At 43.8% G+C, this 57671-nt stretch carries 57 protein-coding genes and 2 pseudogenes (1 of these 59 cut by a window edge); 45 read left to right on the top strand and 14 right to left on the bottom strand.

Translation table 11 applies throughout. The features are described 5' to 3' along the window. Nucleotides 1-17: 17 nt before the first annotated feature. The 3 genes from HMPREF1516_RS05990 (at nt 18) to HMPREF1516_RS05980 (ending at nt 3030) form a co-directional block, all read left to right on the top strand. Nucleotides 18-1340, top strand: coding sequence for an alanine/glycine:cation symporter family protein (locus HMPREF1516_RS05990; protein WP_033606033.1), 1323 nt, complete (start codon nt 18-20; stop codon nt 1338-1340). Between the two features lie 131 nt (nt 1341-1471). Beyond that, a complete protein-coding gene (locus HMPREF1516_RS05985; RefSeq protein WP_000206773.1) occupies nt 1472-2020 on the top strand; it encodes a carboxymuconolactone decarboxylase family protein in 549 nt (182 codons plus the stop codon). 110 nt (nt 2021-2130) lie between these two features. Then, nucleotides 2131-3030, top strand: coding sequence for a TDT family transporter (locus tag HMPREF1516_RS05980; RefSeq protein WP_000735946.1), 900 nt, complete (start codon nt 2131-2133; stop codon nt 3028-3030). A gap of 25 nt (nt 3031-3055) precedes the next feature. Here HMPREF1516_RS05980 and serS read toward each other — a convergent pair whose 3' ends face one another. From serS to HMPREF1516_RS05965, 3 genes are all read right to left on the bottom strand, one after another. Next, on the bottom strand, nt 3056-4330 hold the full coding sequence (gene serS / locus HMPREF1516_RS05975; RefSeq protein ID WP_000884240.1) for a serine--tRNA ligase: 1275 nt from the start codon (nt 4328-4330) through the stop codon (nt 3056-3058). A 213-nt stretch (nt 4331-4543) separates the two neighbouring features. Continuing rightward, on the bottom strand, nt 4544-4915 hold the full coding sequence (locus tag HMPREF1516_RS05970) for a DUF956 family protein (protein ID WP_000079380.1): 372 nt from the start codon (nt 4913-4915) through the stop codon (nt 4544-4546). Nucleotides 4916-4917: 2 nt separating this feature from the next. Next, nucleotides 4918-6282, bottom strand: coding sequence for an aspartate kinase (locus tag HMPREF1516_RS05965; RefSeq protein WP_000869635.1), 1365 nt, complete (start codon nt 6280-6282; stop codon nt 4918-4920). Nucleotides 6283-6564: 282 nt separating this feature from the next. Here HMPREF1516_RS05965 and HMPREF1516_RS05960 point away from each other — a divergent pair, with 282 nt between their 5' ends. From HMPREF1516_RS05960 to HMPREF1516_RS05890, 15 genes are all read left to right on the top strand, one after another. Beyond that, nucleotides 6565-7350 carry an enoyl-CoA hydratase gene (locus HMPREF1516_RS05960; protein WP_001015588.1) on the top strand — a complete coding sequence of 262 codons (786 nt, stop codon included), beginning with the start codon at nt 6565-6567 and terminating at the stop codon, nt 7348-7350. A gap of 90 nt (nt 7351-7440) precedes the next feature. Continuing rightward, the gene (gene fabT, locus HMPREF1516_RS05955) at nt 7441-7875 is read left to right on the top strand and encodes a fatty acid biosynthesis transcriptional regulator FabT (protein ID WP_000386335.1); all 435 of its coding nucleotides are present in this window, start codon (nt 7441-7443) and stop codon (nt 7873-7875) included. After that, nucleotides 7875-8849: a beta-ketoacyl-ACP synthase III gene (locus HMPREF1516_RS05950; RefSeq protein WP_000852970.1), complete on the top strand. Its 975-nt coding sequence runs from the start codon at nt 7875-7877 to the stop codon at nt 8847-8849. The genes fabT and HMPREF1516_RS05950 overlap by 1 nt, the downstream gene beginning before the upstream one ends. Nucleotides 8850-8906: 57 nt before the next feature. After that, nucleotides 8907-9131 carry an acyl carrier protein gene (locus HMPREF1516_RS05945; RefSeq protein ID WP_000257840.1) on the top strand — a complete coding sequence of 75 codons (225 nt, stop codon included), beginning with the start codon at nt 8907-8909 and terminating at the stop codon, nt 9129-9131. A 117-nt stretch (nt 9132-9248) separates the two neighbouring features. After that, nucleotides 9249-10223, top strand: a complete 975-nt coding sequence (gene fabK, locus HMPREF1516_RS05940; protein WP_000857453.1) for an enoyl-[acyl-carrier-protein] reductase FabK — start codon at nt 9249-9251, stop codon at nt 10221-10223. Next, nucleotides 10216-11136, top strand: coding sequence for an ACP S-malonyltransferase (gene fabD / locus HMPREF1516_RS05935; protein ID WP_001043788.1), 921 nt, complete (start codon nt 10216-10218; stop codon nt 11134-11136). Before fabK ends, fabD begins: the two co-directional genes overlap by 8 nt. A gap of 45 nt (nt 11137-11181) precedes the next feature. After that, nucleotides 11182-11913 carry a 3-oxoacyl-[acyl-carrier-protein] reductase gene (gene fabG, locus HMPREF1516_RS05930; protein ID WP_033606032.1) on the top strand — a complete coding sequence of 244 codons (732 nt, stop codon included), beginning with the start codon at nt 11182-11184 and terminating at the stop codon, nt 11911-11913. 28 nt (nt 11914-11941) lie between these two features. After that, on the top strand, nt 11942-13177 hold the full coding sequence (fabF, locus tag HMPREF1516_RS05925) for a beta-ketoacyl-ACP synthase II (RefSeq protein ID WP_000774046.1): 1236 nt from the start codon (nt 11942-11944) through the stop codon (nt 13175-13177). Between the two features lie 2 nt (nt 13178-13179). Then, the gene (gene accB / locus HMPREF1516_RS05920) at nt 13180-13668 is read left to right on the top strand and encodes an acetyl-CoA carboxylase biotin carboxyl carrier protein (protein ID WP_033606031.1); all 489 of its coding nucleotides are present in this window, start codon (nt 13180-13182) and stop codon (nt 13666-13668) included. Continuing rightward, on the top strand, nt 13665-14087 hold the full coding sequence (fabZ, locus tag HMPREF1516_RS05915) for a 3-hydroxyacyl-ACP dehydratase FabZ (RefSeq protein ID WP_000565515.1): 423 nt from the start codon (nt 13665-13667) through the stop codon (nt 14085-14087). The genes accB and fabZ overlap by 4 nt, the downstream gene beginning before the upstream one ends. Before the next feature lie 11 nt (nt 14088-14098). After that, nucleotides 14099-15466 carry an acetyl-CoA carboxylase biotin carboxylase subunit gene (gene accC, locus HMPREF1516_RS05910; protein ID WP_033606030.1) on the top strand — a complete coding sequence of 456 codons (1368 nt, stop codon included), beginning with the start codon at nt 14099-14101 and terminating at the stop codon, nt 15464-15466. A 35-nt stretch (nt 15467-15501) separates the two neighbouring features. Next, nucleotides 15502-16368 (top strand): acetyl-CoA carboxylase, carboxyltransferase subunit beta, encoded by an 867-nt coding sequence (accD, locus tag HMPREF1516_RS05905; protein ID WP_033606029.1) that lies wholly within the window; start codon nt 15502-15504, stop codon nt 16366-16368. Beyond that, complete coding sequence (locus HMPREF1516_RS05900; protein WP_033606028.1) at nt 16365-17132, top strand: acetyl-CoA carboxylase carboxyl transferase subunit alpha; 768 nt, start codon at nt 16365-16367, stop codon at nt 17130-17132. The genes accD and HMPREF1516_RS05900 overlap by 4 nt, the downstream gene beginning before the upstream one ends. Nucleotides 17133-17289: 157 nt before the next feature. Further along, complete coding sequence (locus tag HMPREF1516_RS10155) at nt 17290-17385, top strand: bacteriocin (protein WP_232216683.1); 96 nt, start codon at nt 17290-17292, stop codon at nt 17383-17385. A gap of 105 nt (nt 17386-17490) precedes the next feature. Then, entirely contained in the window at nt 17491-18216 is a 726-nt protein-coding gene (locus tag HMPREF1516_RS05890; RefSeq protein ID WP_033606027.1) for a CPBP family intramembrane glutamic endopeptidase, read from the top strand. Nucleotides 18217-18264: 48 nt separating this feature from the next. On the opposite strand, the gene nusB is transcribed toward HMPREF1516_RS05890, so the two are convergent. From nusB to gatC, 9 genes are all read right to left on the bottom strand, one after another. Next, on the bottom strand, nt 18265-18687 hold the full coding sequence (nusB, locus tag HMPREF1516_RS05885; RefSeq protein WP_000203659.1) for a transcription antitermination factor NusB: 423 nt from the start codon (nt 18685-18687) through the stop codon (nt 18265-18267). Beyond that, the gene (locus HMPREF1516_RS05880) at nt 18680-19069 is read right to left on the bottom strand and encodes an Asp23/Gls24 family envelope stress response protein (protein ID WP_000510584.1); all 390 of its coding nucleotides are present in this window, start codon (nt 19067-19069) and stop codon (nt 18680-18682) included. The genes nusB and HMPREF1516_RS05880 overlap by 8 nt, the downstream gene beginning before the upstream one ends. Before the next feature lie 21 nt (nt 19070-19090). After that, nucleotides 19091-19651, bottom strand: a complete 561-nt coding sequence (gene efp / locus HMPREF1516_RS05875; protein ID WP_000568640.1) for an elongation factor P — start codon at nt 19649-19651, stop codon at nt 19091-19093. Nucleotides 19652-19732: 81 nt separating this feature from the next. Next, nucleotides 19733-20860: an SPFH domain-containing protein gene (locus tag HMPREF1516_RS05870; protein ID WP_033606026.1), complete on the bottom strand. Its 1128-nt coding sequence runs from the start codon at nt 20858-20860 to the stop codon at nt 19733-19735. Between the two features lie 8 nt (nt 20861-20868). Continuing rightward, nucleotides 20869-21825: a zinc-ribbon domain-containing transport protein gene (locus tag HMPREF1516_RS05865; RefSeq protein ID WP_033606025.1), complete on the bottom strand. Its 957-nt coding sequence runs from the start codon at nt 21823-21825 to the stop codon at nt 20869-20871. Nucleotides 21826-21924: 99 nt separating this feature from the next. Then, nucleotides 21925-22320, bottom strand: coding sequence for a hypothetical protein (locus tag HMPREF1516_RS05860; protein WP_001031998.1), 396 nt, complete (start codon nt 22318-22320; stop codon nt 21925-21927). 57 nt (nt 22321-22377) lie between these two features. Next, nucleotides 22378-23823, bottom strand: a complete 1446-nt coding sequence (gatB, locus tag HMPREF1516_RS05855; protein ID WP_033606024.1) for an Asp-tRNA(Asn)/Glu-tRNA(Gln) amidotransferase subunit GatB — start codon at nt 23821-23823, stop codon at nt 22378-22380. Beyond that, complete coding sequence (gatA, locus tag HMPREF1516_RS05850) at nt 23823-25289, bottom strand: Asp-tRNA(Asn)/Glu-tRNA(Gln) amidotransferase subunit GatA (RefSeq protein ID WP_033606023.1); 1467 nt, start codon at nt 25287-25289, stop codon at nt 23823-23825. The genes gatB and gatA overlap by 1 nt, the downstream gene beginning before the upstream one ends. Beyond that, on the bottom strand, nt 25289-25591 hold the full coding sequence (gatC, locus tag HMPREF1516_RS05845) for an Asp-tRNA(Asn)/Glu-tRNA(Gln) amidotransferase subunit GatC (RefSeq protein WP_000705411.1): 303 nt from the start codon (nt 25589-25591) through the stop codon (nt 25289-25291). Before gatC ends, gatA begins: the two co-directional genes overlap by 1 nt. A gap of 165 nt (nt 25592-25756) precedes the next feature. Between gatC and HMPREF1516_RS05840 the strand changes: the two genes are divergently transcribed. From HMPREF1516_RS05840 to HMPREF1516_RS10065, 15 genes and pseudogenes are all read left to right on the top strand, one after another. After that, on the top strand, nt 25757-26449 hold the full coding sequence (locus HMPREF1516_RS05840) for a YwaF family protein (RefSeq protein ID WP_033606022.1): 693 nt from the start codon (nt 25757-25759) through the stop codon (nt 26447-26449). 143 nt (nt 26450-26592) lie between these two features. Further along, entirely contained in the window at nt 26593-28137 is a 1545-nt protein-coding gene (locus HMPREF1516_RS05835) for a peptide chain release factor 3 (RefSeq protein WP_033606021.1), read from the top strand. A gap of 650 nt (nt 28138-28787) precedes the next feature. Next, nucleotides 28788-33643, top strand: a pseudogene (locus HMPREF1516_RS10225) (accessory Sec-dependent serine-rich glycoprotein adhesin). A 219-nt stretch (nt 33644-33862) separates the two neighbouring features. Next, entirely contained in the window at nt 33863-35089 is a 1227-nt protein-coding gene (locus tag HMPREF1516_RS05815; protein WP_000711913.1) for a glycosyltransferase, read from the top strand. 15 nt (nt 35090-35104) lie between these two features. Then, nucleotides 35105-36346, top strand: coding sequence for a glycosyltransferase (locus HMPREF1516_RS05810; RefSeq protein ID WP_033606018.1), 1242 nt, complete (start codon nt 35105-35107; stop codon nt 36344-36346). A gap of 72 nt (nt 36347-36418) precedes the next feature. Then, nucleotides 36419-37636: an accessory Sec system protein translocase subunit SecY2 gene (gene secY2 / locus HMPREF1516_RS05805; RefSeq protein ID WP_033606017.1), complete on the top strand. Its 1218-nt coding sequence runs from the start codon at nt 36419-36421 to the stop codon at nt 37634-37636. Nucleotides 37637-37645: 9 nt separating this feature from the next. Next, nucleotides 37646-39226, top strand: coding sequence for an accessory Sec system protein Asp1 (asp1, locus tag HMPREF1516_RS05800; RefSeq protein ID WP_033606016.1), 1581 nt, complete (start codon nt 37646-37648; stop codon nt 39224-39226). Further along, nucleotides 39210-40739: an accessory Sec system protein Asp2 gene (asp2, locus tag HMPREF1516_RS05795; protein WP_033606015.1), complete on the top strand. Its 1530-nt coding sequence runs from the start codon at nt 39210-39212 to the stop codon at nt 40737-40739. The genes asp1 and asp2 overlap by 17 nt, the downstream gene beginning before the upstream one ends. Then, entirely contained in the window at nt 40736-41176 is a 441-nt protein-coding gene (gene asp3, locus HMPREF1516_RS05790) for an accessory Sec system protein Asp3 (RefSeq protein WP_000583898.1), read from the top strand. The genes asp2 and asp3 overlap by 4 nt, the downstream gene beginning before the upstream one ends. Continuing rightward, nucleotides 41163-43541: an accessory Sec system translocase SecA2 gene (gene secA2 / locus HMPREF1516_RS05785; RefSeq protein WP_443030939.1), complete on the top strand. Its 2379-nt coding sequence runs from the start codon at nt 41163-41165 to the stop codon at nt 43539-43541. The genes asp3 and secA2 overlap by 14 nt, the downstream gene beginning before the upstream one ends. 12 nt (nt 43542-43553) lie before the next feature. Continuing rightward, nucleotides 43554-45074, top strand: a complete 1521-nt coding sequence (gene gtfA / locus HMPREF1516_RS05780) for an accessory Sec system glycosyltransferase GtfA (protein ID WP_000158440.1) — start codon at nt 43554-43556, stop codon at nt 45072-45074. Then, complete coding sequence (gtfB, locus tag HMPREF1516_RS05775; RefSeq protein WP_000615322.1) at nt 45058-46404, top strand: accessory Sec system glycosylation chaperone GtfB; 1347 nt, start codon at nt 45058-45060, stop codon at nt 46402-46404. Before gtfA ends, gtfB begins: the two co-directional genes overlap by 17 nt. After that, nucleotides 46397-46576, top strand: a complete 180-nt coding sequence (gene asp4, locus HMPREF1516_RS05770) for an accessory Sec system protein Asp4 (protein WP_033583412.1) — start codon at nt 46397-46399, stop codon at nt 46574-46576. Before gtfB ends, asp4 begins: the two co-directional genes overlap by 8 nt. A gap of 2 nt (nt 46577-46578) precedes the next feature. Next, nucleotides 46579-46803 carry an accessory Sec system protein Asp5 gene (gene asp5, locus HMPREF1516_RS05765; RefSeq protein WP_025169573.1) on the top strand — a complete coding sequence of 75 codons (225 nt, stop codon included), beginning with the start codon at nt 46579-46581 and terminating at the stop codon, nt 46801-46803. A 68-nt stretch (nt 46804-46871) separates the two neighbouring features. Continuing rightward, nucleotides 46872-46955 (top strand): annotated as a pseudogene (locus HMPREF1516_RS10065) (TIGR01741 family protein); the annotation flags it as partial. Between the two features lie 256 nt (nt 46956-47211). Here HMPREF1516_RS10065 and HMPREF1516_RS05760 read toward each other — a convergent pair. Both HMPREF1516_RS05760 and sstT read right to left on the bottom strand, forming a co-directional pair. Continuing rightward, nucleotides 47212-48165 (bottom strand): aromatic acid exporter family protein, encoded by a 954-nt coding sequence (locus HMPREF1516_RS05760; RefSeq protein ID WP_033606014.1) that lies wholly within the window; start codon nt 48163-48165, stop codon nt 47212-47214. A 49-nt stretch (nt 48166-48214) separates the two neighbouring features. Continuing rightward, nucleotides 48215-49426 carry a serine/threonine transporter SstT gene (gene sstT, locus HMPREF1516_RS05755; protein WP_033606013.1) on the bottom strand — a complete coding sequence of 404 codons (1212 nt, stop codon included), beginning with the start codon at nt 49424-49426 and terminating at the stop codon, nt 48215-48217. Nucleotides 49427-49576: 150 nt separating this feature from the next. Between sstT and HMPREF1516_RS05750 the strand changes: the two genes are divergently transcribed. The 12 genes from HMPREF1516_RS05750 to HMPREF1516_RS05695 form a co-directional block, all read left to right on the top strand. After that, on the top strand, nt 49577-50137 hold the full coding sequence (locus HMPREF1516_RS05750; protein ID WP_033606012.1) for a mechanosensitive ion channel family protein: 561 nt from the start codon (nt 49577-49579) through the stop codon (nt 50135-50137). A gap of 57 nt (nt 50138-50194) precedes the next feature. Continuing rightward, nucleotides 50195-51103: a magnesium transporter CorA family protein gene (locus HMPREF1516_RS05745; protein ID WP_000899718.1), complete on the top strand. Its 909-nt coding sequence runs from the start codon at nt 50195-50197 to the stop codon at nt 51101-51103. 14 nt (nt 51104-51117) lie between these two features. Then, complete coding sequence (locus HMPREF1516_RS05740) at nt 51118-51645, top strand: YqeG family HAD IIIA-type phosphatase (RefSeq protein ID WP_000963744.1); 528 nt, start codon at nt 51118-51120, stop codon at nt 51643-51645. A 2-nt stretch (nt 51646-51647) separates the two neighbouring features. Then, nucleotides 51648-52754 (top strand): ribosome biogenesis GTPase YqeH, encoded by a 1107-nt coding sequence (yqeH, locus tag HMPREF1516_RS05735; RefSeq protein ID WP_000391175.1) that lies wholly within the window; start codon nt 51648-51650, stop codon nt 52752-52754. 213 nt (nt 52755-52967) lie between these two features. Next, complete coding sequence (gene yhbY, locus HMPREF1516_RS05730; RefSeq protein ID WP_000060171.1) at nt 52968-53279, top strand: ribosome assembly RNA-binding protein YhbY; 312 nt, start codon at nt 52968-52970, stop codon at nt 53277-53279. A 51-nt stretch (nt 53280-53330) separates the two neighbouring features. After that, a complete protein-coding gene (locus HMPREF1516_RS05725; RefSeq protein WP_000963713.1) occupies nt 53331-53960 on the top strand; it encodes a nicotinate-nucleotide adenylyltransferase in 630 nt (209 codons plus the stop codon). Continuing rightward, complete coding sequence (gene yqeK, locus HMPREF1516_RS05720; RefSeq protein ID WP_000331221.1) at nt 53960-54553, top strand: bis(5'-nucleosyl)-tetraphosphatase (symmetrical) YqeK; 594 nt, start codon at nt 53960-53962, stop codon at nt 54551-54553. The genes HMPREF1516_RS05725 and yqeK overlap by 1 nt, the downstream gene beginning before the upstream one ends. Further along, a complete protein-coding gene (rsfS, locus tag HMPREF1516_RS05715) occupies nt 54554-54904 on the top strand; it encodes a ribosome silencing factor (protein WP_001003022.1) in 351 nt (116 codons plus the stop codon). A gap of 285 nt (nt 54905-55189) precedes the next feature. Then, nucleotides 55190-55930: a class I SAM-dependent DNA methyltransferase gene (locus HMPREF1516_RS05710; protein WP_025169572.1), complete on the top strand. Its 741-nt coding sequence runs from the start codon at nt 55190-55192 to the stop codon at nt 55928-55930. A 9-nt stretch (nt 55931-55939) separates the two neighbouring features. Continuing rightward, nucleotides 55940-57037: a nucleotidyltransferase gene (locus tag HMPREF1516_RS05705; RefSeq protein WP_033606011.1), complete on the top strand. Its 1098-nt coding sequence runs from the start codon at nt 55940-55942 to the stop codon at nt 57035-57037. Between the two features lie 132 nt (nt 57038-57169). Beyond that, entirely contained in the window at nt 57170-57424 is a 255-nt protein-coding gene (locus tag HMPREF1516_RS05700) for a type II toxin-antitoxin system Phd/YefM family antitoxin (RefSeq protein WP_198014360.1), read from the top strand. A gap of 3 nt (nt 57425-57427) precedes the next feature. Beyond that, nucleotides 57428-57671: the 5' portion of a Txe/YoeB family addiction module toxin gene (locus HMPREF1516_RS05695; protein ID WP_033606010.1), read on the top strand. Its footprint extends 11 nt past the window's final position; the window shows 244 of its 255 coding nt (coding positions 1-244); it begins with the start codon at nt 57428-57430; the stop codon falls past the right edge of the window.

Here is a 57671-nt window from a genome sequence, read left to right as displayed (position 1 = left end):
AAAGATAGGAGAAGGACATGTTAGAATTGCTTAAAGCGCTTGATGCTTTCGTTTGGGGGCCTCCCCTCTTGATCTTATTGGTCGGAACAGGTATCTATTTGACCATCCGACTAGGTCTTTTGCAGGTAGCTCGTCTCCCTAAGGACTTTCAGCTGATCTTTACCAAGGATAAGGGGCATGGCGATGTGTCGAGCTTTGCTGCTCTCTGTACGGCTTTAGCCGCCACCGTTGGTACGGGAAATATCATCGGGGTCGCAACAGCCATTAAGGTTGGGGGACCAGGGGCCCTCTTTTGGATGTGGATGGCGGCCTTCTTTGGGATGGCGACCAAATATGCCGAAGGCTTGCTAGCTATCAAATATCGCACAAAGGATGCAAATGGAGCTGTAGCTGGAGGACCCATGCATTACATCCTTTTGGGGATGGGAGAAAAGTGGCGTCCACTTGCTATCTTCTTTGCCCTAGCGGGTGTATTGGTAGCCCTTCTAGGGATTGGTACCTTTACCCAAGTCAATTCGATTACAGAATCCATTCAAAATACAGCCCAAGTTGATCCAGCTATCACAGCTCTGATTTTATCCATTTTTGTAGGGATTGCCGTCTTTGGTGGCCTCAAATCCATTTCAAAAGTTTCGACAGCAGTGGTTCCTTTTATGGCTATTGTCTATATTTTAGGAACTCTTACAGTTATTCTCTTTAATATCGAGAAAATCCCAGCCACACTTGCCCTCATCTTTACTTCAGCCTTTAGTCCAGCTGCTGCGGTAGGTGGTTTTGCAGGTGCCAGCATTCGGATGGCTATCCAAAATGGTGTGGCGCGGGGAGTCTTCTCTAACGAATCTGGTCTTGGTTCTGCTCCCATTGCAGCGGCTGCGGCTAAGACAAATGAACCTGTCGAGCAAGGCTTGATTTCCATGACAGGAACCTTTATTGATACTTTGATTATCTGCACTCTGACAGGTCTGACAATCTTGGTAACTGGGGTTTGGAGTGGTGATTTGAATGGAGTTGCCTTGACCCAGTCAGCCTTTTCAACAGTTTTTTCACACTTTGGACCTGCCCTCTTGACCATTTTCCTTGTACTCTTTGCCTTTACGACGATTCTCGGATGGAACTACTACGGAGAGCGCTGTTTTGAGTTTCTCTTTGGCGTTCGCTTTATCTGGCTCTATCGAGTGGTCTTTGTGCTCATGGTCTTGTTGGGAGGATTTATCGAGTTGGATATGGTTTGGATTATCGCAGATATCGTCAATGCCTTGATGGCTTTACCAAACTTGATTGCCCTCTTGGTCTTGTCGCCAGTCGTTATTTCCGAAACCAGAAAGTATTTTAAACACTAACCCAATCACACTTTTAGTGTGATTTTTTTCATTTCATAGACATTTTCTATCAAGGCGATTGAAAATATATATTATCCAAGGGTGAAATTCTATGATAGACTAAATGACAATAAAATGAAAAGAGGTTTCTTATGACAACATTTACCATCCACACAGTAGAATCAGCACCAGCAGAAGTAAAAGAAGTTCTTGAAACAGTACAAAAAGATAACAATGGCTATATTCCCAACCTAATCGGTCTCTTGGCCAACGCTCCTACCGCGCTTGAAGCCTACCGAACTGTCGGAGCCATCAACCGTCGCAACAGCCTGACACCAGTAGAGCGTGAAGTAGTGCAAATCACAGCTGCCGTAACCAATGGTTGTGCTTTCTGCGTCGCAGGTCACACAGCCTTTTCAATCAAACAAATCCAGATGAATGATGATCTTCTCCAAGCTCTCCGCAACCGCACTCCGATTGAAACAGATCCTAAATTGGACACCCTAGCTAAGTTTACCTTGGCGGTCATCAATACCAAAGGGCGTGTAGGAGATGAAGCCTTGGCTGAATTTTTGGAAGCTGGCTACACGCAACAAAATGCCTTGGATGTGATTCTGGGTGTTAGTCTTGCTAGCCTTTGTAACTATGCCAACAATCTAGCCAATACGCCAATTAATCCAGAATTGCAACCTTATGCCTAGTTCGAATCAGAAAGAAAAAATGAAGACTGAGCAATCCAGTCTTCATTTTTCTATGCTATTTTAAGCGCTTTTATGCTATACTAATAATAACATGATTATTGGAGGCTCGGATGAAAAAGCTCCCCTTAGTATTCTCTGGCTGTTTATTAGGTTTAGCAGGTGCAGGAAATCTGATTGCAGATACTTGGCCAGTTCTGTCACATTTATTAAGTCTGATTGGTCTAGTGTTGTGGATTTTCTTTCTGATTCTTCATCTTTTTAATTGGGGAGAAACCAAGCAAGAATTGACCAGGCCCCCTCTTTTATCTGGGATGGCCACTTTTCCTATGGCTGGGATGATTTTATCGACCTATGTCTTTCGCGTATTCCCTGCTCTTCCTATAGTAGCACAAGGGATCTGGTGGTTTTCATTTCTCTTGGATTTGGCTTTGATTGCTACTTTTACCATCAAATTTGCCTGTTCAGGTCGGAGGGTCAATGCGACTCCTAGCTGGACGGTACTCTATGTGGGAATAGCAGTAGCAGCCTTGACCTATCCTCTTGTCGGTATCATTGAAATTGCCTATGCGACCTTGAGTTTTGGTTTTGTCTTGACCTTCTATCTCTATCCCCTTATTTATAGGGATTTAAAGAAAGATCCACTCCCAGTGGCCTTGCTTGGACAGGAAGGAATCTACTGTGCTCCCTTTTCCCTACTCTTGGCTTCTCTAGTTCGAGTTGGAGGAGCAAGCCTACCGACTTGGCTCTTGATTGTCATGATTTTGGCATCTCAATCCTTCTTTTTCTTTGTTTTAACTCGCCTACCCAATATTTTAAAACAAGGCTTTCAACCAGCCTTCTCAGCCCTAACCTTCCCAACCATTATCACAGCTACTTCGCTCAAGATGGCTCAGGGAATTTTGAAACTTCCATTTCTGGATTATCTGGTATTGGCTGAAACCGTTATTTGCCTAACTATTTTATTCTTTGTCTTGGGTGCTTATCTGATTTGGTTACGAAAAAAGGTCTAGCTAGAAATAGCTAGGCCTTATTTTTTTATGGTTTGATAACTTCAGCTCCACCCATATATGGACGAAGTGCTTCTGGAATAGTTACAGAACCATCTTCATTTTGGTAGTTTTCAAGAATGGCAGCCACTGTACGTCCAACTGCAAGTCCAGAACCATTCAAGGTGTGAAGGAGTTTCACCTTGCCATCTGCTTCATCACGATAACGGATTTGGGCACGACGGGCTTGGAAATCTTCTGTATTTGAACAGCTTGAGATTTCACGATAGGTATTTTGGGCTGGAATCCAAACTTCCAAGTCGTAAGTCTTGGCAGCTGAGAAGCCCATGTCCCCAGTAGAGAGGGCAACCACACGGTATGGAAGGTTGAGTTTTTGAAGAATATTTTCAGCGTTAGCTGTCATTTTTTCCAATTCTTCATAAGATTCTTCTGGTTTGGCAAATTTGACCATTTCAACCTTATGGAATTGGTGCAAACGAATCAAGCCACGTGTATCACGACCTGCAGAACCAGCCTCAGAACGGAATGATGGGCTCATAGCGGTAAAGTAGATTGGTAGGTCTTTACCGTCAAGGATTTCATCACGGTAGTAGTTTGTAAGAGGTACTTCAGCTGTAGGAATGAGGACATAATTAGTGTCTTTCAATTCAAAAGTGTCTTCCTTAAATTTTGGATATTGACCAGTACCAAACATTGAGTCATGGTTAACCATGTAAGGCGTGATAACTTCCGTATAGCCCTCTTTACCATGCTCATCCAACATGAAGTTGTAGATAGCACGTTCCAAACGAGCACCGAGGCCTTTATAGAAGAGGAAGCGAGCGCCCGTTACCTTACCACCGCGTTCCCAGTCAAGGATACCCAAGTCTTCACCAAGATCCCAGTGAGCTTTTGGTTCGAAGTCAAACTCGCGTGGAGTCCCCCAACGACGGACTTCCACATTGTCATCTTCATCAGCTCCGATAGGAACACTGTCAGCAGGGATGTTTGGAAGAGTAGTGGTGAATTCTGTTAATTTAGCATCAATTTCTGCCAATTCAGCATCCAAGGCTTTGACTTCAGCAGATAGGGTTTGCATCGCAGCAATCTTGTCATCGGCATTTTCCTTGTTGCGCTTAGCTTGGGCAATCTCAGCAGAAACTGTGTTACGTTCTGCCTTGAGAGTTTCAACCTTGACCAAGATATCACGACGTTTAGCATCGATTTCTTTCATCTCATTTAAGACAGTAGGATCTACACCACGTGTAGCTAATTTTTCAGCGACAGCATCAAAGTCTGTACGAATACGTTTAATATCTAACATAAGAACTCCTTTATGAAAAAAGCACACCTGACAAAGTGTTGGAGTGGCAGGGCCACGGTTCCATCCAACTTCACAGGTGTGCACTTGATTGTGTATGTAATTGTGAACAACGGTAGAATTTCACCTATCCCTCCTATCTGCTCGCAGCACCCGCAGACTTTCTGAAAGAAGGAGATAACTTACTTATCCGTTGCTATGATTATACTAAAGTTTCTACTTTTTTGCAAATAGATTGTTAAGTTTTTGTCCAATGGTCTGGAGTAGAGTCGGAAGTTTCACAACCTTGTCGTTTCCTAATTTTTCCCGAGCGATTTTGAGGATAGCTCCAGAGTCTTTTGAAGCAAAGAGGAATTTTCCTTGATCAGTGAAGACTTCAAAGTGGCGGCTGATCTTGCGACCACTTACGTTAGCTCCGATTTGCTGAATGCTGGACCAGGGGATTTGAATATATTGTTCGACATTGACATCAGGATAAAACTCTAAGGCTTGATCCCCGACTAAAAATTTTCCAACTTTTCCAGAGATAGAGAGGTAAGATGTCCCAGTGGTTTGGAGGTCAATGACTTGATTGAGTGATTGGGCCATGATTAGTCTTCCTTACTTTCACCGAAAAAGGCCTGATAGAGAGCCTTGATAGCTGCTTTTTCTTGCTCTTTATTGACAACAAACATGATGGAAACTTCACTTGACCCTTGGGACATCATCTGGATGTTGATTTTATTTTCAGACAAAGCTCGTGTTGCAGTAGCAGTTACCCCGATATGGCTCTTCATCTTTTCTCCGACAATCATAATGATGGAAAGGTCATGCTCGATTTCAGCATGGTCCACTTCAGCCTTTTGAACGAGTTGACGTAGAATTTCTTCTTCTTTGATAGGAGTCAATTCACGAGAGCGGAGGATGATTGAAAGATCGTCGATACCTGTAGGCATGTGTTCCCAACCGATATTGAGGTCCTCAAGGATTTGCAGAACCTTGCGACCAAACCCGACTTCGCGGTTCATGAGGTATTTTGACATGTTGATGCTGACGAATCCTGAGTCACCCGCAATCCCTACTACTGGGAATTTATCACTACTGTGTTCTAAAACAATGCGTGTTCCTGGGTGGTCAGGGTTGTTGGTATTCTTGATGACAAGAGGAATTTTTCCGCGGTAAGCGGGTAGAAGAGCTTCGTCATGAAGAACTGAAAATCCAGCGTAAGCCAACTCACGCATTTCACGGTAGGTTAATTCAGGAATGGAGTGTGGTTGGTGGATGATACCAGGGTGGGCAGCAAAGATACCATCTACGTCTGTAAAGTTCTCATAGAGATCAGCCTTAACACCTGCTGCAATGATAGAACCTGTGATATCTGAACCTCCACGTGAAAAAGTACAGATTTGATTTTCCTTAGTCACACCAAAGAAACCAGGGATAACAAGAACTTCGTTGCTATCAGCCAAGCCTTCAATCTTGTCATAACTAGATGGAATGATGCGTGCGTTTCCTGGTTCACTTGTGACAACAATCCCAGCTTCTCTTGGGTGAACATAGCGTGCATCAATGCCGTTTTGGTTAAAGTAGGCTGCAATCAATTTGGCATTGTTATTTTCTCCAGCCGCTAGGAAGGTATCATAGAGAAATTCATTGTCCTCTATAGGAAGAGTTGCCAAGGCACGAATACTTTTAGAGATTTTTTCTAAAACAGCAGGTTTTAACCCTAGTTCACTAACCATAGCGGCATAACGGTCAATGATCCAGCTTTGGCTAGCACTGATGTCATTTCCAGCCACATAGTCGCGATAGTATTTAATCAAAGCATCAGTTACCTTGGTATCTTCAGCATTGCGTTTACCGGGTGCAGAAACAACTACAAAACGGCGTTCTTTATCACTTTTAACGATGTTTAAGACTTTTTCTAACTGACCAGCAGAGGCAAGCGAGCTTCCGCCAAATTTTACAACCTTCATAAGGACTCCTCAAGTAAGTATTTTATACGATTATAGCAGAAAGAGGGGCATTTTTCAATGAAGAAAATAACTTCCTATTATAATAGAAGAAAACATTAACTTATTTTGAAAAGCGATAACAGTTTAAAAGTAAGGGTGTCAAATTTTACTCACACTCATAAATGATGGGTAAATAATCAGCTGAGACACTTTCCTTTAGTTTTTCCTTGCCTCTTTATCCAAAAAAAGGTATACTTTGATGATAAAACAATTTTATTGCCTTACAAAATAAAAGGAGAAGCTATGAATCATATCTTATATCAGATCGTAGATGATCTGGCTATCATTACTTTGAATCGTCCCGAAGTGGCAAATGGTTTCCATATCCCAATGTGTGAGGAAATTTTAGAAGCTTTGACTCTAGCGGAGCAGGATCAAGCTGTGCAGTTCATCTTGATTAATGCGAATGGGAAGGTCTTTTCAGTTGGAGGAGACTTGGTTGAGATGAAACGCGCAGTAGACGAAGATGATATCCCTTCTTTGAATAAGATTGCAGAATTAGTCAATACAATTTCTTTTAAAATCAAGCAAATTCCTAAACCTGTTTTGATGGAGGTAGATGGAGCGGTTGCTGGTGCTGCAGCAAATATGGCAGTAGCAGTTGATTTCTGTTTAGCGACTGACAAGGCAAAATTCATTCAAGCCTTTGTCGGAGTTGGATTGGCGCCAGACGCTGGTGGGATTCATCTCTTGAGTCGTAGTATCGGGGTAACACGGGCTGCACAACTTGCCATGACAGGTGAAGCTTTGACTGCTGAAAAAGCGCTAGAATGGGGCGTGGTATACCGTGTTTGTGAAGTTGACAAATTAGAAAAAACAAGAGAACAAGTTCTGAAAAAATTAAGAAGAGGTTCAGCAAACTCATACGCAGCGATTAAAAAGTTAGTTTGGGAAAGTCAATTTAAGGATTGGCAGAATTATGCTGAATTAGAATTGAAACTACAAGAATCGTTATCTTTGACTGAAGATTTTAAAGAAGGGGTTCGAGCACATTCTGAAAGAAGAAGACCGAAATTTACAGGAATGTAAAAAAATACTTGCACAATTTTTTGAAGTTTGTTATACTTCTTTTATCAAATGTTTTGATTGTAAAAGCTTTTTGAGGGGGAGGGAAACGATTTGGACTACCAACAAGTAAATGATTATCTAACATCTATTTTTAATAACGTCCTTGTGATTGAGGAGGTTAGCTTACGAGGTAGTCGATTCAAAGACATCTCCATCAAAGAAATGCACACGATCGATGTGATTGGGAAGTTCCCGGAGGCAACGCCAAGTAAGGTTTCAAAAGAACTGATGGTGACCCTGGGAACAGTTACGACGAGTTTGAATAACCTGGAGAGAAAAGGTTATATTGAGCGTATTCGTTCTGACCAAGACCGTCGAGTGGTCTATCTGCATTTGACAAAGAAAGGTCGTTTGGTTCACCGCCTTCATAAACGATTCCACAAGGCTATGGTCGAAAAAATCATCGATGGCATGAGCCCTGAGGAAAAAGAAGTCATGGGCAGAGGCTTAACGAACCTTTATCAATTTTTGGAGGATTTGAAATAATGGCTTTTGCAAAGATAAGCCAGGTTGCTCATTATGTTCCGGAGCAAGTGGTCACTAATCATGACTTAGCCCAAATCATGGACACAAGCGATGAGTGGATTTCAAGTCGGACAGGAATTAAACAGAGACATATTTCAAAAACAGAGTCTACAAGTGACTTGGCGACAGAAGTTGCTAAGAGCTTGCTGGCTAAAGGGAGCTTAACAGCGGATCAGATTGATTTTATAATTGTAGCGACGATTACTCCAGACTCGATGATGCCTTCCACAGCAGCTCGAGTTCAGGCAAATATCGGAGCTCATAGAGCTTTCGCCTTCGATCTGACAGCAGCTTGCAGTGGCTTTGTATTCGCTCTCTCAACTGCAGAAAAGTTTTTAAGTTCTGGACAGTTCAAAAAAGGGATTGTTATCGGGGCTGAGACCTTATCTAAGGCAGTTGATTGGTCAGATCGTTCGACAGCTGTTCTCTTTGGAGATGGAGCTGGCGGGGTTCTCTTGGAAGCGAGCGAAACACGGCACTTCCTTGTAGAAAGTCTCTATACAGATGGCTCTCGGAGCGAGTGTTTGACCTATGGTCAAACGGCTTTGGCTTCTCCTTTCTCGGATCAAGAAGCAGTTCCTGCTTTTTTGAAAATGGATGGACGAGCAGTTTTTGATTTTGCAAATCGTGATGTTGCTAGATCAATCAAAGAAACCATTGAAAATGGTCCAATCGCAGCATCAGAATTGGATTATCTCTTGCTTCATCAGGCAAATATCCGCATTTTGGATAAGATGGCTAAGAAGATCGGCGTAGACCGAGACAAGCTTCCTGCCAATATGATGGAGTATGGAAATACCAGTGCAGCAAGTATCCCGATTTTGCTCTCAGAGTGTGTGGAGAATGGCATGATTCGTTTAGATGGTAGCCAGACGATTCTCCTATCAGGCTTCGGTGGAGGTTTGACATGGGGCACACTCATTCTTACAATCTAGGTAATCATGTGGTAAACACATAGTTATAAATTTTTTATATTTTAAAGGAGTCCTATCATGGCAGTATTTGAAAAAGTACAAGAAATTATCGTTGAAGAACTTGGGAAAGACGCATCAGAAGTAACACTTGAATCTACTTTTGATGATTTGGATGCAGATTCATTGGACTTGTTCCAAGTAATCTCTGAAATCGAAGATGCTTTCGATATCCAAATCGAAGCAGAAGATAACTTGAAAACAGTTGGTGACTTGGTTGCCTACGTTGAAGAGCAAACAAAATAATTAACATATTACTAGAAGGAGTAGGGGAAACCCACTCCCTCTTGTTTAGGTAATAGTTTGAGACTCAAATGATAAACTCATCGAACTATTACGTAAGCAAGGAATGATGGAGGCACTATGAAAACACGTATTACAGAATTATTGAACATTGATTATCCTATTTTTCAAGGAGGAATGGCCTGGGTTGCGGATGGTGACTTGGCTGGTGCAGTATCAAAAGCTGGTGGTCTAGGGATCATCGGTGGTGGGAATGCACCTAAAGAGGTCGTGAAGGCTAATATCGATAAAATCAAATCACTTACGGACAAACCTTTTGGTGTCAACATCATGCTCTTGTCACCTTTTGTAGAAGACATCGTTGATCTCGTGATTGAAGAAGGGGTCAAGGTGGTTACAACTGGTGCAGGAAATCCAAGTAAATACATGACTCGTTTCCATGATGCAGGAATTACAGTTATTCCTGTTGTTCCAAGTGTTGCTTTGGCAAAACGCATGGAAAAAATTGGTGCAGATGCAGTTATTGCAGAGGGAATGGAAGCCGGTGGACATATTGGTAAATTAACAACGATGACCTTGGTTCGCCAAGTTGCTGCAGCTGTTTCAATTCCAGTTATCGCAGCTGGAGGAATTGCGGACGGTGAAGGTGTCGCTGCAGGCTTTATGCTTGGTGCTGAGGCTGTTCAAGTTGGTACGCGTTTCGTAGTAGCTAAGGAATCTAACGCCCATCCAAAATACAAGGAAAAAATCTTAAAAGCGCGTGATATCGATACGACTATTTCCGCTCAACACTTTGGACATGCTGTTCGTGCCATTAAAAACCAGTTGACACGTGACTTTGAGCAGGCTGAAAAAGATGCCTTTAAACAAGAAAATCCAGATTTAGAAATCTTTGAACAAATGGGGGCTGGTGCTCTTGCTAAAGCCGTTGTTCATGGAGATGTAGAAGGTGGATCTGTCATGGCAGGTCAGATCGCTGGTTTGGTTTCTAAAGAGGAAACTGTCGAAGAAATCCTAAAAGATCTATACTATGGCGCAGCCAAAAAAATTCAAGAAGAAGCCTCTCGTTGGGCAGGAGTTGTAAGAAATGAATAAAACAGCCTTTCTATTTGCGGGTCAAGGTGCTCAGTATCTAGGAATGGGTCGTGATCTCTATGATCGCTATCCTATCGTCAAGGAAACAATTGACCAAGCCAGTCAGGTTTTGGGTTATGATCTTCGTGACTTGATTGATAAGGAAGAAACCAAGTTAAACCAGACTCGATATACGCAGCCAGCTATTTTAGCGACTTCGGTTGCTATTTACCGACTATTGAAAGAAAAGGGTTACCAGCCAGATATGGTAGCAGGATTGTCTCTTGGAGAATATTCTGCTCTTGTAGCAAGTGGTGCCTTGGACTTTGAGGATGCAGTTGCCTTGGTTGCTAAGCGTGGGGCTTATATGGAAGAAGCTGCACCTGCAGGCTCTGGAAAGATGGTTGCCGTCCTAAACACTTCAGTTGAAGTGATTGAGGAAGCTTGTGAAACAGCCTCTAAAGTTGGAGTAGTGACTCCAGCTAACTACAACACCCCAAGCCAAATCGTCATCGGTGGTGAGGTGGCTGCGGTTGACCGCGCAGTTGAACTCTTGCAGGAAGCAGGAGCAAAACGATTGATTCCTTTAAATGTATCTGGTCCTTTCCATACAGCCCTTCTTGAGCCAGCCAGTCAGCAACTAGCTGGAGCTCTTGAGGGAGTGAGTTTCTCTGATTTTACTTGCCCACTAGTCGGCAATACGGAAGCTACTGTTATGGAAAAAGATCGAATCCAAGAGCTTTTGACGCGTCAGGTCAAAGAACCTGTTCGTTTTTATGAAAGTATTGCTGTGATGCAGGATGCTGGGGTAACCAACTTTATTGAAATTGGTCCTGGTAAGGTCCTATCAGGCTTTGTCAAAAAAATCGATAAAACAGCTCAGCTAGCTAACGTTGAAGACCAAGCAAGCTTGGATGCTTTGTTAGGAAACTAATGATCCCTTCTCCCACAAAATACAACAGGAAACAGGAGAGATAGAATGCAACTTACAAACAAAAATGTCTTTGTAACAGGTTCAAGTCGTGGTATCGGACTTGCCATTGCTCACAAATTTGCCCAACTAGGTGCTAATGTAGTTTTGAATAGTCGTGGAGCAATCTCAGAAGAATTGCTGGCTGAGTTTTCAAACTACGGCGTCAAAGTGGTACCAATCTCAGGTGATGTTTCAGACTTTGCAGATGCCAAGCGTATGGTAAATCAAGCAATTGCAGAACTCGGTTCTGTCGATGTCTTGGTCAACAATGCTGGGATCACTCAAGATACGCTTATGCTCAAGATGACCGAAGAGGACTTTGAAAAGGTGATTAAAATCAACTTGACAGGTGCCTTCAATATGACGCAAGCAGTCTTGAAACAGATGATAAAGGCACGTGAAGGTGCGATCATCAATATGTCCAGTGTGGTCGGTTTGATGGGAAATATTGGGCAGGCCAACTATGCAGCTTCTAAAGCAGGTTTGATTGGTTTTACCAAGTCAGTAGCACGTGAAGTTGCCAATCGCAATGTACGCGTAAATGCTCTTGCCCCAGGGATGATCGAATCGGATATGACTGCTGTTTTGTCTGATAAGGTCAAGGAAGCGACATTGGCACAAATCCCAATGAAACATTTTGGACAAGCAGAACATATCGCAGATGCTACAGTGTTCCTGGCTGGACAGGATTATTTGACAGGACAAGTTCTCGCTGTTGATGGCGGACTTAGCATGTAAAAAATAAGGAAAGATATAGGTAAGACAGATGAAACTAAATCGAGTTGTAGTAACAGGTTATGGATTGACCTCTCCTATCGGAAATACTCCAGAAGAATTTTGGAACAGTTTGCAAACTGGGAAGATTGGAATTGGAGAAATCACTAAGTTTGACCACAGCGAATTTGCTGTGCACAATGCGGCAGAAGTTCAAGATTTCCCCTTTGATAAATACTTTGTCAAAAAAGATACCAACCGTTTTGATAACTATTCTTTGTATGCCTTGTACGCAGCTCAAGAAGCGGTGACAAATGCAAATCTTGATGTAGAAGCAATTGATAAAGATCGTTTTGGTGTCATCGTTGCCTCAGGTATTGGGGGAATTAAAGAAATCGAAGACCAAGTTATCCGTCTTCATGAAAAAGGCCCAAAACGTGTTAAGCCATTGACACTTCCAAAAGCCTTGCCAAATATGGCTTCGGGAAATGTTGCCATGCGCTTTGGAGCAAACGGTGTTTGTAAATCAATCAATACAGCCTGTGCCTCATCAAATGATGCCATTGGGGATGCCTTCCGTTCAATCAAGTTTGGTTTCCAAGATGTCATGTTAGTAGGTGGATCAGAATCATCTATCACTCCTTTTGCCATCGCTGGTTTCCAAGCATTGACTGCTCTATCAACTACAGAAGATCCAACTCGTGCTTCTATTCCGTTTGACAAAGACCGTAATGGTTTTGTGATGGGAGAAGGTTCAGGGATGTTGGTTCTTGAAAGCCTTGAACATGCTGAAAAACGTGGTGCAACTATCTTGGCTGAAGTAGTTGGTTATGGAAATACCTGTGATGCTTACCATATGACTTCACCTCATCCAGAAGGTCAAGGTGCGATTAAGGCGATTAAACTGGCTTTGGAAGAAGCAGAAATTTCTCCAGAGCAAGTAGCTTACGTCAACGCCCACGGAACTTCAACTCCTGCTAATGAAAAAGGAGAAAGTGGTGCGATCGTAGCTGTTCTTGGTAAAGAAGTACCTGTATCTTCAACTAAGTCCTTTACAGGACACTTGCTTGGTGCTGCAGGAGCAGTGGAAGCCATCGCTACCATCGAAGCCATGCGTCATAACTATGTACCAATGACAGCTGGAACAAGTGAGTTGTCAGACTATATCGAAGCGAATGTCGTTTATGGACAAGGCTTGGAGCAAGAAATCCCTTATGCTATTTCAAACACTTTTGGTTTTGGTGGACACAATGCGGTTCTTGCTTTCAAACGTTGGGAGAATAAATAATTATGAATTTAAATGAGATCAAGGACTTGATGGCTCAATTTGACCAATCAAGTTTGAGAGAATTTTCTTATAAAAACGGAACGGACGAATTGCAGTTCAGTAAGAATGAAGCAAGAATAGCTTCTGAAGCACCAGCTCAAGTTGCTCCAGCGCCAGCTGCAGTGGCTCCTAGTCCAGTAGTTTCTGTCCCTTCAACTCCAGTAGAGAGTGCAGTGGAAGAAGCTCCAGCACTAGCTGAAACGACGGTTGCTCCAGAGGGTGATGTCGTTGAAAGTCCACTTGTAGGGGTGGCTTATTTGGCCGCTGGACCAGATAAACCTGCCTTTGTCACAGTTGGAGACAGTGTTAAAAAAGGTCAGACTTTGGTGATTATCGAAGCCATGAAAGTTATGAATGAAATTCCTGCACCTAAGGATGGTGTGGTGACAGAAATTCTCGTTTCAAATGAAGAAATGGTTGAGTTCGGTAAAGGATTGGTACGTATCAAATGATCGATATTCAAGGAATCAAAGAAGCTCTACCCCATCGCTACCCCATGCTCCTAGTGGATCGTGTCTTGGAAGTGAGCGAGGATACCATTGTTGCCATTAAAAATGTGACCATCAACGAACCTTTCTTCAATGGTCATTTTCCTCAATACCCAGTTATGCCAGGTGTTCTTATCATGGAAGCCTTGGCTCAGACTGCTGGTGTCTTGGAATTGTCCAAACCTGAAAATAAAGGGAAACTGGTCTTCTATGCTGGCATGGACAAGGTTAAGTTCAAGAAGCAAGTTGTACCAGGTGACCAATTAGTTATGACAGCTACTTTTGTCAAACGTCGTGGTACGATTGCTGTGGTTGAAGCAAAGGCTGAAGTAGATGGTAAGCTTGCAGCGAGTGGTACTCTTACCTTTGCAATTGGAAACTAAGGAGGTTCTCCATGTTTCGTAAAATTTTGATTGCCAACCGTGGTGAGATTGCGGTTCGCATTATTCGAGCTGCGCGTGAATTGGGCATTGTAACCGTAGCAGTTTATTCAACTGCTGATAAGGAAGCTCTTCACACACTCCTAGCGGATGAAGCTATCTGTATTGGACCTGGTAAGGCGACAGAATCTTATCTCAATATCAACGCTATTTTGTCTGCTGCAGTCTTGACAGAAGCAGAAGCCATCCACCCAGGTTTTGGTTTTCTTAGCGAAAACTCCAAGTTTGCCACGATGTGTGATGAAGTGGGGATTAAGTTCATCGGTCCTTCTGGGGCTGTAATGGATACCATGGGAGATAAGATCAATGCGCGTGAGCAAATGATCAAGGCTGGGGTTCCAGTTATCCCAGGATCTGATGGTGAAGTTCACACGGCTGAAGAGGCGCTTGCAGTTGCAGAAAAAATTGGCTATCCAGTCATGCTTAAGGCATCGGCAGGTGGTGGTGGAAAAGGGATTCGTAAGGTTGAAAAGGCAGAAGATTTGGTCGCAGCCTTTGAAACAGCATCCAGTGAAGCCAAGGCCAATTTTGGAAATGGCGCTATGTATATTGAGCGTGTGATCTATCCAGCTCGCCATATTGAGGTTCAGATCCTTGCGGACCAAGAGGGTCATGTTGTCCATCTTGGTGAACGGGATTGTTCACTCCAACGGAATAACCAAAAGGTCTTAGAAGAAAGCCCATCTATTGCGATTGGCAAAACCCTTCGTCATGAAATTGGTGCTGCGGCTGTTCGTGCAGCAGAGTCTGTAGGCTATGAAAATGCAGGGACGATTGAATTTCTTCTCGATGAAGCGAGTGGCAATTTCTACTTCATGGAAATGAATACTCGTGTGCAAGTTGAACACCCAGTCACAGAGTTTGTTTCAGGTGTTGATATCGTCAAGGAACAGATTCGCATTGCTGCCGGGCAACCTTTACCTTTCAAACAAGAAGATATCGTCCTACGAGGTCATGCTATCGAGTGCCGGATCAATGCGGAAAATCCAGCATTTAACTTTGCTCCAAGTCCAGGGAAAATTACCAATCTCTATCTACCAAGTGGTGGAGTTGGCTTGCGCGTGGACTCAGCAGTTTATCCAGGTTATACCATTCCCCCTTACTATGATAGTATGATTGCCAAAATCATTGTTCATGGGGAGAATCGTTTTGATGCCTTGATGAAAATGCAACGGGCGCTTTATGAACTTGATATTGAAGGAGTGCAAACCAATGCAGACTTCCAGTTGGATCTGATTTCAGACCGCCGAGTTATCGCTGGTGATTACGATACTTCCTTCTTGATGGAAACTTTCTTGCCAAAATACCAAGAAAAAGAATAGACTTTCAAACAGTATGAGAACTAAAAGGGGGAGTTATGGCTCTATTTAGTAAAAAGGATAAGTATATTCGGATCAATCCTAACCGTTCCGTAAGGCAGAAACCACAAGCCAAGCCTGAGGTTCCGGATGAACTCTTCTCCCAGTGTCCTGGTTGTAAACACACCATTTACCAAAAGGATCTTGGGAGCGAACGAATTTGTCCCCATTGTAGCTATACTTTCCGTATTTCAGCTCAGGAACGCTTGGATTTGACGATTGATTCTGACAGCTTTGTGGAGATGTTTACAGGTATTGAAACTCAAGATCCATTAAACTTTCCTGGCTACCAGAAAAAACTTGCAACAATGCGTGAAAAGACAGGTTTGGATGAAGCCGTACTAACTGGTACAGCTAGCATCAAGGGGCAAAAAGTTGCCCTTGGGATCATGGATTCAAACTTTATCATGGCTTCTATGGGAACCGTTGTGGGTGAAAAAATCACGCGCTTGTTTGAGTATGCAACGTTAGAAAACTTGCCAGTCGTTCTCTTCACAGCTTCTGGTGGAGCCCGTATGCAAGAAGGAATCATGAGTTTGATGCAGATGGCTAAGATTTCTGCGGCAGTTCAACGCCATTCCAAGGCAGGACTTTTTTACCTAACTATTTTAACCGATCCGACAACAGGTGGGGTGACTGCTTCTTTTGCTATGGAGGGTGATATTATCCTAGCGGAACCCCAAAGTTTGGTTGGGTTTGCTGGGCGTCGTGTTATCGAAAATACAGTTCGTGAGACCTTGCCGGATGACTTCCAAAAGGCAGAATTTTTGCTTGAACATGGATTTGTTGATGCAATTGTCAAACGGAGAGAATTGCCTGAAACAATTGCTAAATTAGTGAGATTGCATGGAGGAAGTCGCGGATGAATATTGCAAAAATAGTCAGAGAGGCACGCGAGCAGAGTCGCTTGACTGCACTTGATTTTGCCAATGGAATCTTTGAAGAGTTTATCGAATTGCATGGAGATCGGTCTTTTCGTGATGATGGTGCGGTTATCGGTGGAATTGGCTGGTTAGGTGACCAAGCAGTAACTGTCGTCGGTATCCAAAAGGGGAAGAGTCTTCATGACAACCTCAAACGAAATTTCGGGCAACCTCATCCAGAAGGATATCGCAAGGCCTTGCGCCTGATGAAACAAGCGGAGAAGTTTGATCGTCCAGTTGTGACCTTTATCAATACGGCAGGTGCTTACCCAGGTGTTGGAGCCGAGGAACGTGGACAAGGTGAAGCAATTGCTCGAAACCTGATGGAAATGAGCGACCTCAAGGTTCCAATCATTGCCATTATTATCGGTGAAGGAGGGTCTGGTGGGGCATTAGCATTAGCCGTGGCTGACCGTGTCTGGATGTTAGAAAACTCAATCTACGCAGTACTTAGCCCTGAAGGATTTGCCTCTATCCTTTGGAAGGATGGCAGTCGTGCTATGGAAGCAGCAGAATTGATGAAAATCACTTCACATGAACTCCTAGAAATGGGAATCGTAGACAAGATAATTCCAGAAGAGGATTTCTCAAGTAAAGAACTGCTAGCTTGTGTTAAAAATGAATTACGTGCAGAACTAGATAGGTTGCAAGAACTACCACTCGACCAACTTATTGAAGAACGTTACCAGCGCTTTAGAAAGTATTAAGAATGACTAAATGAGACTAGAAAGGTCTCATTTTTTATTGAAAATGCTATTCAGAGTGAAAAATTGACAGTTGAGGAGATAGAATATAAAATAGACAAAAAAGAAGTATACTGTTAGATGCAAGCTTACAACAATCTATTTTAAGAAGGTACTTGCAATGACAGGTACAGAAACATTTACAGTTCTTTCATCTGAAGAGTTAGAGCAAGTTTCAGGTGGTCGAATGATTCGGGCAGTTGATAATAGACATTGAGATTCGCCATATGCATATAGTTTAGCAACAGAGTGGAGTACAATACTGAATCATGCGACTAGACGTGCTTATGGTATTACCTATTGATAAATTAAAGGGGTAAGTATGAAAAAACTAGGGCATTTGGGAGTCTATACATCACTGGTATTTCTATCGGTTTATCTACCAGAGTTAGAGATTATGTATCTGACTAAGTTTTTAGGATGGGGGATAGATGGCTATTCTATCATTTCACTTGTTTGGGAACTAGTTCTTGTAGTTTTATTCGTCTGCTGGTTGAAAAAGAAAAAGATGCTCTATATTTTTGAAAAAAAGGGCTCAAAGAAGTCAAGATTCTTTTACCTTATAGTTGGTCTAGTGGCTACTTATTTTATTCGTCAATTGGTGGATGCTTATCAATTACAGTTTCATCACTTAATTGATAACAAGTATATCTTTCAAGACCTTCTTTCGGTTCTATACTCTAATGGACAACCAACCTTTCTATCTACAGTTCTTAGTTTTATCTTAACAGTCGTTATTAGTCCTATTTTGGAAGAGACGCTTGATCGTGGGTATTTTATGAACACCTTCTTTCCTAAGTCAAAGTACTATTTAGATGTCATCTTATCAGGCCTTATCTTTGGACTCAGTCATTTGATACTATCTCATCGGGACCCAATTAGTTTATTATATTATAGTCTGATTGGTTTCTTTTTTGCCCTTGTTTATCGTTCTACCGACAATCTGAGATTAACGATTCTCTGCCATAGTTTTTTTAACTTTCTCAATCATGCAAAACCTATCTGGATTTTTGTTTACAATTATATCTATTATCATTTTTTTAGATAGTGGAGGCAAAGAAAAAAGTGTTTGATATTTGTCAAACACTTTTTCTGTTTACTGTTCTTCTGTTACAAACTGGCTGAGCAGTCCGTTGATAAAACGGGCAGATTTTTGATCTGAGAAGTCCTTTGCAAGCTCGATAGCTTCATTAACAGCAACCAACTGTGGAGTGTCAAATGAAGTGATTTCAAAGACTCCCAAGCGAAGGAGGTTTCTTTCCACGAGCGTTAAACGCTCGATGGTCCAACCTGCTTTTAAATGCTGTGTGATTTGCTTGTCTAGTTCTTCCTTTTTAGCCTGAACACCAGAAACTAGCTCTGTCAAAAAGGCTGGAAGTTGCACATCCGTATCTTCACGATCATGAGTATAGGCGAAACGACAAGCAGTTTCGACATCCGTACCGAATTCAAGACTCATGAGAGCTTGAAAAGCGCATTTACGGAGTTGGCGTCTAGATTCTAATAGTGGACTAGTCATTGAGGAAGTCCTCGTCAAATAGATCTTTCAATTCTGGTTTTGGTGTTTTATCTGGAACGATACCTGCAACGTGAATATTGATGGCAGCGAGTTCTACATCAGCCATATTGCGGACTGCATCTTTGACAGCTTTCTGGATCGCAACAGCTACCTTAGGAACTTTTACTCCGTACTCAAGGTAGAGATAGATATCTGCTGTGAGCTCTTCGTCCACGTTTTTAAGATAAACACCACGGCCAAGAGAAAGTTTTGAAAGGGTGTCAGATACTGATTTGTTTGAAAAAGAGTGTACACCCTCTACTTTTGCAGTAGCGATAGCAATGATTTTTTCAAGTACACGTGGGGCGATAACGATTTCGCCAAGTTGTTCTTCAATTCCCATAGAATGACCTCTTTCTAGAGATTAGGCACGAGAAACGTAAGTTCCTTCTGCGGTGTTGATAACGAGTTTTTGTCCTGCTTCGATGAAGTCTGGAACGTTTACGACAAGTCCAGTTTCCATCGTTGCTGGTTTACCAGAACCTGTAACAGTAGCACCTTTGATAGATGGTTGAGTTTCTGCAACTGTCAATTCGACAGTAGTAGGAACGGTGACACCAATCACTTCAGTTCCGTAGAATTGGATCTTCACATCAGAGTTTTCAAGGATGTAAAGCAATTCGTTTTCAACGTTGACTACAGGAATTTCGTATTGGTCGTAAGTTTCTGTATTCATGAAGTAGGCTGTGTCATCCATTTTGTACAAGTATTGAGCTGGGACTGTCTCGATGATGGCTTGTTCAAATTTTTCCTCTGGACGGTAGCTTGTGTCAAATGTAGAACCAGTACGGACATCACGCAATTTCATACGCATGATGGTATTTCCTTTACCTGGTTTGTGGTGGCTAGCTTCCAAAACGCGGATCAATTTTCCGTCAGCTGTTTCAAAGGTCATACCAGCCTTTAATTTACTTGCTTCAATCATGTTTTTACCTCTTTAATAAAATAATTTACTCTTTATTGTACCATAAAAGACAACATTACTCAAATGTCAAAAGGATCTTAATTAGTTGACTGGTACGATATTGCCATCTTCGTCTTTGGTGACGAGGACGTATTTTCCATCGACTTCGATATAAAAATTCTTGCTGGCAGTTTGCTCAGTGTTTTGAGCCGGTGCTTGATTTTGGACTTGTTGGCTTAATTGACCACCCAGAGTTTGACCAAGATTCATGCCCATAAACATGTTCATCCCATTGCCATTTCCTTCGTTGGCAGCAGCAGCCATAAGCGCTTCGTTGCGAGCACGGCGTTCTTCGATTTCAATCGTGTTGTACTTCATTGCCACGAGCTCACTATCAAGTTTGCGAACGATATCAAGACTTTCTTGGTCGTAGCTGAGGTCTTCAAGCAAGATGTTAGTTGCTTCAATCCCGTAGAGACCTGTCCAAACCTTGTTGACCTCTTGTTTAGCGAGTTCGTTAAAGGTGTCTTGGTTGGCATTGAGGCTATAGATATCAACCTTGTTTTCGTTGGTATATTTGGCAATGGCAATCGCGATTTTTGGTGCGATATTTTGACGGAGCGTTCCTTGAGCTACATCTTGGAGAGTAAATGGCTGTCCGTCAGTAATTTGACGGCTAACAGAACTCACGTAGAAGAGGACTGGATCTGCTATTTTTACATCAAACAAGCCATAGAAACGGATGTTAAGCAGTTGTTGGTAACGTTCGCTGAAGTATTCGACCGCATTTTGTGTGCCGAACTTATTACCTGCAATAGGTTGCATGCGGATAAAGATGATTTCTTGTTGGGTGATGACTTGTCCACCAAAAGAGAAACGGTTTTTAAAGTTTTCCCAAGTGCTCTTTAAACCACCTTTTTCAAGGAGCCAGGCATTATCACCAGCTTGCCATTCGTGGCTACCAGCTTCGAGGACTTCACCAAGGAAGGTACCATTGTTTACCAAAACAGCGGTATAGCCTTGGGGAACGATAACCACACTGCCATCTGACAAAAGTCCAGTATTTTGATTGCTGTGACGAGAACGTCCATCTGGGTCTTTTGTGAGTAATTGACCCTTGACGGCCAAGGCATCGCCAGAGACATTATCTGGAAGGACAATGGCTTCCTTGAATTTACTATCATTAAAACTATTTAAGCCTGCTGATAAGGCTGCACGTATAAATCCCATAATTCCTCCTAATTATAAAGCTCGTCTTCATCCACAACATCATAGGTATCAAGTACCCATTGGTTTGGACTGCGAGAGAGATTGGCACCACAGTAGTCACACTCGCTAACTGCAGAGATTTTTAATGGGGCGCCACAGTTTGGACAGTGGTCGCTCACAACTTGGTCTGGATTGACTGCTTGCGTTTGGCTACCATGTTGACGGATAAAGTTCAATTGATACACGGTGAAGAGATCTTTTTTAGGATTTCCTTCGAGGACACGACGAGTCTCATCGTCAATGACATAGTCCCGCAAGGTAGATGACAGAATCACCACTAAGGTATCGTTTCCGTCAGGATTTTCAATGAACTGCTTGATGCGAACGTTTTCGATACAAACTTTCTCTAAAACATTGGTTGTTTTAGCTCGAATATGGTCCTCGAGTTGGGTACTATGTTGGGAGTAGAGACTAGTACTTTCTAGCGCACGGACTGAATTCCAGTTTTTCTCAGTCCAGGCAACCTGCAATTTAAGATAAACTTCCTTAACCCAAGATGTGAAGGCATCAGCGTCAAAGTTTGGATCCCCATTTTTAACACGACTAATGGCCAGTGTGTTGTGTTCAACTCGACGATGGAGCGTTTGATAATCATTATTAGTGTAGGTTGAACTCGAATCTCCAGACTTATTCTGCAAGGATTTGACGATAACAACTAGTATGATTCCTCCAACTAATATGAACATAAATCCTAGATAGGGAGAGCTAGTAGAACTGTCAGAGGATGAGCCGTATCCAGAGCGGTAGTAGTGGTAGGATGAGCCGCCAGAACGACTTCCACCTCCACTTGAGCGGCTGCTACTTCTGGAACTACTGCGGCTGCTCCCTCCACTTCTGGAATGTCCGACACCCGCATCAACTATTTGAGGCACGGATAGAAAAACAAGTAATAAGCAGGTCATTAAAAGAGCGTAAAACTTTTTCATGTGTCTCCTAACTATATGATTGAAAAGGTAGCATTCTGAATTCGAATGATTATTAAACTATTTAATAACCTTTAAAAATCATTTAAGATATACTAGGCGTTATTTACTAGCATTTAGCTTCTTTATGGAATGGCGTTCGATGAGCCATCCCACAATCCATCCTATTGCTAGCAAGTAATTTTCAAAAGCACCGATAGCATTTACAGGAGAGTGATACTCCATATAATTGAGTAAGTGATTTGTTCCTATTCCAATTCCGCCAATAATGAGAGCAAGAAGTGCGATTCGTAGATAGAACCAATCGTATTTAATATTGATAGCGAGAATAATAATCAATACAGCTAAATTCCATATTCCAATTTCTCGTTGCCAACCAGCAGATATTCCGTACCCGGAGTGGCTTCCCATGTACGATGGAAAGAAAATTTGTAGTATAGAAGCGCCTAACATAGCGATGATGACTAAGACAAATAGCAATCGTAAAAATTTGTTCATTTATTCTCCTTGTCTCATTCTCGTCTTAAAAGTAGAAAAAAGTGTATAAAGAGTAAATTACTCACTTTCTTTCAACTTGGCCAATTCCTGTGCAAGGAGTTTAAGGGCAACTTGTGGATTGGCTTGCCCTTTGGTTGCCTTCATAAGGAATCCTGTGAAGGCCTTGTCTGCGTTGCGTTTGCCTGACTTGAAGTCGGCAACGGCAGCTTCGTTATCCGCAAAGACTTGGTGGATGATTGGGATCAAGACATTTGGATCTGAGATTTGCACCAAGCCTGCTTTTTCCACGTATTCACGCGCGCCACCGCCATTTTTAGCCAGGTGGACAAAGACTTTCTTGGCAATCTTAGAAGAAATCGTACCATCTTCGATGATGGCAATCATTTCTACTAAGTTTTCTGGTGTCAATTCGATTTGTTCCAGTGTTTTGCCTTCAGCATTCAAGAACTGAGCGACTTCACCTTGGAGCCAGTTAGAGACTTGTTTGGCATCACCACCGAGGGCAACAGCTTTTTCAAAGAAGTCAGAAGTGACTTTGTTTGCAGTCAACTGGCTAGCATCGTAGTCTGACAAGCCAAAATCAGATATGTAGCGTGCACGGCGTTCTTTTGGAAACTCTGGCAATTCTGTTCGCATTTCCTCAATCCACTCATCTGAGATTTCAAAGAGTGGTAGGTCTGGCTCTGGGAAGTAGCGGTAGTCAGCAGCGCCTTCCTTGACACGCATGAGGATGGTTGCCTTGTTAGCTTCATCGTAACGGCGTGTTTCTTGGCGAATTTGACCACCTGAGCGAAGGATTTCAGCCTGACGTTGGACTTCGTATTCGAGACCCTTACGGACGTTAGAGAAGGAGTTGAGGTTTTTCAACTCAGTCTTGGTACCGAATTTCTCTTGACCATAAGGGCGAAGAGAAATGTTGGCATCCACGCGCATAGAACCTTCTTCCATCTTAACGTCAGAAATGCCAGCGTACTGGATGACTTCCTTGAGGGCTGTTAGATAAGCATAGGCTTCTTCAGGAGAACGCATGTCGGCTTCGGATACAATCTCAATCAAAGGCACCCCTTGGCGGTTGAGGTCAACATAGGAGTAGCCATCTGTACCGTGGGTGTTTTTACCAGCGTCTTCTTCTAGGTGAGCACGTTCGATACCGATTTTCTTAGTCGTACCGTCTTCTAGTTCCACTTCAATCCAACCGTTGTAACCGATTGGCTCATCAAACTGAGAAATTTGGTAGGCCTTTGGATTATCAGGGTAGAAGTAGTTCTTGCGGTCAAAGTGCATCTTTTTATGGATGTCCATGTTAAGGGCAAGAGCAGCTTTGATACCGGCATCAACAACACCTTTATTGAGAACTGGCAGAACTCCTGGGAAAGACCAGTCAATCACGTTGGTATTGGCATTCTGGTCGTTTCCGAAGTGGGCAGAAGTAGGTGAGAAGATTTTTGAATTGGTGTTGAGCTCTACGTGGACTTCAAGTCCAATGACTGTTTCAAAGTTCATTAGTTATCACCTCCAAAAATCACGGGTTGTTGTTTGTGGTAGTCTGTTGTTGCTTCAAAAGCAGCAGCGGCTTGGTAAATGATTTCTTCAGAGTATTTAGGACCGATCAATTGCAGACCGACAGGTAGACCTTGAGCAAATCCAGCAGGGATGGAAATTCCTGGGAGACCTGCCAAGTTGACTGGGATTGTCAAGAGGTCAGCCAAGTACATGGCAACTGGGTCGTGGTTGAGTGAGTCCAAATCATAGGCAACGCTTGGAGCAGTTGGTCCCAAAATCAAGTCGTAATCCGCAAAGACTTTTTCGAAATCTTGAATGATAAGGGTACGGACTTGACCAGCTTTCTTATAGTAGGCATCGTAGTAACCTGATGAAAGGCTGAAAGTACCAAGCATGATACGACGTTTGACCTCATCACCAAAACCTTGGCTACGGCTGTTTACATAGATTTCATCAAGGTTAGTCGCATCCTCTGCACGATAGCCGTAACGGATACCGTCAAAACGTTGCAAGTTTGATGAAGCTTCTGATGAAGCGATGATGTAGTAAACGGCAACACCGTATTTAGAGTGAGGAAGGCTGACTTCTTCGACGATGGCGCCAAGTTTTTCAAAGTGTTTAGCGGCATTCAGAATGGTTTCCTTAACCTCTGGGTCAATCCCTTCACCAAGGTATTCCTTAGGCAAAGCAATTTTCATTCCCTTGATATCTTGCCCGATTTTTGAAGTAAAGTCTGCAATGCGGACAGGAGCAGAAGTCGAGTCTTTGGCATCTTCGCTGGCAATAGCGTTGAGCAAGAGGGCATTTTCCTTAACAGTTGGAGCAAAAGGTCCGATTTGGTCTAGAGAGCTACCAAAGGCAATGAGACCGAAACGTGAAACTGTTCCGTAGGTTGGTTTGAGACCAACAATCCCGTTGAAGGCAGCTGGTTGGCGGATGGAACCACCAGTATCAGAACCAAGTGACAAGCGAACTTGCCCAGAAGCTACAGCTGCGGCAGAACCACTTGATGAACCACCAGGAACCTTGTTTTGGTCCCAAGCATTTTTGGTTGGTCCATAGTATGATGTTTCGCCAGAACCACCCATGGCAAACTCGTCCATATTGGTTTTCCCAACAACGATCATGCCCTTAGATTTTGCATTGGCAACGGCTGTCGCATCAAAGATAGGCTCATAGTTGTAGAGCATTTTTGAGGCTGCAGTTGTCAGGATACCGTCTGTAGAAATATTATCCTTAACAGCTAGCGGAATTCCTGAAAGGACATTATCCGCGTCAATTCCAGCTTGGTCAATGGCTTTGGCTTGAGCAAGAGCCTGCTCCTCAGCGATGGTGACAAATGAATTGAGGGCTTCCTCACGAGACTGGATATCTTCAAGTGTAGCTTGGGTCAATTCAGTTGCTGAAATCTCTTTAGAGACAAGGAGATTGTGTAAGTCTTCAATAGTTTTGTTATTAAAAGTCATTAGGCATCTCCTCCATCGTCTAGGATAGCTGGTACCTTGATATAGTAGTTGTCTTTTTCAGGTACGTTTTTAAACAAGCGGTCACGGTCTGTTCCTTCTTCGGCCACATCAGGGCGGAGTACGGTCTTGCGGTCAGCCATGGTTGTAGTAGGTGCGACACCAGTTGTGTCGACTTCGCCCAGCAACTCAACCATATCAACAATCTTAGACAAGGTAGTCGCAAAGGCAGCAGTTTCTTCTTCAGAGAATTTTAATTTTGAAAGATTGGCAACGTGTGTTACCTCTTCTTGCGTAATTTTCATCTTGCATCCTTTCGTGAAATGATGATTTTTAGTCTGTTCTATTTTACCATATTTTCCTATAAATAAGGGAGCCAAACTGAAAAGAAATAGAAATTGAAAAATCGCTTTTAATTCGCTATAATGGTTAAACTAGAGAATAGAGAAAATAAGAGTTAGGATAAAAATATGTTCCATCAATTTATCACCAGATCTCAGACGGTTCCTCCTCCTATTCCACTCTTTTGGTATGGGGCTATGATGCTTCTTTTAGTGCTTTGTATTTATGGAGCACTTGCTTATCACCAAAATCCGAAATTTGTCCGCTTGTTTAAGTGGATTCAGATTCTCCAGTTGCTAGCCCTATATAGTTGGTATGTTGGTTTTGGGATTCCATTTTCTAATAGCCTTCCATTTTATCATTGTCGTTTGGCTATGTTTGCGGTGGTTTTCTTGCCTGATAAATGGCGGAGCAAGCAATATTTTGCCCTTTTAGGAGCAAGTGGAGCGGTCTTTGCTTTGGTTTACCCCGTTTTTGACCCCTATGATTTTCCTCATATTACCAGTTTTTCATTTTTGATTGGCCACTATGCCCTTTTGGTGAATTCCTTGGTTTACTTGATGAATCACTATGATAAGACCTTGCTCAAGAAATATATGATTGTAGCCTATACCTTTATCCTCAATCTCTTTCTAGTTGGGGTTAATCAGGTGACGGGTGGAAATTATGGTCTCTTAAGAGATACACCGTTTATCTCGAATGCTCCTCTATGGCTAAAGTACCTCCTTGTGTCGGCCATCCTTTCACTGGCTCTTGTTCTCTTTGATATCTTGTTCAAGAAACGGTGGAAAAAGAGAAATCAGGCGCAATCTGTGCTCTAGCTTGCCTTTTCATCGGATGAGCAATTGAAAAACTCCCCAAAATCCGATATAATGGAGAGTTGAAAGGAATAGTAAAATCCAATGTAAACATCATTCTTAGCTACTGAAACAACTAAAAATAGAAAATCAAAGAAAGAGAACTTATGACTATTCAACAAGAAATTAAGAAACGCCGTACCTTTGCCATTATTTCCCACCCGGACGCCGGGAAGACAACCATCACTGAGCAGTTGCTCTATTTTGGAGGCGAGATTCGTGAGGCTGGTACCGTAAAAGGAAAGAAAACAGGGACTTTTGCTAAGTCTGACTGGATGGATATCGAGAAACAACGTGGGATTTCGGTCACGTCATCAGTTATGCAGTTTGACTACGATGGCAAGCGCGTGAACATCCTAGACACACCAGGACACGAGGACTTTTCAGAAGATACTTATCGTACCTTGATGGCGGTAGATGCTGCGGTCATGGTCGTGGACTCTGCCAAGGGTATCGAGGCTCAAACCAAGAAATTGTTTGAGGTTGTGAAACATCGTGGCATTCCAGTCTTTACCTTTATGAACAAGCTGGACCGTGACGGTCGTGAGCCACTGGACCTCTTGCAAGAACTAGAAGAAGTCCTAGGTATTGCGAGCTATCCTATGAACTGGCCAATCGGGATGGGGAAAGCCTTTGAAGGCTTGTATGACCTTTATAACCAACGCTTGGAGCTCTATAAAGGGGATGAACGTTTTGCCAGTCTGGAAGAAGGGGATAAGCTCTTTGGAAGCAATCCTTTCTACGCTCAGGTTAAGGACGATATCGAACTGTTGCAAGAAGCAGGAAATGAATTTTCAGAAGAAGCTATCCTTGCTGGAGAATTGACGCCTGTCTTCTTTGGTTCAGCCCTCACTAACTTTGGGGTGCAGACCTTCCTTGAGACCTTCCTTAAGTTTGCTCCAGAACCACATGGTCACAAGAAAACAGATGGCGAAATTGTGGATCCTTATGACAAGGATTTTTCAGGATTTGTCTTTAAAATCCAAGCCAACATGGACCCTCGTCACCGGGACCGTATCGCCTTTGTCCGTATCGTATCGGGTGAATTTGAGCGAGGGATGAGTGTCAATCTGCCTCGTACTGGGAAGACTGCCAAGCTTTCTAATGTCACCCAGTTTATGGCAGAAAGTCGTGAGAATGTGACCAATGCCGTAGCAGGTGATATCATCGGGGTTTACGATACCGGTACTTATCAGGTTGGAGACACCTTGACGGTTGGAAAAAACAAGTTTGAATTTGAACCCCTTCCAACCTTTACACCTGAGATTTTCATGAAAGTTTCTGCTAAGAACGTTATGAAACAAAAATCCTTCCACAAGGGTATCGAACAATTGGTGCAAGAAGGAGCCATTCAGCTTTACAAGAATTACCAAACTGGTGAGTACATGCTAGGAGCTGTCGGACAACTCCAGTTTGAAGTCTTTAAGCACCGCATGGAAGGCGAGTACAATGCAGAAGTAGTCATGAGTCCAATGGGTAAAAAGACCGTTCGTTGGATCAAGCCAGAGGACCTAGACGAGCGCATGTCATCAAGCCGCAATATCTTGGCAAAAGACCGTTTCGACCAGCCAGTCTTCCTTTTTGAAAATGACTTTGCCCTCCGCTGGTTTGCAGACAAGTATCCAGATGTAGAACTAGAAGAGAAGATGTAAATCGTTATAAATGACTAGCAACATAAAGTTGCTGTCATTTGACGGTAACTGCTATGGCAGCTTACCTAAACGCTTCACTAGGAAAAATCCACGAATATTATCGATTCGTGGATTTTTCCGTCGTAACCACGTTTTACAAATTAAATCGATTTGTAAAACTCAGTGTCGTAGATTAAGGCTATTAATTAGTATGGCATTTTGCTTAAATACGTCGTAAGAAAAGTCCTCGAATGTTTTTGATTCGTGGATTTTTTTGTTGGAAAGGATAGAAAGTTACCTCGGCTACCGGCCTCATTAATTCATTTGTGAAACTGCCTTTAAATACTCTACTCCTAAAAGTCTGTGGATGCTATTGATTCATGGACTTTTTCTATATTTTGAATAAAAATCAATTCCCTGAGTGATCGGAATTATTTGCTCAATTTTTAAAGCATATAGAAATGGTTAAAAAATAAATAAAATATATTAACAGAACAATAAAATGAAGATTATATTGAAAAAACAGAATAGATTTGAAATCAAGTTATTTTTGAAATCATTTTCTTTCTTTAGGATATATTATAGATATTGAATTGTCGGTATATTTGGTATATAATAAGGAGATAGTATTTTATAGGTGAATAGATCTTTTTCAAGTTGAGGGGATGAACATGTTTTTTAGACGCCAGAAGGGTGAATATAGGGAAACAGACCGTGTAACTCGGTTCAAATTAATCAAATCAGGGAAGCATTGGCTACGGGCCTCGACTTCCCTTTTTGGCTTATTTAAGGTGATGCGTGGAAGTGCGGATACGAGCCAAGTAAAGACAGAAATGGTTGAAAAGCAAGAAGGTCAGAAGTTGACCGGCTTGGATGTCTTGAAAGGGATAGCAGCTACGGGAACGATCTTAGGTGGTTTTGCTGCGACGCAAACGCGTGTTTATGCCAATGATGCAGTCGCTGTTGAAAAGACTGTCGAATCAAAAGATACCCTGGCGACGAGAGATTCAGTAGTGCTGGGGACGACACAGGATCATCAAGATGCCGCTAGCTTGTCTCTGTCTATCAGTCAAAGCCAGTCATTGTCAGAATTCAATTCGCAGAGCGCCAGTCAATCTGCGTCTACGAGTCAGTCTATCAGTGCCTCAAACTCCTCTAGCGTAAGCCAGTCGATGAGCCAATCTGCTTCTACTAGTCAATCTTTGGCAAACAGTCAAAGTGTAACTGCTAGTTCAAGTGACTCCCTTGGAACACAAAATCAAGCGAATAGTGGTCTGTCAGAGAGAGCTTCGGTTGGTGTTCAAAGTCAGTACCAAACAAGTGAGTCAGCTCGGGAGACAGTGAAAGAATCACAACCTTCAAAAGAATTAAAAGCAGTTGATTTTTCTACAGAATCCTTGCCTCAAAGTCAGTCTGGTCGTGTAAAGAATGAAGGTGTGACGGCTGAATCGAGTCTCACAATGACTTCTGTAGCCTTGACAGAAAAGCAAAGTGAAGAAAAACGGAAGAAATTAGAGGCCTTGTCTGCTGAGATTGGGCAATTTCTAGCTCAAGCGCAGGGACTTCCAAACTCGGATGAGGCGATCACGAAGGCTAGTCTAGCGAAGAATGAGATAGCAGAGGCCTTGAAAGGGGAGGCTTCTAACCTTGCCACTATCCTACAAAAAGCTACAGAAGCTCGAAATAGCATTGCAAATGCTGTGTTACGTGCCAACTCTGGACTTCGTGACAGCAGAAACGGACAAGCTTTGACCAAAGCTTCAAATACCGCTAGCTTCAGAGCTGCTAGGGATACAGAGAAGCCAGAACTTCAGAAAATAACCGTTACAGGTGGCGCAGTTCTAGAAGGACAAAAATTTAAAATTTATCGAGAAGAAAATTTTTCTGCGACCATTGAGTTTACTGATAACAGTGGTCGAATTGAACATGCAAAATTTGTTCCTACTGCTGTTCCCGCGGCCTATCCGGCTACTTCAACTGTTGTCTCATTCACTACGAGTAATGGTCAAAGTATCAGCATGATTGTTCCGACAAATAAACTAGCCAAAGATGGAAATGCTACAGCATCAAATCCTTTCACCGTTTCAATCACGGGTTCTGTTGGAAAAAATCAAGCAGTAAATAGTTTGTGGACTCGTTATGTTTTCACCTATGATCAGGAAGGTAATTTTAGCGGAAATACTACTGACGTAGGTCTTGTAAAAGATTTAACAGCCAACCCTGCCGCAATTCAATTTGAAGTCCATGCTCAGTCTGAAAAGTACGAACCAGCTATCAATGCTGAGGTGAATCGAAACTTTACTCTAACGGCCAATTCAGGGACTGTTTCTGTTGGTGAAGCCAGTCAGTACATCACGAATGCTACAGGGACGCCAGAATTACCTACTACAGGAATTACTAAGGGAACTAGAACAACCTATACTTGGAAATCTGGAACCAATACGAATTTGTCTGCTGGTCAGCATACTTTGACAGCGGTGGTAACTTATCCAGATGGAAGTACGGATGAAATTGACGTGAGCTTTACTGTGCGCCCTCAGACGCCAAGGATAGAGAATCAATATCTTAACGAAAAAGGTGGGCTCTCAAATCAAGCGATTACGGTAGATGGGGTTGCTCCAGGTGGGACAGTTACTTTAACAATTGCAGGTGAAACATTTACCAAACAGGCAACGGGGAGTTCTACCAGTGTAACCTTTACTGCAACTGACTTGAAGAAAGTATATGATCGCAATGGAGGACGACTTCCTAGTGGACCAGTGACTGCTAGTACGACAGTGGATGGTTTGGTTTCAGATGTGTTTAATGGACAAATTACGCCAAATCAAGCGTCAATTTCAGTAAGTAATAGTCAGTCAGCATCAGTAAGTGCCAGCCAGTCTGCGTCCGTAAGCTCAAGCCAATCAGCTTCAGTAAGTGCTAGTCAGTCAACATCGGTAAGTTCGAGTCAATCAGCTTCAGCGAGTTCGAGTCAATCTGCATCAGCGAGCGCAAGTCAATCAGCTTCATTGAGTGCAAGTCAGTCAGCATCGGTAAGTTCAAGTCAATCGGCTTCATTGAGTGCGAGCCAATCTGTATCGGTGAGCTCAAGTCAATCCGCTTCAGCGAGTGCGAGTCGATCACATCGGTAAGTTCAAGTCAATCGGCTTCATTGAGTGCGAGCCAATCTGTATCGGTGAGCTCAAGTCAATCCGCTTCAGCGAGTGCGAGTCGATCAGCGTCAGTGAGCGCTAGTCAGTCTGCTTCAGCGAGTGCGAGTCGATCAGCATCAGTAAGTTCCAGCGAATCTGCATCGGTTAGCTCAAGTCAATCGGTCTCAGCGAGCTCCAGCGAATCCGCTTCATTGAGCGCTAGTCAGTCAGCGTCTGTAAGCTCAAGCCAATCCGCTTCAGTAAGTTCGAGTCAGTCCGCATCGGTAAGCTCAAGTGAATCGGCTTCAGTAAGCTCAAGTCAATCTGCATCAGTAAGCTCCAGCCGGTCTGCATCGGTAAGTTCAAGTGAATCCGCTTCAGCCAGCGCTAGTCAATCTGCGTCTGCAAGTGCAAGTGAATTCGCTTCAGCCAGCACTAGTCAATCTGCGTCGGCAAGTTCGAGTCAGTCAGCGTCAGTGAGCTCGAGTCAATCAGCATCTGCAAGTTCGAGTCAGTCCGCTTCAGCGAGTGCTAGTCAATCTGCATCTGCAAGCTCAAGCCGTCTGCCTCAGTAAGTGCCAGCGAATCCGCTTCAGTAAGTGCTAGTCAATCTGTTTCAGTAAGCTCAAGCCAGTCTGCCTCAGTAAGTTCAAGCGAATCAGCATCAGTAAGTTCGAGCCAATCAGCATCAGTAAGTTCGAGTCAATCGGCTTCAGCGAGTGCTAGCCAATCCGCATCATTGAGTGCAAGGCCAGTCAGCATCAGTAAGTTCGAGCCAATCAGCATCAGTAAGTTCGAGTCAATCGGCTTCAGCGAGTGCTAGCCAATCCGCATCATTGAGTGCAAGTGAGTCAGCCTCAGTAAGTGCTAGTCAGTCCGCTTCAGTAAGCTCGAGCCAATCAGCATCTGCAAGTTCGAGTCAATCAGCCTCAGTAAGCGCCAGCGAATCCGCTTCAGTAAGTGCTAGTCAATCTGTTTCAGTAAGTTCGAGCCAATCAGCTTCAGTAAGTTCGAGTCAATCTGCGTCGGCAAGCTCAAGCCAGTCCGCCTCAGTCAGCTCGAGTCAGTCTGCGTCAGCCAGCGCAAGTCAGTCTGCATCGGTAAGAACAAGTGAGTCAGCCTCAGCGAGTGCTAGTCAGTCAGCTTCAGCGAGTGCAAGTGAATCTGCCTCAGTGAGCGCTAGCCAATCAGCGTCAGTCAGCTCAAGTCAGTCTGCATCAGTCAGCGTTAGCCAATCAGCATCGGTCAGCGTTAGCCAATCCGCCTCAGTGAGCGCTAGCCAGTCAGCGTCTGCAAGTTCGAGTCAGTCCGCTTCAGTCAGCTCGAGTCAATCAGCTTCGGCAAGCTCAAGTGAGTCAGCATCCGCAAGTTCGAGTCAATCTGCTTCATTGAGTGCAAGTCAATCGGCATCTGTAAGTTCGAGTCAATCGGCATCAGTAAGCTCGAGTCAGTCTGCATCTGTAAGTTCGAGTCAATCTGCGTCGGCAAGCTCAAGCCAGTCCGCCTCAGTCAGCTCGAGTCAGTCTGCGTCAGCGTGTTAGAGCCAATCAGCTTCAGTAAGTTCGAGTCAATCTGCGTCGGCAAGCTCAAGCCAGTCCGCCTCAGTCAGCTCGAGTCAGTCTGCGTCAGCCAGCGCTAGTCAGTCAGCATCGGTAAGTACAAGTCAATCAGCATCAGTAAGTGCCAGTCAATCGGCCTCAGCCAGCGCTAGCCAATCGGCGTCTGTAAGCTCAAGCCAATCAGCCTCAGTCAGCGCAAGCGAATCCGCTTCAGCCAGCGCAAGTGAGTCAGCCTCAGCGAGCGCAAGCGAATCCGCTTCAGCCAGCGCAAGTGAGTCAGCCTCAGCGAGCGCGAGTGAATCTGCATCAGTAAGCTCGAGCCAATCAGCCTCAGTAAGTTCGAGTCAATCTGTGTCAGTGAGCACAAGCGAATCCTCTTCAACAAGTACTTCAACTTCTGCAAGTATGCTAGCGGACGAGTTGGCGTTGGAAAGTGCTTCGATCTCAACAAGTACTTCATTGAGCGAATCTACTTCAACGAGCGCATCACTCTCAGCTAGCATGTTAGCCAGTGAATCGACTCTAGCAAGTACTTCGGTTTCAGCAAGTGTGTCAGTGAGCGAGTCTACGTCGATTAGCGCTAGTCTCTCGACTTCAGATTCTATTAGTAGATCTGCGTCAGCAAGTGCTCTGGTATCTACTTCAGCAAGCACCTCTCTCTCAATGGCCAGCATTGCAAGCCAAGGTCAATCCGCTTCAAGCAAGCCGAAACAAGTCTTGCCAAATACAGGAGCGTCGACTTCGGTAGCATCTGCTTTATTGGGAGCATTGGTAGCTGTGACAGGTATCGGTCTTCTTGCAAAGAAGGATCAGAATGACGATCAAGAAAGTCATTGATAAGATATAAAAATCAATGAATAAATAGTGAAATGGAAAACCTTTGAAAACATGATTTTTCAAAGGTTTTTTCTATATGCGAGAAGGGGAAAATCCTCTTTTGAGTTTGAAATAAACTAGGGGAAAAGGTATAATAGGAAGGTGAGATAATCATCGAAAAAATCAGAATTATGGTAGAAGAAAAGTAGCCAAAAGAATGTGAAAAGAAAAGGGGACGAAATGAAAAAAGAGCTTCAAAAAGCCATTGTACTCGGTGGTGATAATGCATATATGGACAAGATTGAGACAACAATCAAGTCAATCTGCGCCCATAACCGAGCAGTGACTTTTTATGTTTTCAATGATGATTTGCCATCTGAATGGTTTCAGCTCATGGAGAGACGTTTAGAACCTCTAGCCTCAAAAATCGTCAATGTCAAGATTAGTCATCAAGGTTTGAAAGAGTATCGTTTACCACTAGCTCACTTAAGTTATGCAACTTTCTTTCGCTATTTTATACCTCAGTATGTCAACGAAGACCTAGCCTTGTACCTGGATTCGGATATTATCGTTAGATCAAACCTAGATCAACTCTTTTTAGAAGATATGGCAGACTGGCCAGTAGCTGCTGTCGCAGATGCTCTAGTTCCTAGCACTTTTAATGCAGGTGTCTTGCTGATTAATGTCGCTCTCTGGCGTCAAGAAAAGGTGACGGAGCACTTGTTGAGCTTGACAGACCAACTGCATGATCAAGTTTTTGGCGATCAGGGCGTGTTAAATCACCTCTTTGAAAGTCGTTGGAAATCGCTGCCAGCTACCTATAATTTTATGGTTGGTATGGATACAGTGGCTCGAAATTATCAGATGGATTCTTGGTATAGGGATTCTCTTGCTACTGAGAAGACAGCCCAGATTATCCATTATACAGGGGACAAGCCTTGGTACCAAATCAACCTCAACCGTTTCAGGGAGGACTGGTGGTTTTACTACGGACTAGAGTGGTCTGATATCGTCATGAAAAAATGTGATTTTCATAAAGGATTGGCATCTTTAGTTCAAGCTCCCCAGTATGCGACCGCAATTTTTACCAATACGTGTCACATAGAGCAAATCGAACACCTGATCCAAGAATTGCCAGATGTAGAGTTCTCTATCCTAGCTCATACCAATTTTGCGCCGGAAATCATGAACTTGCAATCGCATCTGAATGTACGCCTCTATCCCTACTTTAATCCCATGAATGTCAGAAAAGTCTTGGAAAAGATTGACTTTTACTTGGATATCAATCATGAGGATGAAATTGCAAACATTATCCAAGAGGTGCAGCAAAGAGAAATCCCTATATTTGCTTTTGAGACCACTAGTCATGACTCGAGTGGTTACAGTTATGTCTACTCACCAGCAGCCGTAGGTCAAATGATCGAGTCTATCCGTACGCTTTTGGAATCACAGAAGCAGTCGTTGTAAACTGAAGGAAACTAAATGAAAAAAACAATTGTTCTCGCAGGAGATTATGCCTATATCCGCCAGATTGAAACAGCGCTCAAGTCTCTCTGCTATTATAATAGCCATGTCAAGGTCTATATCTTTAATCAGGATATTCCCCAGGAGTGGTTCCGTGCTCTCAGACCGATAGTAGAGCAGATGGGCGGTGAGTTGGTGGATGTCAAGATGCTTGGCGCCCAGTTTCAGATGAACTGGAGCAACAAATTGCCCCATATCAATCACATGACCTTTGCCCGTTACTTTATCCCTGATTTTGTCGAAGAGGACAAGGTACTTTACTTGGACAGTGATTTGGTAGTAACGGCTGATCTGACGGCTCTCTTTGAAATGGACTTAGGCGAAAACTACCTGGCTGCAGCACCATCTTGTTTTGGAGTTGGGGTTGGCTTTAATGCAGGTGTACTCTTGATCAATAACAAAAAATGGCGGGCAGAAGCTGTGAGACAAGAGTTAGTTGAGTTGACGGAGCGGGAACACCAAAATGTGAGTGAAGGAGACCAGTCCATACTCAATATGCTCTTTCATGACAGCTATGCTCCTCTGGATCAGAACTATAATTTCCAGATTGGTTTTGACAGTGGGGCTGCCTCACATGGGCATGAGTTCATCTTCCAGATTCCTTTGGAGCCTCTGCCAGCCATCTTGCATTTCCTCTCTCAGGACAAACCTTGGAATACTCATTCGGTTGGGCGTTTGCGTGAGGTTTGGTGGCACTATCATCTGATGGAGTGGTCTGCTATTACTGAAAAATGGCGTCAGGCCGGAATTGACTATCCAGTCACAGTCTATCAGCCAGTTATGACTTGTGTTAATTTGACCAATTCTTGGCATCTTGAGAAAATCGACTATCTGGTTCAAGCCTTGCCAGAGGTGCATTTCTACATCGCAGCCTATACGACGATGGCACCGGAACTCATGCTCTTGTCACGTTTTGAAAATGTGACCCTCTATCCCAACACCTTCCCTCTCTTGGTTGAGAAACTGATCCAGCAGACAGATGTCTACCTTGATATTAACCACGATGACAAGCTGAGTGTTGTTTATGACTATATTTCACGCTTTGAGAAACCGATCTTGACTTTTGACAATACCCAGTCGCGGGAACTACCTGAAAGTGCCTATGCAGGTATTTTCTCAGCAGAAAGACCGGAAGAAATGGTAGCAGCTCTGACAGCTTATCTGGACGAAAAACTCACGAAAACTGAGATAGAGATTTGAATGTGCTAAGATAAAAAGGCTGGATTGGCCCCGTGTGACAGGACAGAAAGATAAAAAGAAAAGGAGGAGCCAGTGAAAGAATTTCGTTCATCGATAGCAGTAAAAAAAGGGATGCACACCCTGTTTTTGCTCTTTATTTATGTGCTCGGGAGTCGTCTGGCTCTTCCTTTTGTTGATCTCAATAGTCGGGATTTTCTCGGGGGAAGCGTAGCCTATCTGGACTTTTCAGTAGCTCTGACTGGTGGAAATCTTCGCAGTCTCTCTCTCTTTTCCATCGGGCTTTCACCTTGGATGTCAGCTATGATCTTGTGGCAGATGTTTTCCTTTTCAAAGAAGCTGGGCTTAAACTCGGTTTCTTCGGAAGTTCAGGATAGACGGAAAATGTACTTGACGTTAGGGATTGCCTTGATTCAGGCCTTGGCCTTGACGACAAACCTCCCTGTCCAAGCTCCCTACAATCCCTTCTTGGTCTTTCTCCTCAATACCAGCCTTTTGGTTGCGGGGACCTTCTTCTTAGTTTGGCTGTCGGACATCAATGCGTCTATCGGAGTTGGAGGCCCTGTCGTCATTTTATTGGCAAGTATGGTGGCTTCACTCCCTCAGGACATCCTCCAATCGGTCCAAGTTCATAAGATCTCTCCTTGGCTGCTTTTCCTATTGGTAGTGCTTGGTGTCCTCTTTACCTATCTAGTCGTTCTCTTTTACCGAGCGCGATACCGCATCCCTATCAATAAAATCGGGCTTCATTCTCGCTTTAAACGCTATTCCTATCTGGAAATCATGCTCAATCCTGCAGGTGGCATGCCTTATATGTATGTGATGAGTCTCATGGGCTTGCCTTCTTATCTCTTGCTCTTGCTTCAACATCTGGATAAGGGTAATCCTCTCTACCCTGCCATACTGGAGCAGTATGCGATGGGGAAACCCTTGTGGATCTATGCTTATATCCTTATCCTCTTTGTCTTTAGCATTGCCTTTGCCTTTGTTAATGTGAGTGGTCAACAGATCGCAGATCGGATGAAGCAATCAGGAGATTACATCTACGGAGTCTATCCCGGTGAGGATACTAGTCGCTTTATCAACCGCTTGGTTCTACGATTTGCTCTGATAGGTGCAGTCTTTAACGTTACCTTGGCTGGACTTCCGATCTTGTTTGTCTTGAAGGATGAGAGTCTGTTCAAAGTCAGCATGATTCCTGGACTCTTTTTAATTTTGAGTGGTATGCTGTTTACGATTCATGATGAATTGCAGGCGCTCAGATTAAATGAAAGGTATCGGCCACTATTCTAGGAGGTTTTGATGTATTACTTTATCCCAGCCTGGTATGGCAAGGAACGTCCCTGGCATGCCGATTTGACACCGTGGTATTTTTCTCATTTTAAGCTAGAATTTGATGACACCTTTAATCAGATTCGCCTGATGCAACGCCAAGGGATTCCTGCACAGGTCCTCCATTTGTCCTATCAGCCTCATTTGCGCTATTTTCTCCATCGCCAAGGTATTTTAGAAGCACAGGTTTATTCCTTATTTGATGAATTGCAGGATTTTCATGAGATTCGACCGCAGGTCTTGCAGCTCAGAGATATTGAGTGGGATGAGGATTGCGACTTTGTTTACAGTCCCTTTACTATTCTGGTGCTGAAGGATGGCAAGCCCTATGCCCAGGTAGAGCATGGGATAGAAGGTTTTATCAGTACGATTCAGTATTTCAAGGAAGATGGGCTTTTGTCTGCCAACTACCTGATGGATGATCGGGGGCTGGTTTCTAGTGTGATTTACTACGAAGAGGGTCAGGCTCTCTACCAAGACTACCTCAATCCCAAGGGACTGTGGCAGTTTAGAGAGCACTTGCAAGATGGGGGCCGTATCGTGGTCAATCCTATCTTTGCTTTTCGCTTCCAAAAAGAGTCTTACCAAGATATGGGAGAATTGATTGCTGAGTTTTTTGAGAAGAAAATAGCTCAACTCCCTGAGGAAGAAGCGACCTATTTTCTGCCTGCTTGTGACCAGCATAATACCTTCCTTTTAGAACGATTGCCTCGTCAAAGCACCAAGGTTCTCAGCCTTTTTATCGGACGAAACACTCAAGAACAATTACCGCAGTTGGCGAATTTGTTGCCTAAGGTGGATCTTGTTCTGGTTGACAGGGAGGACACCCTGCGCTTGGCTCAGTCTGCATTTCCAGATCAGGCAGAGAAGTTTCGTCATTTGTCGCCTTTTGATACCCGCTTGGAGCTAGGAAAGAGTCAGACTCGAAAAGAGTCTCTCCTCTACTATCAACTTGACTTTGAGCAGGGGATAGAGGACCAAGCTCTCTATCAGGTCTTGCATTTCCTTTCTGAAAACAAGGATACGGAGCTGGTCTTTGGGACCTTTACTGCTGATCAGGGAGAAATGAAGCAGCTAGAAATACGTGTTTCTGAGATGATTGCAGAGCAGTTTCAAGACCAGGAACTGGAGAAGGAAGTTGATTACCAAGGAGCTGAAAATCCACTTGAGGACAATCGCCATCAGAGCAAGCGCTATTCGTTTGTCAATATGAAGGATGAATCGGAGTTAATCAAGCAGCTGGAATTTGTTCGTTTGATTGTCGATTTGAACTGTCAGCCTCTTCTTTATACCCAGATAGCGGGGATTAGTGCTGGTATCCCTCAAATCAATAGGGTCAAAACAGAGTATGTCAGCCATCAGAAGAATGGCTATCTGTTGGAAAACACTGCTGATTTTGCTCAGGCTGCCCATTACTATCTCGATAGCCTGCAGGTGTGGAATGATGCTTTGATCCATTCCATTGAAAAGATAAAGGAACACACTGGCGAGCAATTCCTGATTAAACTAGAGAAGTGGTTGGAGGAGGTGACTCATGGAAAAGAAATATAAGATCTTGCAAATCGGTCCAGAGGATTGGCAAGATACGCTGGCCCTACCAGCCCAACTAGACTGGTATCATGTTCCTCCCAACACACCGTCTGCCATCCAGAAAATCATGGATGAGAAAAATTTGGAGCACTTTCATGCTGCCATTCTCACGGATGGGGCCTACCTAGTAGATTTGTTGCCTGTTACATCTAGCTTGGAGCCCTATACGGTTTTCTATCCAGAACAGTTTGCAAGTCAGGATAAAAACATTCAGAACCTCATCAAACAGCACTGCATGCAAGCGATGGACCTGTCAGACCGACAGAGCTTTGTTCGGGACCTCTCCACCTCCCTCTTTGAAGGTGGTTATGGAGACAAGCTGAGTCCAGCTACGATAAGGATTCACCCGAGTTTTCAAGGCTCTGTCTCCTATCAAGGGTTTGAGCATCTGAAATTAGAAGGAGACTTTGGGAAGACCTATACCCAGATAGCCTCTTGGGCCTACAATCAGACCGTCCAAGCCCATTCTCCAATCGAACTCTGGCTCGAATATGAAAAAACTGGACCAGTGGAATTGCTCTTGCGTTTGCGAAAAATCCCAGCAGGATCCATTTCAGAGATTAGACAGGACATTCTCCTCGAGGAAGCAGACTTTGCCTCAGCAATCATTGTGGAGCAAGACTATGACGCTTATCTGAGCATTTCTCTTGAAGCGCGTGGTCAGGGAAAGGTCAACATCGGCAATCTCCACCAACGCTGGAGCCGGAAACAGTTTGGAAAATTTGTTATCGGAGGCAATATCCTGCATGACAAAAAACGTGAGGAAATCAACTATTTCTTTCACCCGGGAGATTTCAAGCCACCTCTAGCAGTCTATTTCTCAGGTTACCGTCCGGCGGAAGGCTTTGAGGGTTACTGGATGATGAAGAATCTCCAATGCCCCTTTCTCCTCTTTTCGGACCCTCGATTAGAAGGGGGAGCCTTTTACCTAGGAACTGAGGAATTGGAAGACAGCATACAAGCAACCATCCAGTACTATTTAGACTATCTAGGCTTGGATAGAAGTGACTTGATCCTATCTGGCTTGTCAATGGGAACTTTCCCAGCCCTCTATTATGGTTCTCGCTTTGAGCCCAAGGGAATCGTAGTCGGAAAACCCTTGACAAATCTAGGAACCATCGCACAGCGGGGTCGACTAGAAGCGCCAGGAGTTTTCCCGACTAGCTTTGATGTCTTGCACCTTCAGACAGGAGGAGTGAGCCAAAAAGACATGAAGGAATTGGATCAACGTTTTTGGACTCGATTTGAAAAAGCTGATTTTTCCCAGACGACCTTTGGTCTTTCTTACATGAAGGACGAGGATATGGATAGTGGTGCCTATGACCAGCTAGTGGAGACACTCTGTCAGACAGGAGCCAAGATCTTGTCGAAAGGGACAGCAGGCCGACACAATGATGATACAGGAACAAACGTTGCCTGGTTTATTCATTTTTACAAGATGATACTAGAAGAATACGGAAGAGGTGAGACATGATTATCATCAAGAGAGAGGATATTAGGTGGGGTGAGATGGGAGCCACTTATCTTTATGGTAGCCAGGTCGCCTATCATGCAGACGGTCATGTTACCCTGAAAAATCCTTTGCTGGCTTCAGGTGAAACCCTTAAAACCTGGTTTTCTAGTGTCAACTATCAGGCTACTAGAAGCCAGCCCAGCCTCCCTCTTCTTAAGAAAAATCATACCTACCGTCTCTCTATGAAGATGCAGGTTCAACCGACCAATGGCCTCTATCTCAAACTGACTTTTTTAAACCGTTATGAGGAAATCATCGAGGAGAAGATTGAAAGGAAATTTTCTTTTAACTTCACCTATCCTGAAACGGCATACACCTACCGACTTTCCTTGATTAGTGCAGGCTTTGAGGCTCTTGATTTTGTTTCGTTTTCGATTGAGGAGGATGCTGGTGTTTAATCATTTGTATCAGGAAAGACAACTGAGAAAGGTCAAGAATCTTTTAAGACAAATCAATGCCCTCAAAGAAGAGATGGCTGCTCTCAGTGATGGGGAAATGGCTGCAAAGACAGAGGAGTTTCGCCAGCGTCTTGCCCAAGGAGAAACCTTGGATGAACTGTTGGTAGAAGCCTATGCCCTTGTACGTGAGGCAGATAAACGTGTCTTGGGGCTCTTTCCCTATGATGTGCAGGTCATGGGCGCCATTGTGATCCACCAAGGAAATGTGGCTGAGATGAATACGGGTGAAGGTAAGACCTTGACTGCCACCATGCCCCTCTACCTCAATGCCCTAACGGGTAAAGGCAGCATGCTGGTCACGACCAATGACTATCTGGCTAGACGGGATGCAAGTGAAATGGGGCCAGTCTACCAATTTTTAGGTCTCACTGTCGGTCTGCCTTTTTCAGAGGATCCAAAAGAGGACTTGACTGCCGAAGAGAAAAGAAAAATCTACGCCTCAGATATCGTCTACACGACCAATAGTGTACTGGGATTTGACTATCTAAATGACAACCTTGCCTCCACTCGTGAGGGGAAATTCCTGCCTCCCTTTAACTATGTCATCATTGATGAAATCGATGACATTCTACTCGATAGTGCTCAAACTCCCTTGATTATCGCAGGGTCTCCCCGCGTCCAGTCTAACTATTATGGGATGATTGATACTCTAGTGACGACTTTGGTTCAGGGAGAAGACTACATCTACAAGGAAGAAAAAGACCAGGTTTGGTTGACCCGAAAGGGAGCTCAGACGGTTGAAGGATTCCTAGGAATCGACCATCTCTATAAGGAAGAGTACGCAAGTTATGTTCGGCATCTGGTCTATGCTCTCAGAGCCCACACGCTCTATACCAAGGACAAGGATTATCTGGTTCGAGGTCAAGAGATGGTTTTGTTGGATAAGGGTACAGGACGTTTGATGGAAATGACCAAGCTTCAAGGAGGTCTCCATCAAGCCATCGAAGCCAAGGAACATGTGAAACTTTCTCCTGAAACCAGAGCCATGGCTTCAATCACCTACCAAAGTCTTTTTAAGATGTTTCGTAAAATCTCAGGTATGACAGGTACGGGAAAGGTGGCAGAAAAAGAGTTTTTCGAAACCTACAATATGTCTGTCATTCGTATCCCGACCAATCGCCCACTTAGGCGAATGGACTATCCGGATAATCTCTATGTGACCCTCCCTGAGAAAGTGTATGCCTCTCTGGAAGCAATCAAGACCTATCACGCCAAGGGGAATCCACTCCTTATCTTTGTCGGTTCTGTTGAAATGTCCCAGCTTTACTCGTCCTTGCTCTTGCGAGAGGGGATTTCCCACAATGTCCTTAATGCCAATCATGCGGCGCGTGAAGCCCAGATCATCGCAGAGTCTGGACAGATGGGGGCAGTGACCGTTGCGACTTCTATGGCAGGTCGAGGGACAGATATCAAACTCGGTCCAGGGGTAGCAGACTTGGGCGGATTGATTGTGATTGGTACCGAGCGGATGGAGAGCCGACGAATTGACCTGCAAATCAGAGGTCGTTCTGGTCGACAGGGGGATCCAGGTATGACCCAATTTTTCGTATCGCTTGAAGATGATGTGATCAAAAAGTTCGGACCGTCTTGGGTTCATGACCTGTATCAAGACTACCAAGTGGAAGATATCAGCAAACCCATCCTACTCAAGGCTCGCAAGTACCGCAATCTCGTCAGAAAAGCCCAAGAGGCTAGTGATAGTGCCAGTCGCTCTGCACGCAGACAAACCTTAGAGTATGCGGAAAGCGTCAATATTCAGCGTCAGATGGTCTACAAAGAAAGAGATCGCTTGCTAGATGGGGGCAGTGATTTAGAGCATATCCTTGAGGACATACTAGCAGACTATACCAAACAAATCTCAGAAAAAGCCTATAGCAGCCCCCAAGAACTCTTTCACTTCATCGTGACCAATATTAGCTTTGGGATGAGAGAATTACCAGCTGATTTGGATTTAGCTGATGCAGATCAGATTCGGGAGTTGCTAGAGGAAATAATAGCCAAGGAAATCGCAGCTAAAAAGGAAGTCCTCCAACCTCACCAGCTCTATGACTCTTTTCTGAGAATATCCATGCTCAAGGCTATTGATGACAACTGGGTTGAGCAAGTCGACTACCTGCAACAGCTCAGTCTAGCAATCGGGAGCCAGTCTGCTTCTCAAAAGAACCCTATCGTGGAGTACTATCAGGAGGCCTATGCAGGCTTTGAAACCATGAAGCAACAAATCCGTACAGATATGGTACGCAATCTTCTCATGGGGATTGTGGAAGTAACGCCCAAAGGTGAGATTCTCACCCATTTTCCATAAAAAGAGGATCATATGACAATTTACAATATAAATCTAGGGATCGGTTGGGCGAGCAGTGGTGTCGAGTATGCCCAGGCCTACCGAGCAGGGATTTTTAGAAGTTTAGACCTAGCATCTAAGTTTATCTTTACCGACTTGATTTTAGCGGACAATATCCAGCATTTAACGGCCAATATCGGCTTTGCGGATGATCAGGTAATCTGGCTTTACAATCATTTTACAGATATCAAGCTAGCACCGACCAGTGTTACAGTTGACGAGGTCTTGGTCGCTTTCGGTGGCCTTGAGAGTCATAGGGAGCAGGATGGCAAGGTCTTACGTGTCTACTTTTCAGATGAGGATAAGTTTGTGACCTGCTACTTGGTAGACTCGGCTAAGAATCTAGTACAGCATGCAGAGTATGTGTTTGGAGGGAACTTGATTCGCAAGGATTATTTCTCCTACACACGCTACTGTACAGAATATTTCGCGCCCAAAGACCAAGTGGCTAGACTCTATCAACGAAGCTTTTTCAATGAAGACGGCAGCACTGCTTACGATATCTTGCTGACTGAAGGCCAGGAAGAGGTCTATCGATTTAAGGACCGGATTCTGTACGGAAAGCCAGCCCTTATGCGCTATTTTATGCAAAGTTTGAACTTGAGCAAGTCTGATTTGGTCATCTTGGATAGGGAAACAGGGATTGGTCAGGCTGTTTTTGAAGAAGCACAAAAGGCCCATCTAGCAGTTGTCGTTCACGCAGAGCACTATAGTGAAAATGCTAGTAACGAAGACTATCTCCTTTGGAACAACTACTATGAGTATCAGTTTACAAATGCGGACAAGGTCGATTGCTTTATCGTATCCACGGATCGGCAGAAGGAAGTTCTCGAAGGTCAATTTGCCCAGTACAGTCAGCATCGTCCACGAATCATCACGATTCCAGTTGGGAGCATTGATCAGTTGACGGAACCTGCTAGGGAACGCAAGCCCTTTTCTCTCATTACGGCTTCGCGTCTGGCCAAGGAAAAACACATTGACTGGCTCGTCAAGGCGGTTATCCAGGCGCATCAAGTCCTTCCAGAGCTTACCTTTGACATTTATGGCAGTGGGGGTGAGGAGTCCCTTTTAAGGGAAATCATCACGGCTCACCAAGCGGAGAACTATATCCAGCTCAAGGGGCATGCAGATCTAGCTCAGATTTATCCCCAGTATGAGGTCTATTTGACAGCCTCAACCAGTGAAGGCTTTGGTCTGACCTTGATGGAGGCAGTTGGTTCAGGCTTGCCCCTGATTGGTTTTGATGTGCCTTATGGCAACCAGACCTTTATCCAGGACGGTCAAAATGGCTACTTGATTCCAAGTTCAGACGACCATGTTGAAATGGAAATTAAAAAGGCCTTCGCGGAAAAGATCTGCCAGCTCTATCAGGAAAATCATTTGCCTGCTATGCGAACAGCATCTTATGACCTAGCTAGAGAATTTTTAACAGACAAAGTAAGGGACAAGTGGAAGAAAACGATAGAGGAGGTCCTGCATGATTCAACTATTTGATCGATATAGCCAGGAAAGCCGAGATTTGCATGAAAGTCTAGAAGCTGCTGGTCTGTCCCATGTCACGGTTGTGATCGAGCCAGATGGCTTTCTCTCAGATGGGATTCTTTCTCCCTTTACCTACTATCTAGGTTACGAGTCGGGAAAAGCTCTTTATTTCAACCAAGTAGCCGTACCTGAGTTTTGGGAGATTGCGGGAAATAACCAGTCTGCGCATATCTTAGAGGATTCTCGGGAGAGGGGCGTGATTCACTATGTGGAGGCTCCTCAGGCCCGTCTGGTCAAGCAAGTTGACTGGAAGGACCTATCTGGTCGCATCTACCAAGCAGACCACTATAACCGATACGGAACCTGCTTTGCCAAGACTACCTATAGTGCAGATGGGCAGACTATCCTGACCAAGTATCAGGATGCAAAGGGACAGGAAATTGTCCTGGAAAATCATGTGACAGGCGATATCCTCCTAACCTTGCCCGGACAAGCCCTGCGCCATTTTAAAAATCGAGTGGAGTTCACGATCTTCTTTTTGCAAGATTTGGGAATCGACACTCGCCACCTTCTCTTTAACACTCTCGCCACCTCTTTCTTGGTTTCATACCATTATCCAGACAAGACTGGACAGGATATCTTAGTCTGGCAAGAACCGCTAGATGATTGTCTTCCTGGAAATATGCAGTTGCTACTGGAGCAAGAGGGGCTGAGAGCTAAGCAGATCCTCATGCCAGACAAGGCTACCTATGAACAGGCCTTGGCCTTGGCCAATCCAGCCTATCATGACAAGTTTGCCCATCTAGGTTATCATTATCAGTTCAAAAGAGAAAACTTCGTTCGAGCAGATGCCTTGATTGTTACCAACTCAGATCAGATCGAGCATATCGAAACCCTGATTGAGTCCTTGCCAATGGTGACCTTCCGAATCGCGGCAGTGACTGAGATGTCGTCCAAGTTGCTGACCTTGCTTTCTTATCCCAATGTCGTTCTCTATCAAAACGCTAGTCCGCAAAAGATTCGAGAACTCTACCAGCTGTCGGATCTCTATCTAGACATCAATTACGGAAACGAGCTTTTGGATGCTGTCCGTCAAGCCTTCGAGCACAATATGCTCATCCTAGCCTTTGACCAAACAGCTCATAACAGACCTTACACAGCTCCAGAACACCTCTTTGATGTCCAGGCTGTTGGAGACATGATTGCGAAGATTCAAGAAGCTCTCAGCAGTCTTGACAAGATGGGCCAATCCCTTGGACATCAAGGCCGCCATGCCAACTATGTGGACTTGGCTACTTACCAAGAGAGGATGGAAAGGATAATAGGGGATGGGCATGACTAAAAAAGATTTATTTTACAAGGATGTCGAAGGACGCATGGAAGAGTTAAAGCAAGGAGCGCTTAAGAAAGAAAAGCCTACCCGAGGAGAAAAGATCAGTAAAACTTTCTCCATTTTACTCGGCATGCTCATCCTTCTTACCCTGATCTTTACATTATTAGGAATCTTGAGGTGAAAATGATGGAAGTTTTGATGCTTATAGGAATAATCCTAGCCGTCGCCTTAATTGTCCTGGTTCTCATCCAACCTCGCCAAAGCCAACTCTTTTCCATGGATGCGACCAGCAATATCGGAAAACCAGGCTACTGGCAGAATAACCGCTTGGTAAAAATGGTGACCCTCTTGATTAGCCTAGCCTTGTTTGTCTTGCTCCTCGTTTTTATGATGGTGACCTATCAGTAAGAACGCGGTACCATTCACAGATAGAGGATACTAGAGACGGGGAAAATACATCTAAACCGGAGGAACATATGGAAAACCAGATTAATGAGAAAATTATCGAAATCGTACATCAAGTCAACGATATGATTCCAGTTGAGTGGGATGATTTGTATCCCTTATACCAAGCAGGCTACATTCCTTGCGGATATGCGGGTGGACAATATAAAGTCTTCTAGCTTGGATTGTTATGAAAGTCAATCAGACTGTTGAGATATTCTGTGAATTTTAAAATATGGCTAGTCGTGATAGGGATTCAGGTTCTACAGAAAATATCCCTGTCTTGATGATTCTAAGGGGAATGGTCAAATAATTTCCCTCCAAATACAAAACACAAGAACCTCAGAGGAATTCTCTGAGGTTCTTTGCGTTTTAGTTTCCATATTTCTGGTAAAAATCAACCTTGACCTGGATAAAGGTTTCGGCTTCGCGTAGTAGTTGCAGGAGGGTAGCACGGGTCTCAAACTCCTCACGTGTTTTAGGGAGACTCCGATTGCGGAAGACTTGCAGATAGCGTTCGATGTCATCAAGTAGGTCATGAGCAGGATTGGTCTGGCTTAGCTGGGCAGCAATCTTAAAAAAGAGTTGGGCCAAAATCAAACTCTCACTTGCAGCCAGATGACAGGTATTGATCTGCTGGGCCATATTTCGCAGGATACGACTTTGTCGCTGCCTCATCTCAAAGTAGTGGATATGGTAGTCCGTCTGGTGAAAGAGATGATCCGAGTGATCCAGGTAGACCAGTTTGAGAGCTTCATCGAGGAGCTTGTCTAATTGGTCAACGAGTTGGGCTTGATTGCGTCCGTCTCCTCGCGACAGATAGTATTTAAAGCGAAGCAGGATGTCTTTTAACTTTTCTTCTACCTGAAGGTGGTAACTTTGGATAGCTTTTTCACGAGAGGGCATGTAAAGGTTGACCAATAGGGCAAAGCTTGTCCCGATGAGAAAGAGGAGCACTTCATTGAGCAAGAGAGTTGGAGAAGTAGACTCCTGTACTAAGAGATGACCAACTAAGACACTGCTAGGTGTGATGCCGATTTCCCAACCCATTTTGTAAGCAAGAGGGACATAGAGAGCCAGATAGAGGCCCAGGCTCCAGATGTGAAAGCCTGTCAGCTGAAAGGCTAGAACGCCGATAGCGAGCGCTAAGAGCATGGAAAAGAGGCGGTTACGGGCCAATTTTAGCGTACTTCTGCGCGTGTCGGAAAGGCTTAAGAGGGCGATAATGCCAGCTGAAATAGCTGATGACAAATCTAAAAAATAAGCGAGAAAACAAGCGAGACAGGTCGCCAAGACTAGTTTTGTCGTACGTTGGGTGATAGACATGAGAATTTCCTAAACTAATAGAATCAAGTGTTTAACGAGAAATCAGAGACTAGAGACGAAGTTTTCGATTTGAAGCATATTCTGCAACTGCCGTAAAGAGAACATCTGTAGAAGAATTCAGAGCTGTTTCGCAAGAGTCTTGCACGACACCGATCACAAAACCGACTCCGACAACCTGCATGGCTAAATCATTTGAAATCCCAAAGAGGCTACAAGCTACTGGGATAAGGAGAAGGGATCCCCCAGCAATTCCAGAAGCTCCGCAGGCAGAAATGGCAGCCACGACACTGAGCACAAATGCTGTCCCAAAGTCTACAGATATTCCGAGTGTATTGACAGCAGCCAGAGTCAGGATGTTAATGGTAACGGCAGCGCCAGCCATGTTGATGGTCGAACCAAGCGGGATGGAGACAGAGTAGGTGTCAGGATTCAGTCCCAGGTCTTGGCAGAGTTTCATATTGACAGGGATATTGGCAGCAGAGCTACGAGTGAAAAAGGCTGTAATACCACTGACACGCAGGCATTTCAAAACAAGGGGATAGGGATTTTTCCTCATGAAGAGAAAGGCGATGAGTGGGTTGACGATGAGAGCAACAAAGGCCATGGTAGCAATCAAAAGTCCTAGGAGAACACCGTAGTTTGCCAGACTGGCAATGCCCTTGTCAGAGATGGTCTTAAACACCAAGCCTAAAATCCCAAAGGGAGCTAGATTGATAATCCATTCCACGATTTTAGAGGTGACATCTGCCATGGTTCTCAGTAATTCTTTACTGTGTTTACTTGCCTCTCTCATAGCTAAGCCAAAGATGACTGCCCAAGAGAGAATCCCGATATAGTTGGCTTGGACAATGGCATTTAATGGATTGTCCACCAGTTTGAGCAGGAGATTACTGAGGACTTGCGCGATGCCATCGGGAGCAGTAACTTCTGTATTTGCACTGGTCAGGGTAATTTGCACAGGCAGTAAGAAACTAGCTAGAACGGCTACCAAAGCAGCAGCAAAGGTTCCAAGCAAGTATAGGAAAATAACAGTCTTCATATTGGTATTTTGCCCCTTTTGGTGTTGGGAAAGGGCATTGGCAACAAGGGCAAAAACCAAAATAGGAGCGATGGCTTTCAGTCCGCCTACAAAGAGGTCTCCAAGCAGACCAATTCCTGTAAGGTTTGGAAAGAGCATCCCCAATGTCGCTCCCAAAATCATTCCAATAAGGATTCGTTTGATGAGGCTTGCCTTGGTCCAGGCTCTAATGATTCGTTTCATAGCAGTCTCCTTCAAAATGTATTGTTTATAATTATAGTATAAATATGCTATAGAGGCAAGTGATATTTTGAAAATAGGAACGATAATTGAATAATTATGAAAGAAAAGAGAGGGACGATTTTATGGTATAATAGGAAAAAGGAGTTTTATATGCAAGATTTTTTTCAACGCTATTTTGATAGACTTGACTTAACAACCATATTAGAGAATCTCTTGACCAAGGTGATTTCTCTTTTGATTTTGTTTTTACTATTTTATATAGCTAAAAAGATGCTTCACGCTACTGTCCGAAAGATTGTCAAGCCCTCACTTAAATTTTCAAATCGAGATGCAGGAAGACAAAAGACCATTTCGCGTTTGCTGGAGAATGTCTTTAACTACATTCTTTATTTCTTTTTAATCTACTGCATCCTGTCTATTTTGGGCTTGCCGGTTTCCAGCCTCCTTGCTGGGGCAGGGATTGCTGGGGTAGCCATTGGTATGGGGGCGCAAGGCTTTCTATCCGATGTCATTAATGGCTTCTTCATCCTTTTTGAGCGCCAGCTTGATGTGGGTGATGAAGTGGTCCTCACAAATGGACCAATTACCGTTTCTGGAAAGGTCGTTAGCGTAGGAATCCGTACAACACAACTGCGAGGTGATGATCAAGCTCTTCACTTTGTTCCTAACCGCAATATTACCGTTGTTAGTAATTTATCCCGTACTGAATAGTCCGACTATTTTAGCAGATTTGTGGTACAATAGAAGGAGTTTGGTAAAGGAGAGAGTATGCTATTTGTAGAGAAAAAATTAGGTCACGATCGTACTTGGATAGACCTTGATGTGGACAAGATTAAAAATATGGAAGATCTTTCTGACATCTATGGATTGGACAAGGAAACCATCGAGTATGCTCTGGATAGAAATGAACGAGCCCACATGGATTATAACCGTGAAACGGAGACGGTAACCTTCATTTATAATGTTCTTGATTTAGAAAAAGACAAAGAATATTATGAAGCGATTCCGATGACCTTTATCGTTGAAAAACAACGCCTGATTACCATCAGCAATCACAAGAATACTTATGTGATTAAACGCATGGCAACCTACCTTGAAAGCCATGAAATTATTTCAATCTACAAATTTCTTTTTGCCAGTTTAGAGATTATTAGCAATGCTTACTATCCAGTGATTGAAGAGATGGATAAAAGTAAGGATGAAATCAGTGCACTTCTTCGTCAAAAAACAACTAAAAAAAATCTTTTCGCCCTCTCTGACTTGGAAACTGGTATGGTTTACCTGACAGCAGCTGCCAAACAAAATCGTCTCCTCTTGGAACACATCCAAGGGCATGCTCTTTATCGCAATCTTAATGAGGTAGAAAGAGAGCAGTTTGACGATGCCATGATTGAAGCCCATCAGTTGGTTTCAATGACAGATTTGATATCTCAAGTTTTGCAACAACTTTCAGCCTCTTACAACAACATCCTAAATAATAATCTAAATGATAATTTGACAACTTTGACAATTATCTCAGTCTTGCTAGCTATCCTTGCGGTTATTACAGGATTCTTCGGAATGAATGTTCCCTTACCGTTTACAGATGAACCAAATGCTTGGATTTATATTTTGATAGCTAGTCTCATTTTATGGGCAGTCTTAGCTCAATGTTTAAAGAAAATTGCTAGAAATTAAAAAAAGGAGTCAGAATGGCGATTGAAAACTATATGCCAGATTTTGCTGTGGAAGCAGTCTATGATCTGACAGTTCCAAGTCTGCAGGCGCAGGGAATCAAGGCTGTTTTGGTCGATTTGGACAATACGCTCATTGCTTGGAACAACCCTGATGGGACGCCAGAGATGAAGCAATGGCTACATGACCTTCGGGATGCAGGTATTCGCATCATCGTGGTCTCAAATAATACCAAAAAACGAGTTCAACGCGCAGTTGAGAAATTTGGGATTGATTACGTTTATTGGGCTCTGAAGCCCTTCACCTTTGGAATAGACCGTGCCATGAAGGAATTCCACTATGAGAAAAATGAAGTGGTCATGGTCGGCGACCAACTCATGACGGATATTCGCGCAGCTCATCGTGCGGGTATTCGCTCGATCTTAGTCAAACCCTTGGTCCAACATGACTCGATCAAAACGCAGATTAACCGAGCTCGTGAGCGCCGTGTCATGCGAAAAATCACTGAAAAGTATGGACCGATTACATATAAAAAAGGAATTTAACTATGGAAGAAATTCTCTGTATTGGTTGTGGAGCAACCATTCAGACGACAGACAAGGCTGGTCTTGGTTTCACCCCCCAGTCAGCACTTGAAAAAGGCTTGGATACTGGAGAAGTCTATTGCCAACGCTGTTTCCGTCTCCGCCACTACAATGAAATCACAGATGTCCAGTTGACGGACGACGATTTCCTCAAGCTCTTGCACGAGGTGGGAGACAGTGATGCTTTGGTAGTCAATGTCATTGATATCTTTGACTTTAATGGCTCTGTCATCCCGGGATTGCCACGTTTTGTATCGGGCAATGATGTCCTCTTGGTCGGAAATAAAAAAGATATCCTGCCCAAGTCTGTTAAACCGGGCAAGATTAGCCAGTGGCTGATGGAGCGCGCCCACGAAGAAGGGCTTCGTCCAGTGGATGTCGTCCTAACTTCGGCACAAAACAAGCATGCCATTAAGGAAGTCATTGACAAGATTGAACACTACCGTAAGGGCCGTGATGTCTATGTGGTCGGTGTAACCAACGTTGGAAAGTCAACCCTCATCAACGCTATTATCCAAGAAATTACGGGTGACCAGAATGTCATCACGACTTCGCGCTTCCCAGGGACAACCTTGGACAAGATTGAGATTCCACTTGATGACGGATCTTATATCTACGATACGCCGGGAATTATCCACCGTCACCAGATGGCCCACTACTTGACGGCTAAAAACCTCAAGTATGTCAGCCCTAAAAAGGAAATCAAGCCCAAAACCTATCAGCTTAACCCTGAGCAAACCCTGTTTCTAGGTGGTCTTGGACGCTTTGACTTCATATCAGGAGAAAAGCAAGGATTTACAGCTTTCTTTGACAATGAACTCAAACTCCACCGTACCAAGCTAGAAGGCGCTAGTGCCTTTTATGACAAGCATCTGGGAACTCTCCTCACACCACCAAATAGTAAGGAAAAAGAAGAGTTCCCAAAACTTGTACAGCATGTATTTACCATTAAGGACAAGACAGACCTGGTCATCTCAGGCCTAGGCTGGATCCGCGTAACAGGCATCGCCAAAGTCGCCGTCTGGGCACCAGAAGGCGTCGCCGTCGTCACACGCAAAGCAATCATTTAAACACAGAAAGGAAAGAGTTGTCTGGATTCGGGCGAGCCCTGCGAGCCCATAACGAATACTTTTCGCCGTGGTGTCAGTTGGTACAAGGAATTGTACCAACTGCGGAAAATTTGAGACCTTAGGCTCAAATTTTAGTCATGAAAGTCCGAAGGACTTTGCTGACGTCCGTCACCACTTCAGAAAAGTATAAAAAGAAACTCTTTTAAAGAAATTATGTCATTAACATCAAAACAACGTGCCTTCCTCAACAGCCAGGCACACACCCTCAAACCTATTATCCAAATCGGGAAAAATGGACTCAACGACCAAATAAAAACCAGTGTTCGCCAAGCTCTTGACGCACGTGAATTGATTAAGGTTACTCTCTTGCAAAACACAGACGAAAACATCCACGAAGTAGCTGAAATTTTAGAAGAAGAAATCGGTGTAGATACTGTCCAAAAAATCGGACGCATCTTGATTTTGTATAAACAATCTAGCAAGAAAGAAAATCGCAAGATTTCTAAAAAAGTCAAAGAAATCTAAACACCTACTCCAAGAAACTGTTTTTACAGAGAATTAAAGGAAGACGAGCCTATGGCAATCGAATTATTGACTCCCTTTACCAAGGTAGAGTTGGAGCCAGAAATCAAGGAGAAAAAACGCAAACAAGTCGGGATTTTAGGGGGGAATTTTAACCCTGTTCACAATGCCCATCTTGTTGTGGCGGACCAAGTACGACAACAGTTAGGACTGGACCAGGTCTTGCTTATGCCCGAATACCAACCACCTCATGTAGATAAAAAGGAAACCATTCCTGAGCATCATCGTCTTAAGATGCTTGAGTTGGCGATTGAGGGGATTGAAGGCCTCGCCATTGAAACCATTGAGCTAGAGCGTAAGGGCATTTCCTACACCTACGACACCATGAAGATTTTGACAGAGCAACATCCAGATACGGATTATTACTTCATTATCGGGGCTGATATGGTGGACTATCTGCCTAAATGGTACCGAATTGATGAGCTGGTCGACATGGTTCAGTTTGTTGGAGTTCAGCGCCCACGCTACAAGGCAGGGACTTCCTATCCAGTTATATGGGTGGATGTGCCTCTCATGGACATCTCGTCTAGCATGGTGCGTGACTTCATTGCCCAAGGTCGGAAACCCAACTTTCTCCTACCTCAGCCAGTGCTAGACTACATCGAGAAGGAGGGGCTTTACTGATGGCATACCAAGACTATATCAACTGCTCCCGTGAGGCTTTGTTGGAAAAAATGGCTGAGCTTCTACCTGAAAAACGCTTAACCCATTGTTTGGGTGTGGAGCGTGCAGCCATAGAGCTTGCGAAGCGATACGGAGTTGATGCTGAGAAAGCTGGTCTAGCAGGACTTCTTCATGACTATGCTAAAAAATTGTCAGATCAGGAATTTCTAGACTTGATTGACCGTTATCAGCTAGACCCTGACCTCAAAAACTGGGGCAATAATGTTTGGCATGGCATGGTTGGCATCTACAAGATTCAGGAAGATTTGGATTTGCGTAATACGGAGATCCTAAGAGCTATTGAAATCCATACAGTCGGGGCTGGTCAGATGACGGACTTAGACAAGGTCATCTATGTAGCAGACTACATCGAGCACAATCGTGCCTTCCCTGGAGTGGACCAGGCGCGTGAGATTGCAAGTTTGTCGCTCAATAAGGCAGTGGCCTATGAGACAGCTCGTACTGTGGAACATTTGGCTCATCAAGGTTTTCCCATCTATCCCCAAACCCTTGAAACCTATAACGCCTTTGTGCACTATTTGAAAGAGGACTAAATGAACGAAAAAGAATTACTAGAACTAGTCGTGAAAGCGGCTGATGAGAAACGTGCGGAGGATATTCTCGCACTTGATGTACAAGATTTGACCAGCGTGACAGACTACTTTGTTATCACGAGCTCGATGAATAGCCGTCAGTTGGACGCTATTGCTGACAATATCCGTGAAAAAGTAGTCGAAGCTGGTGTTAAAGGCAGCCATGTCGAGGGCGATGCAGCTGGAGGCTGGGTTTTGCTGGACCTCGGCGGTGTCGTTGTGCATATCTTCTCAGAAGAAATGCGTGCCCACTATAATTTGGAAAAACTATGGCATGAGGCAGAGTCAGTAGATTTATCTGAAACTTTATAGTCTTTTCCTTTGTCTTTTATTACGGCGTTAACTCATTTTGCCTAACTCTAGTTATGCCTGCAATTCTTTGCCTAGTACTAAAAGCAAACGAAAAGACTATAGCGTCACAATTGAACTCAGTTGCAGTCAACTGGGTTTATTTGCTTATTTTAAAAGGAAAGTGATAGAAAGGATTTGAACCCGTCCTGTAATCGTCGGAAAATAGATAGCTTAGTCTTGGATCAGGATCCTAAGTCCAAGCACCTAATTTTCATTCTGATTACGGGCGGAATTGGTATCATGAATATGGCAACTTATGAAACCTTTGCGGCTGTTTACGATGCTGTGATGGATGATAGTTTATACGATAAATGGACAGATTTTTCGCTGCGTCATTTGCCTAAGACCAAGGAGAGAAAGAAGCTTTTGGAATTGGCTTGTGGAACAGGTATCCAGTCTGTCCGCTTTTCTCAGGCTGGCTTTGATGTGACAGGACTTGACTTGAGCGCAGATATGTTGAAGATTGCGGAGAAGAGAGCGACTTCAGCCAAGCAAAAAATTGATTTTATCGAAGGCAATATGCTGGATTTATCCAGGGCGGGTAAGTATGACTTTGTTACGTGTTACTCGGACTCTATCTGCTACATGCAGGATGAGGTCGAGGTAGGAGACGTCTTTAAGGAAGTGTATAATGCCCTCAATGAAGACGGAGTATTCATCTTTGACGTGCATTCGACTTACCAGACGGATGAGGTTTTTCCAGGCTATTCTTACCATGAAAATGCGGAAGATTTTGCCATGCTTTGGGACACCTATGAGGACGCAGCACCTCACTCTATCGTCCATGAGTTGACTTTCTTTATCAAGGAGGCTGATGGTTCCTTTAGTCGCCACGATGAGGTACACGAGGAGCGTACATACGAAGTCTTGACCTATGATATTTTGCTGGAACAGGCTGGATTCAAGTCCTTCAAACTCTATGCGGACTTTGAGGACAAGGAGCCGACAGAAACCAGCACCCGTTGGTTTTTCGTCGCACAGAAGTAGGAGAACATCATGACCATCACAGGTATTATCGCGGAGTTCAATCCTTTTCATAATGGCCACAAATACCTGCTTGAGCAGGCGGAGGGACTGAAAATCGTTGCCATGTCTGGGAATTTCATGCAGCGTGGAGAGCCTGCTATCGTGGACAAGTGGACTCGGGCTCAGATGGCGCTGGAAAATGGAGCGGATCTGGTAGTGGAATTGCCCTTTTTAGTCAGTGTTCAGGCAGCGGATTTCTTTAGTCAAGGGGCTGTGGATATCTTGGCTCGATTGGGCATTGATAGTCTTGCTTTTGGGACAGAAGAAATTCTGGATTACCAGAAAATTGCTGACTTATACACAGAGCAAGGTGCTGAGATGAAGAAATTTGTGGAAAATCTGCCTGATTCCCTCTCTTATCCCCAGAAAACCCAAGCCATGTGGAAGGATTTTGCAGGTCTTGATTTTTCAGGCAACACGCCCAATCATGTTCTTGCTCTGGCCTATGCCAAGGCGGTTGCAGGACGCAACATCAAACTCCATCCTATCCAGCGTCAGGGAGCGGGTTATCATTCTGTGGACAAGGATGTGGACTTTGCCTCTGCAACAGCTCTCCGCCAGCATCAATCAGACCAAGATTTCTTAGAACGCTTTATGCCCTCTGTTACCCTCTTTGAGCAGAGCTGTAAGGTGAGTTGGGATGACTATTTTCCCTTGCTCCGCTATCAAATTTTGTCAAATCCAAACCTAACGGCCATCTATCAGGTCAATCAAGAAATGGCTGTGCGCATCAAGGATGCTATCAAAACAGCCCAGTCTGTAGAAGACTTGGTCGAGACGGTTGCTACCAAGCGCTATACCAAGGCGCGTGTCAGACGCCTCTTGACCTATATTCTGGTGCAGGCCAGAGAAAGTGACTTGCCAGAAGCCATTCATGTCCTTGGCTTTACCGAAAAAGGCAGACAACACCTCAAGTCTCTGAAAGGGCAGGTCCATCTAGTCAGTCGAATTGGCAAAGAACCTTGGGATGTTATGGCTCAAAAGGCAGACCAGATTTACCAACTAGGACACCTAAGTATCGCAGAGCAGAATTTTGGAAGAGTGCCGATTAGAATAGAATCAAACTAAGTCTACTGAAAGGTAGGCTTTTTTAGAAGATTTTCGAATAAATAGATGGAAAAGAAAAATCTTGTACAAGTTCCTGACAATTTCTTTCTTTTTGTGTATAATAGTGGAAAAGAGGTAAAACGAGGTATGGTTATGGAAGCAGTTCTTTACTCAACATTCCGAAATCATTTAAAAGACTACATGAAGAAGGTAAACGATGAATTTGAGCCTTTGACGGTGGTCAATAAAAATCCAGATGAGGATATTGTAGTCCTTTCAAAGGGCGAGTGGGATAGTATTCAGGAAACCCTGAGAATCGCTCAAAATAAGGAACTTTCTGACAAGGTCTTGCGAGGAATGGCTCAAGTTCGTGCTGGAAGCACTCAGGTACATGTGATTGAGGAGTGAGAAATGCTACTCAAGTTTACAGAAGATGCCTGGGCGGATTATTGCTATTGGCAAAACCAAGATAAGAAGACATTAAAAAGAATCAATAAATTAATCAAGGATATTCAACGCGATCCTTTTGTAGGAATGGGGAAACCAGAACCACTCAAGTATGACTACCAAGGAGCCTGCTCACGTCGTATTGATGCAGAAAATCGCTTGATTTATATGATGGATGGAGATAGTGTCGCTTTCTTGTCCTTTAAAG

Origin of the sequence: Streptococcus sp. CM6 (genome assembly GCF_000526095.1) — a bacterium.
In the GTDB taxonomy this organism is placed as follows: domain Bacteria; phylum Bacillota; class Bacilli; order Lactobacillales; family Streptococcaceae; genus Streptococcus; species Streptococcus oralis_BW.
This window is presented reverse-complemented; position numbering and strand designations above follow the sequence as displayed.

Coding starts and splice junctions, on each gene's coding strand:
- HMPREF1516_RS05990 (WP_033606033.1), top strand. CDS start 18: ATGTTAGAATTGCTTAAAGCGCTTGATGCTTTCGTTTGGGGGCCTCCC.
- HMPREF1516_RS05985 (WP_000206773.1), top strand. CDS start 1,472: ATGACAACATTTACCATCCACACAGTAGAATCAGCACCAGCAGAAGTA.
- HMPREF1516_RS05980 (WP_000735946.1), top strand. CDS start 2,131: ATGAAAAAGCTCCCCTTAGTATTCTCTGGCTGTTTATTAGGTTTAGCA.
- serS (WP_000884240.1), bottom strand. CDS start 4,330: ATGTTAGATATTAAACGTATTCGTACAGACTTTGATGCTGTCGCTGAA.
- HMPREF1516_RS05970 (WP_000079380.1), bottom strand. CDS start 4,915: ATGGCCCAATCACTCAATCAAGTCATTGACCTCCAAACCACTGGGACA.
- HMPREF1516_RS05965 (WP_000869635.1), bottom strand. CDS start 6,282: ATGAAGGTTGTAAAATTTGGCGGAAGCTCGCTTGCCTCTGCTGGTCAG.
- HMPREF1516_RS05960 (WP_001015588.1), top strand. CDS start 6,565: ATGAATCATATCTTATATCAGATCGTAGATGATCTGGCTATCATTACT.
- HMPREF1516_RS05950 (WP_000852970.1), top strand. CDS start 7,875: ATGGCTTTTGCAAAGATAAGCCAGGTTGCTCATTATGTTCCGGAGCAA.
- HMPREF1516_RS05945 (WP_000257840.1), top strand. CDS start 8,907: ATGGCAGTATTTGAAAAAGTACAAGAAATTATCGTTGAAGAACTTGGG.
- fabK (WP_000857453.1), top strand. CDS start 9,249: ATGAAAACACGTATTACAGAATTATTGAACATTGATTATCCTATTTTT.
- fabD (WP_001043788.1), top strand. CDS start 10,216: ATGAATAAAACAGCCTTTCTATTTGCGGGTCAAGGTGCTCAGTATCTA.
- fabG (WP_033606032.1), top strand. CDS start 11,182: ATGCAACTTACAAACAAAAATGTCTTTGTAACAGGTTCAAGTCGTGGT.
- fabF (WP_000774046.1), top strand. CDS start 11,942: ATGAAACTAAATCGAGTTGTAGTAACAGGTTATGGATTGACCTCTCCT.
- accB (WP_033606031.1), top strand. CDS start 13,180: ATGAATTTAAATGAGATCAAGGACTTGATGGCTCAATTTGACCAATCA.
- fabZ (WP_000565515.1), top strand. CDS start 13,665: ATGATCGATATTCAAGGAATCAAAGAAGCTCTACCCCATCGCTACCCC.
- accC (WP_033606030.1), top strand. CDS start 14,099: ATGTTTCGTAAAATTTTGATTGCCAACCGTGGTGAGATTGCGGTTCGC.
- accD (WP_033606029.1), top strand. CDS start 15,502: ATGGCTCTATTTAGTAAAAAGGATAAGTATATTCGGATCAATCCTAAC.
- HMPREF1516_RS05900 (WP_033606028.1), top strand. CDS start 16,365: ATGAATATTGCAAAAATAGTCAGAGAGGCACGCGAGCAGAGTCGCTTG.
- HMPREF1516_RS10155 (WP_232216683.1), top strand. CDS start 17,290: ATGACAGGTACAGAAACATTTACAGTTCTTTCATCTGAAGAGTTAGAG.
- HMPREF1516_RS05890 (WP_033606027.1), top strand. CDS start 17,491: ATGAAAAAACTAGGGCATTTGGGAGTCTATACATCACTGGTATTTCTA.
- nusB (WP_000203659.1), bottom strand. CDS start 18,687: ATGACTAGTCCACTATTAGAATCTAGACGCCAACTCCGTAAATGCGCT.
- HMPREF1516_RS05880 (WP_000510584.1), bottom strand. CDS start 19,069: ATGGGAATTGAAGAACAACTTGGCGAAATCGTTATCGCCCCACGTGTA.
- efp (WP_000568640.1), bottom strand. CDS start 19,651: ATGATTGAAGCAAGTAAATTAAAGGCTGGTATGACCTTTGAAACAGCT.
- HMPREF1516_RS05870 (WP_033606026.1), bottom strand. CDS start 20,860: ATGGGATTTATACGTGCAGCCTTATCAGCAGGCTTAAATAGTTTTAAT.
- HMPREF1516_RS05865 (WP_033606025.1), bottom strand. CDS start 21,825: ATGAAAAAGTTTTACGCTCTTTTAATGACCTGCTTATTACTTGTTTTT.
- HMPREF1516_RS05860 (WP_001031998.1), bottom strand. CDS start 22,320: ATGAACAAATTTTTACGATTGCTATTTGTCTTAGTCATCATCGCTATG.
- gatB (WP_033606024.1), bottom strand. CDS start 23,823: ATGAACTTTGAAACAGTCATTGGACTTGAAGTCCACGTAGAGCTCAAC.
- gatA (WP_033606023.1), bottom strand. CDS start 25,289: ATGACTTTTAATAACAAAACTATTGAAGACTTACACAATCTCCTTGTC.
- gatC (WP_000705411.1), bottom strand. CDS start 25,591: ATGAAAATTACGCAAGAAGAGGTAACACACGTTGCCAATCTTTCAAAA.
- HMPREF1516_RS05840 (WP_033606022.1), top strand. CDS start 25,757: ATGTTCCATCAATTTATCACCAGATCTCAGACGGTTCCTCCTCCTATT.
- HMPREF1516_RS05835 (WP_033606021.1), top strand. CDS start 26,593: ATGACTATTCAACAAGAAATTAAGAAACGCCGTACCTTTGCCATTATT.
- HMPREF1516_RS05815 (WP_000711913.1), top strand. CDS start 33,863: ATGAAAAAAGAGCTTCAAAAAGCCATTGTACTCGGTGGTGATAATGCA.
- HMPREF1516_RS05810 (WP_033606018.1), top strand. CDS start 35,105: ATGAAAAAAACAATTGTTCTCGCAGGAGATTATGCCTATATCCGCCAG.
- asp1 (WP_033606016.1), top strand. CDS start 37,646: ATGTATTACTTTATCCCAGCCTGGTATGGCAAGGAACGTCCCTGGCAT.
- asp2 (WP_033606015.1), top strand. CDS start 39,210: ATGGAAAAGAAATATAAGATCTTGCAAATCGGTCCAGAGGATTGGCAA.
- asp3 (WP_000583898.1), top strand. CDS start 40,736: ATGATTATCATCAAGAGAGAGGATATTAGGTGGGGTGAGATGGGAGCC.
- secA2 (WP_443030939.1), top strand. CDS start 41,163: ATGCTGGTGTTTAATCATTTGTATCAGGAAAGACAACTGAGAAAGGTC.
- gtfA (WP_000158440.1), top strand. CDS start 43,554: ATGACAATTTACAATATAAATCTAGGGATCGGTTGGGCGAGCAGTGGT.
- gtfB (WP_000615322.1), top strand. CDS start 45,058: ATGATTCAACTATTTGATCGATATAGCCAGGAAAGCCGAGATTTGCAT.
- asp4 (WP_033583412.1), top strand. CDS start 46,397: ATGACTAAAAAAGATTTATTTTACAAGGATGTCGAAGGACGCATGGAA.
- asp5 (WP_025169573.1), top strand. CDS start 46,579: ATGATGGAAGTTTTGATGCTTATAGGAATAATCCTAGCCGTCGCCTTA.
- HMPREF1516_RS05760 (WP_033606014.1), bottom strand. CDS start 48,165: ATGTCTATCACCCAACGTACGACAAAACTAGTCTTGGCGACCTGTCTC.
- sstT (WP_033606013.1), bottom strand. CDS start 49,426: ATGAAACGAATCATTAGAGCCTGGACCAAGGCAAGCCTCATCAAACGA.
- HMPREF1516_RS05750 (WP_033606012.1), top strand. CDS start 49,577: ATGCAAGATTTTTTTCAACGCTATTTTGATAGACTTGACTTAACAACC.
- HMPREF1516_RS05745 (WP_000899718.1), top strand. CDS start 50,195: ATGCTATTTGTAGAGAAAAAATTAGGTCACGATCGTACTTGGATAGAC.
- HMPREF1516_RS05740 (WP_000963744.1), top strand. CDS start 51,118: ATGGCGATTGAAAACTATATGCCAGATTTTGCTGTGGAAGCAGTCTAT.
- yqeH (WP_000391175.1), top strand. CDS start 51,648: ATGGAAGAAATTCTCTGTATTGGTTGTGGAGCAACCATTCAGACGACA.
- yhbY (WP_000060171.1), top strand. CDS start 52,968: ATGTCATTAACATCAAAACAACGTGCCTTCCTCAACAGCCAGGCACAC.
- HMPREF1516_RS05725 (WP_000963713.1), top strand. CDS start 53,331: ATGGCAATCGAATTATTGACTCCCTTTACCAAGGTAGAGTTGGAGCCA.
- yqeK (WP_000331221.1), top strand. CDS start 53,960: ATGGCATACCAAGACTATATCAACTGCTCCCGTGAGGCTTTGTTGGAA.
- rsfS (WP_001003022.1), top strand. CDS start 54,554: ATGAACGAAAAAGAATTACTAGAACTAGTCGTGAAAGCGGCTGATGAG.
- HMPREF1516_RS05710 (WP_025169572.1), top strand. CDS start 55,190: ATGGCAACTTATGAAACCTTTGCGGCTGTTTACGATGCTGTGATGGAT.
- HMPREF1516_RS05705 (WP_033606011.1), top strand. CDS start 55,940: ATGACCATCACAGGTATTATCGCGGAGTTCAATCCTTTTCATAATGGC.
- HMPREF1516_RS05700 (WP_198014360.1), top strand. CDS start 57,170: ATGGAAGCAGTTCTTTACTCAACATTCCGAAATCATTTAAAAGACTAC.